Source organism: Micromonospora sp. NPDC049171 (genome assembly GCF_040648275.1).
Lineage (GTDB): Bacteria > Actinomycetota > Actinomycetes > Mycobacteriales > Micromonosporaceae > Micromonospora.
The window spans coordinates 625,263-668,273 of sequence record NZ_JBEZDJ010000001.1 but is presented as its reverse complement, the minus strand read 5'-3'; the positions used below and the strand labels follow the sequence as shown (position 1 = coordinate 668,273).

At 73.0% G+C, this 43,011-nt stretch carries 37 protein-coding genes and 1 pseudogene; 14 read left to right on the top strand and 24 right to left on the bottom strand.

The window, feature by feature from the left end; all coding sequences use genetic code 11:
- Window positions 1-216: 216 nt before the first annotated feature.
- From AB0B14_RS02740 to AB0B14_RS02730, 3 genes are read right to left on the bottom strand one after another with little or no spacing between them, the layout of a single operon-like run.
- Window positions 217-1,020 (bottom strand): sugar phosphate isomerase/epimerase family protein, encoded by an 804-nt coding sequence (locus tag AB0B14_RS02740; RefSeq protein WP_357520863.1) that lies wholly within the window; start codon window positions 1,018-1,020, stop codon window positions 217-219.
- Entirely contained in the window at window positions 1,017-2,168 is a 1,152-nt protein-coding gene (locus AB0B14_RS02735) for a dihydrodipicolinate synthase family protein (RefSeq protein ID WP_357520861.1), read from the bottom strand. Before AB0B14_RS02735 ends, AB0B14_RS02740 begins: the two co-directional genes overlap by 4 nt.
- Window positions 2,165-3,316, bottom strand: coding sequence for a Gfo/Idh/MocA family oxidoreductase (locus AB0B14_RS02730; RefSeq protein WP_357520859.1), 1,152 nt, complete (start codon window positions 3,314-3,316; stop codon window positions 2,165-2,167). The genes AB0B14_RS02735 and AB0B14_RS02730 overlap by 4 nt, the downstream gene beginning before the upstream one ends.
- Window positions 3,317-3,430: 114 nt before the next feature.
- Here AB0B14_RS02730 and AB0B14_RS02725 point away from each other — a divergent pair, with 114 nt between their 5' ends.
- Genes AB0B14_RS02725 through AB0B14_RS02715 form a run of 3 tightly spaced genes read left to right on the top strand, consistent with a single transcriptional unit; the run spans window position 3,431 to window position 6,050 of the window.
- The gene (locus tag AB0B14_RS02725) at window positions 3,431-4,504 is read left to right on the top strand and encodes a LacI family DNA-binding transcriptional regulator (protein ID WP_357063507.1); all 1,074 of its coding nucleotides are present in this window, start codon (window positions 3,431-3,433) and stop codon (window positions 4,502-4,504) included.
- On the top strand, window positions 4,501-5,517 hold the full coding sequence (locus AB0B14_RS02720; protein ID WP_357520857.1) for an aminoglycoside phosphotransferase family protein: 1,017 nt from the start codon (window positions 4,501-4,503) through the stop codon (window positions 5,515-5,517). Before AB0B14_RS02725 ends, AB0B14_RS02720 begins: the two co-directional genes overlap by 4 nt.
- Window positions 5,518-5,564: 47 nt before the next feature.
- Window positions 5,565-6,050, top strand: a complete 486-nt coding sequence (locus AB0B14_RS02715) for a GNAT family N-acetyltransferase (RefSeq protein WP_357520855.1) — start codon at window positions 5,565-5,567, stop codon at window positions 6,048-6,050.
- A 36-nt stretch (window positions 6,051-6,086) separates the two neighbouring features.
- On the opposite strand, the gene AB0B14_RS02710 is transcribed toward AB0B14_RS02715, so the two are convergent.
- On the bottom strand, window positions 6,087-7,391 hold the full coding sequence (locus AB0B14_RS02710) for an MFS transporter (protein ID WP_357520853.1): 1,305 nt from the start codon (window positions 7,389-7,391) through the stop codon (window positions 6,087-6,089).
- A 77-nt stretch (window positions 7,392-7,468) separates the two neighbouring features.
- The gene (locus AB0B14_RS02705; protein ID WP_357520851.1) at window positions 7,469-8,374 is read right to left on the bottom strand and encodes a LysR family transcriptional regulator; all 906 of its coding nucleotides are present in this window, start codon (window positions 8,372-8,374) and stop codon (window positions 7,469-7,471) included.
- A 119-nt stretch (window positions 8,375-8,493) separates the two neighbouring features.
- On the opposite strand from AB0B14_RS02705, the gene AB0B14_RS02700 reads away from it, so the two are divergent.
- Window positions 8,494-9,432, top strand: coding sequence for an SDR family NAD(P)-dependent oxidoreductase (locus AB0B14_RS02700; protein ID WP_357520849.1), 939 nt, complete (start codon window positions 8,494-8,496; stop codon window positions 9,430-9,432).
- Between the two features lie 73 nt (window positions 9,433-9,505).
- Here the strand turns inward: AB0B14_RS02700 and AB0B14_RS02695 are convergent, their stop codons facing one another.
- Window positions 9,506-10,066, bottom strand: coding sequence for an NAD(P)H-dependent oxidoreductase (locus tag AB0B14_RS02695; protein WP_357063525.1), 561 nt, complete (start codon window positions 10,064-10,066; stop codon window positions 9,506-9,508).
- 134 nt (window positions 10,067-10,200) lie between these two features.
- Between AB0B14_RS02695 and AB0B14_RS02690 the strand changes: the two genes are divergently transcribed.
- A complete protein-coding gene (locus AB0B14_RS02690; protein WP_357520847.1) occupies window positions 10,201-10,692 on the top strand; it encodes a MarR family transcriptional regulator in 492 nt (163 codons plus the stop codon).
- A 13-nt stretch (window positions 10,693-10,705) separates the two neighbouring features.
- On the opposite strand, the gene AB0B14_RS02685 is transcribed toward AB0B14_RS02690, so the two are convergent.
- The 5 genes from AB0B14_RS02685 to AB0B14_RS02665 form a co-directional block, all read right to left on the bottom strand.
- The gene (locus AB0B14_RS02685) at window positions 10,706-11,206 is read right to left on the bottom strand and encodes an anthrone oxygenase family protein (protein WP_357520845.1); all 501 of its coding nucleotides are present in this window, start codon (window positions 11,204-11,206) and stop codon (window positions 10,706-10,708) included.
- A 141-nt stretch (window positions 11,207-11,347) separates the two neighbouring features.
- A complete protein-coding gene (locus tag AB0B14_RS02680) occupies window positions 11,348-15,061 on the bottom strand; it encodes a S8 family serine peptidase (protein WP_357520842.1) in 3,714 nt (1,237 codons plus the stop codon).
- A 313-nt stretch (window positions 15,062-15,374) separates the two neighbouring features.
- Entirely contained in the window at window positions 15,375-15,992 is a 618-nt protein-coding gene (locus AB0B14_RS02675; RefSeq protein WP_357063536.1) for a bifunctional 4-hydroxy-2-oxoglutarate aldolase/2-dehydro-3-deoxy-phosphogluconate aldolase, read from the bottom strand.
- Between the two features lie 130 nt (window positions 15,993-16,122).
- Window positions 16,123-17,148 carry a sugar kinase gene (locus AB0B14_RS02670; RefSeq protein ID WP_357520840.1) on the bottom strand — a complete coding sequence of 342 codons (1,026 nt, stop codon included), beginning with the start codon at window positions 17,146-17,148 and terminating at the stop codon, window positions 16,123-16,125.
- A 96-nt stretch (window positions 17,149-17,244) separates the two neighbouring features.
- Window positions 17,245-18,093, bottom strand: coding sequence for a S1 family peptidase (locus AB0B14_RS02665; protein ID WP_357063541.1), 849 nt, complete (start codon window positions 18,091-18,093; stop codon window positions 17,245-17,247).
- A 169-nt stretch (window positions 18,094-18,262) separates the two neighbouring features.
- On the opposite strand from AB0B14_RS02665, the gene AB0B14_RS02660 reads away from it, so the two are divergent.
- Both AB0B14_RS02660 and AB0B14_RS02655 read left to right on the top strand, forming a co-directional pair.
- Window positions 18,263-19,447 (top strand): low temperature requirement protein A, encoded by a 1,185-nt coding sequence (locus AB0B14_RS02660; protein WP_357520838.1) that lies wholly within the window; start codon window positions 18,263-18,265, stop codon window positions 19,445-19,447.
- Window positions 19,448-19,560: 113 nt separating this feature from the next.
- Window positions 19,561-20,748 carry a low temperature requirement protein A gene (locus AB0B14_RS02655; protein WP_357520837.1) on the top strand — a complete coding sequence of 396 codons (1,188 nt, stop codon included), beginning with the start codon at window positions 19,561-19,563 and terminating at the stop codon, window positions 20,746-20,748.
- 10 nt (window positions 20,749-20,758) lie between these two features.
- On the opposite strand, the gene AB0B14_RS02650 is transcribed toward AB0B14_RS02655, so the two are convergent.
- From AB0B14_RS02650 to AB0B14_RS02635, 4 genes are all read right to left on the bottom strand, one after another.
- Window positions 20,759-21,331 carry a nucleosidase gene (locus AB0B14_RS02650; RefSeq protein ID WP_357520835.1) on the bottom strand — a complete coding sequence of 191 codons (573 nt, stop codon included), beginning with the start codon at window positions 21,329-21,331 and terminating at the stop codon, window positions 20,759-20,761.
- Between the two features lie 37 nt (window positions 21,332-21,368).
- Entirely contained in the window at window positions 21,369-24,101 is a 2,733-nt protein-coding gene (locus AB0B14_RS02645; RefSeq protein WP_357520833.1) for an Hsp70 family protein, read from the bottom strand.
- 70 nt (window positions 24,102-24,171) lie between these two features.
- Window positions 24,172-24,633, bottom strand: a complete 462-nt coding sequence (locus AB0B14_RS02640) for a GNAT family N-acetyltransferase (RefSeq protein WP_357063553.1) — start codon at window positions 24,631-24,633, stop codon at window positions 24,172-24,174.
- A 10-nt stretch (window positions 24,634-24,643) separates the two neighbouring features.
- Window positions 24,644-25,528: a TetR/AcrR family transcriptional regulator gene (locus AB0B14_RS02635; protein WP_357520896.1), complete on the bottom strand. Its 885-nt coding sequence runs from the start codon at window positions 25,526-25,528 to the stop codon at window positions 24,644-24,646.
- A gap of 69 nt (window positions 25,529-25,597) precedes the next feature.
- Here AB0B14_RS02635 and AB0B14_RS02630 point away from each other — a divergent pair, with 69 nt between their 5' ends.
- Complete coding sequence (locus AB0B14_RS02630; protein WP_357520831.1) at window positions 25,598-27,127, top strand: FAD-binding oxidoreductase; 1,530 nt, start codon at window positions 25,598-25,600, stop codon at window positions 27,125-27,127.
- 5 nt (window positions 27,128-27,132) lie between these two features.
- Here AB0B14_RS02630 and AB0B14_RS02625 read toward each other — a convergent pair whose 3' ends face one another.
- Window positions 27,133-28,020: an NmrA/HSCARG family protein gene (locus AB0B14_RS02625; RefSeq protein WP_357520829.1), complete on the bottom strand. Its 888-nt coding sequence runs from the start codon at window positions 28,018-28,020 to the stop codon at window positions 27,133-27,135.
- Window positions 28,021-28,105: 85 nt separating this feature from the next.
- On the opposite strand from AB0B14_RS02625, the gene soxR reads away from it, so the two are divergent.
- Window positions 28,106-28,564, top strand: a complete 459-nt coding sequence (gene soxR / locus AB0B14_RS02620; RefSeq protein WP_357520828.1) for a redox-sensitive transcriptional activator SoxR — start codon at window positions 28,106-28,108, stop codon at window positions 28,562-28,564.
- Window positions 28,565-28,590: 26 nt separating this feature from the next.
- Here soxR and AB0B14_RS02615 read toward each other — a convergent pair whose 3' ends face one another.
- From AB0B14_RS02615 to AB0B14_RS02585, 7 genes are all read right to left on the bottom strand, one after another.
- Complete coding sequence (locus AB0B14_RS02615; RefSeq protein ID WP_357063565.1) at window positions 28,591-29,298, bottom strand: dihydrofolate reductase family protein; 708 nt, start codon at window positions 29,296-29,298, stop codon at window positions 28,591-28,593.
- Entirely contained in the window at window positions 29,295-29,960 is a 666-nt protein-coding gene (ribA, locus tag AB0B14_RS02610; RefSeq protein ID WP_357520826.1) for a GTP cyclohydrolase II, read from the bottom strand. The genes AB0B14_RS02615 and ribA overlap by 4 nt, the downstream gene beginning before the upstream one ends.
- A gap of 57 nt (window positions 29,961-30,017) precedes the next feature.
- Entirely contained in the window at window positions 30,018-30,956 is a 939-nt protein-coding gene (locus AB0B14_RS02605; RefSeq protein WP_357520824.1) for a lysylphosphatidylglycerol synthase transmembrane domain-containing protein, read from the bottom strand.
- A 66-nt stretch (window positions 30,957-31,022) separates the two neighbouring features.
- Entirely contained in the window at window positions 31,023-31,841 is an 819-nt protein-coding gene (locus AB0B14_RS02600; RefSeq protein ID WP_357520822.1) for a class I SAM-dependent methyltransferase, read from the bottom strand.
- Window positions 31,838-32,920 (bottom strand): glycosyltransferase family 4 protein, encoded by a 1,083-nt coding sequence (locus AB0B14_RS02595; protein ID WP_357520894.1) that lies wholly within the window; start codon window positions 32,918-32,920, stop codon window positions 31,838-31,840. Before AB0B14_RS02595 ends, AB0B14_RS02600 begins: the two co-directional genes overlap by 4 nt.
- On the bottom strand, window positions 32,920-33,318 hold the full coding sequence (locus AB0B14_RS02590) for a 6-carboxytetrahydropterin synthase (protein WP_357520820.1): 399 nt from the start codon (window positions 33,316-33,318) through the stop codon (window positions 32,920-32,922). The genes AB0B14_RS02595 and AB0B14_RS02590 overlap by 1 nt, the downstream gene beginning before the upstream one ends.
- 2 nt (window positions 33,319-33,320) lie before the next feature.
- Window positions 33,321-34,304, bottom strand: coding sequence for a zinc-binding alcohol dehydrogenase (locus AB0B14_RS02585; RefSeq protein WP_357520818.1), 984 nt, complete (start codon window positions 34,302-34,304; stop codon window positions 33,321-33,323).
- Between the two features lie 277 nt (window positions 34,305-34,581).
- Between AB0B14_RS02585 and AB0B14_RS02580 the strand changes: the two genes are divergently transcribed.
- The 4 genes and pseudogenes from AB0B14_RS02580 to AB0B14_RS02565 all read left to right on the top strand — a co-directional run bounded on the left by AB0B14_RS02580 (window position 34,582) and on the right by AB0B14_RS02565 (window position 40,205).
- A complete protein-coding gene (locus tag AB0B14_RS02580; protein ID WP_357063583.1) occupies window positions 34,582-34,839 on the top strand; it encodes a hypothetical protein in 258 nt (85 codons plus the stop codon).
- Window positions 34,840-34,849: 10 nt separating this feature from the next.
- Complete coding sequence (locus AB0B14_RS02575) at window positions 34,850-35,179, top strand: TraR/DksA C4-type zinc finger protein (protein WP_357063586.1); 330 nt, start codon at window positions 34,850-34,852, stop codon at window positions 35,177-35,179.
- 304 nt (window positions 35,180-35,483) lie between these two features.
- Window positions 35,484-36,470, top strand: a pseudogene (locus tag AB0B14_RS02570) (choice-of-anchor A family protein); the annotation flags it as partial.
- Window positions 36,471-36,506: 36 nt separating this feature from the next.
- Window positions 36,507-40,205, top strand: a complete 3,699-nt coding sequence (locus AB0B14_RS02565; RefSeq protein WP_357520892.1) for a hypothetical protein — start codon at window positions 36,507-36,509, stop codon at window positions 40,203-40,205.
- Window positions 40,206-40,619: 414 nt separating this feature from the next.
- On the opposite strand, the gene AB0B14_RS02560 is transcribed toward AB0B14_RS02565, so the two are convergent.
- Window positions 40,620-41,198, bottom strand: coding sequence for a helix-turn-helix domain-containing protein (locus AB0B14_RS02560; protein ID WP_357520816.1), 579 nt, complete (start codon window positions 41,196-41,198; stop codon window positions 40,620-40,622).
- Window positions 41,199-41,273: 75 nt separating this feature from the next.
- Here AB0B14_RS02560 and AB0B14_RS02555 point away from each other — a divergent pair, with 75 nt between their 5' ends.
- Window positions 41,274-42,848, top strand: a complete 1,575-nt coding sequence (locus AB0B14_RS02555) for a bifunctional NAD(P)/FAD-dependent oxidoreductase/class I SAM-dependent methyltransferase (protein ID WP_357520814.1) — start codon at window positions 41,274-41,276, stop codon at window positions 42,846-42,848.
- The last annotated feature ends 163 nt before the right edge of the window (window positions 42,849-43,011 follow it).

Genomic DNA, 43,011 nt, shown 5'->3' with positions numbered 1-43,011 from the left:
CGTCCAGGCTGCGCGAGTGCTCATCCGCCAGCGGCTACCCACCAGGAGTCTGCCGCACCCACCAGCCAACTCCCAGAACTCATTAGGCGGCGAGCAGGGTGCTCACGCCCCTTGGCCGGCCACGCCGCTTCGTCTGTCACCAGCCTCGGCTGGGTCGGGGCCGGGTCGGGCCGGGTGCGAGCGCCGACCGCCTCCGGCCACCGCCGTTCGAGCGGCTCAGACGACGTGGTCCAGGTAACCGGTGATCGCCGCGTCCAGCACCTCCGCGCCGGGCCGCGCCCACACCTCGGCGGAGAAGACCTCCACCTCGATCGGGCCGTCATACCCGGCCGCGTCGACCGCCTCGCGCAGCCGACGCAACTCGATGCACCCGTCGCCGGGCAGCGCCCGGCCCAGCAGCACCCCCTCCGGCAGCGGCGTCACCCAGTCGCAGACCTGGAACGCGGCGATCCGTGGCCCGGCCCGCTGGATCTGCGCGTACACCGTGTCGTCCCACCAGACGTGGTACGCGTCCACGACCACACCGACCACCGTCGGGTCGAACCGTTCGGCGATGTCCAGCGCCTGGCCCAGGCTGACGATCACGCAGCGGTCGGCGGCGAACATCGGGTGCAGCGGCTCGATGGCCAGCCGTACCCCGGCGGCCTCGGCGTGCGGTGCCAGCTCGCCGATGGCGTCGGCGACCCGACGGCGGGCGCCGTCGATGTCCCGGCTGCCCGGCGCCAGCCCACCGGAGACCAGCACCAGCTCGGGGGCACCGAGGGTGGTCGCCTCCTCGATGGCGCGCAGATTCTCCGCCCACCAGTCGTCGGCGCAGAAGAACCCGCCCCGGCACAGCGAGGTGACGGTGAGACCGGCGTCGCGGACCAGCTTCGCCGACCGGGCCAGCCCGTGCTCCGCGACCGGCTCGCGCCACAGCCCGATGCCCGGCACCCCGGCGGCGACGCAGCCGGACACCACGTCGGGCAGGGGCCAGTGCTGGGCGGTGGCCTGATTGAACGAGAAGCGCGCGAGGCTCACTGAGCCACACCCGCCACCGCGAAGAACGCCCGCGCGCGGGCGGCGGCCAGGTCGGCGTCCGGTAACAACCCCGCCCGGTCGGCCAGGATGAGCAGGGTCGCCAGGTGCGCCGGGGACCGGCCGGACTGCGCCCCGCCGACCATCGTGAAGTGGTCCTGGTGCCCGGCCAGCCAGGCCAGGAACACGATCCCCGTCTTGTAGTGCCAGGTCGGTGCCGCGAACAGGTGCCGGGCCAGCGGGACAGTCGGCGCGAAGATCTCGGCGTACGCCGCCAGGTCACCCCGGTCCAGGGCGGCCAACGCGGCGGCGGCGGCCGGTGCGATGGCCGCGAACACCCCGAGCAGGGCGTCGGAGTGCCCCACCTCGTCGCCCCGGATCAGCTCCGGGTAGTGGAAGTCGTCACCGGTGTAGAGGCGCACCCCGGCGGGCAGCCGGCGGCGCAGCGCGACCTCCCGGCCGGCGTCGAGCAGCGACACCTTGATGCCGTCCACCTTCGACTCGTGCGCCTTGATCAGCTCGGTGACCGTGTCGGCGGCGGCGTCCAGGTCGACCGCACCCCAGTAGCCGGTCAACGCCGGGTCGAACATCGGGCCCAGCCAGTGCAACACCACCGGCCCGTCGGTGGCGCTCAGCAGCTCGTCGTACACCCGCAGGTAGTCCTCGGGGCCGCGGGCGGCGGCGGCCAGGTGTCGGCTGCACATCAACACCGGCCGGGCGCCGGCCGCGCGGACGTCGGCGAGCTGCTCGGTGTACGCGGCGGTGACCGCCGCCAGGGTGGCCCGGCCCGGTGGCAGCTGATCCGTGCCGACGCCGGCGACGATCCGACCACCCACCGCACGGGCCTCGGCGGCGCTGCGGCGGATCAACTCCCGGGTGGCCGGATAGTCCAGCCCCATCCCCCGCTGGGCGGTGTCCATCGCCTCGGCGACGCCCAGCCCGTACGACCAGAGGTGCCGCCGGAACGCGAGTGTGGTGTGCCAGTCCACCGAGGCCGGGGCGCCCGGCACGTTCTCCGCGGCCGGGTTGGCGACCACGTGTGCGGCGGCGTACGCGATCCGGGTCCGCGCCGGAGCGGCCGGGCGGGCGAAGCCACTGCCACCGGCCAGCCGGTGCCGCCGCCCGCCCGGCAGCACGACCTCGGCCCTCATCCGAACAGCTCCGGCACCTCGACTCGACGGCCCTCGCGGGCCGAGCGCAGCCCCAACTCGGCGAGCTGCACGCCCCGCGCGCCGGCCAGGAAGTCCCACCGGAACGGCTCGCCGGCCACGACGTGCCGCAGGTACGCCTCCCACTGCACCTTGAAGCCGTTGTCGAACTCCTCGTTGTCGGGCACCTCGGCCCACTGTGCCCGGAAGTCCTCGGTGGCCGGCAGGTCCGGGTTCCACACCGGCTTCGGGGTGACCGCCCGGTGCTGCACCCGGCAGTTGCGCAACCCGGCCACCGCGCTGCCCTCGGTGCCGTCGACCTGGAACTCCACCAGCTCGTCGCGGTACACCCGCACACCCCAGGACGAGTTGATCTGCGCGATGATGCCGCCGTCGAGTTCGAAGACGGCGTACGCGGCGTCGTCGGCGGTGGCCGGATAGACCTGACCGGCCTCGTCGACCCGCTCGGGCAGGTGGGTGGCGGTCACACAGGAGACGGCGGCGACCCGGCCGAACAGCTCCTCCAACACGTAGTGCCAGTGCGGGAACATGTCGACGACGATGCCGCCGCCGTCCTCCGCCCGGTAGTTCCACGACGGACGTTGGGCGGGCTGCCAGTCACCCTCGAAGACCCAGTAGCCGAACTCGCCGCGCACCGAGAGGATCCGGCCGAAGAAGCCGCCGTCGACGAGGCGCTTGAGCTTGCGCAGGCCGGGCAGGAAGAGTTTGTCCTGCACGACACCGGTGCGCAGGCCGGCCGCGTCGGCGGCCCGGGCCAGGTCGAGCGCGGCGGCGGTGTCCTCGGCGAGGGGCTTCTCGGTGTAGATGTGCTTGCCGGCCTCGATGGCCCGCCGGATCGCCTTCTCCCGCTGCTGGGTGACCTGGGCGTCGAAGTAGATCTCGACATCGTCGCGGGCCAGCGCCGAGGTCAGGTCGGTCGTCCAGTCGGTCAGCCCGTGCCGATCGGCGAGCTCCCGGAGCTTCGTCTCGTTGCGCCCGACCAGGACCGGTTCCGGCCAGATGGTCGTGCCGTCGGCCGTCGTCACACCGCCGGCCTCGCGGATGGCCAGCAGCGAGCGGACGAGGTGCTGCCGGTAGCCCATCCGTCCGGTCACGCCGTTGACGATGATGCCGATCGACCTGCGGGTCATGGGTGTCCCTCCCGTCGTGCTGGTCGTGCCTCCCTGCGGGAAAGGGCTTTCTCTGCGGTACCGTGACGCTAGCCGGCACGAGGAAACGCCGTCAACAGATCGAGGGGGCGGGCCATGGCGACCCTGTCCGATGTGGCCCGCCGGGCGGGCGTCTCACCCGCCACCGCCTCCCGCGTCATCAACGCCAGCAGCAAGCCGGTCACCGACGAGCTGCGCGAGCGGGTGCTCGCCGCCGTCGCCGAGTTGCAGTACGTGCCGAACGCGCACGCGCAACTGCTGGCCCGCTCGCACCGTAGCGCGGTGGGCGTGATCGTGCACGACGTCTCCGACCCGTACTTCGCCGAGATCACCCGTGGGCTGCAACGCGTCGCCACCGACCAGGGCCGACTGCTGATGATCTGCAACAGCTACCGGGACCCGGACCGCGAGCTGGAGTACGTGGAGCTGCTGCGCGGTCACCAGGTCGCGGCGCTGATCCTGGCCGGCTCCGGCTACCACGACGAGGCGTTCACCCGGCAGCTCAACGAGAAGCTCGCCGCGTACGAGGCCACGGGCGGGCGGGTGGTCGTGATCGGTCGACACGAGCACTCCGGCGACGCGGTGATGCCGGACAACCGGGCCGGTGGCTACCTCGCCGGGCGGGAGCTGTGCGGGCTGGGGCACCGGGCGATCGGCGTGGTCGCCGGCCCCCGCATCCTGACCACCACCACCGACCGGCTGGCCGGCCTCCGCCAGGCCCTCACCGAGCAGGGTCGTGACCTGCCGGAGCGGCGCATCCGGTACGCCGAGTTCGACCGCGACGGCGGCGCGGAGGCGACCGCCCGACTGCTCGACGCCGACCCGGAGCTGACCGCGATCGCGGCGCTCAACGACTCGATGGCCATCGGCGCGCTCGCCACCCTGCGCGCACGTGGGCTGGCGGTGCCGCGGCAGGTCTCGGTGGTGGGTTTCGACGACATGCCGATCGCCCGGGACGTGACCCCGGCGCTGACCACCGTGCGACTGCCCCTTGTCGACATGGGAGTCCGGGCGATGTCCCTGGTGCTCGCCGCGGAGGTGCCGACCCCCCGAGTCGAGGTGCTCCCCGCCGAGCTGGTCCGCAGGGACAGCGCCGGTCCCGTCCCGCCCGCCGTCCGCGTCACCGCCGGCTTCGCGCCGCGCGCTCGACGGGGTGACACCGTCTCGTGACCGGCATCAGCCCGACGCAGCGTCCGCTCACCCGCGACGACGTGGCGTACCTGGTCCGCGCGTCGCTCGGGCCGCACACCCGGGTCCGGGACGCCGGGCCGTTGGCCGGCGGCGGATACGCGACGGTCTGGTGGGCGCGGCTCGACGACGACCGTCGGGTGGTGCTGAAGCTCGCCCCACCGGCCGGGACGCCGCTGCTGCGCTACGAACGAGGGCTCTGTGCCGCCGAGGCCCGCTACTTCCGCCTCGTCGCGGAACACGCCCCGCGGGTGCCCGTACCCCCGGTGTTGCGGCACGGCACCGACCCCGCGTACGGCGAGTGGTTGGTCACCACGTTGCTGCCCGGCCGGTCGCTGTCCGACCTGGCCGCGGGCGGCGTCGCGGTCGACGACAGCCCGGCACGGTACGACCTCGGGGTGGCCCTCGCCGCGGTGCACCGGGTCACCGGCGACCGGTTCGGGTACGACGGCGACCGGGCCGGCGGGCCGACCTGGCCTGTGGCGTTCACGGCGATGCTCGACGCGCTGCTCGCCGACGCGACCGACTGGAAGGTGCGGCTGCCGGTGACCCCGGACCGCCTGCACGAGCTGGTGGGACGGCACGCCGACGTGCTGGACGAGGTGGACCGGCCGGCGCTGCTGCACTTCGACTGCTGGGACGGCAACGTGCTGGCCGCGCCCGATGCGCAGGGTCGGCTTCGGCTGCGCGGCCTGGTCGACGGCGAACGGTTCCTCTACGGCGACCCGCTGCTGGACCTGGTCTCGCCGCTGCTCTTCCGGCGCGTCGAGGACGAGCCGGAGCATCCGCTGCTGCGCGGCTACCGCGACGCCGCCGGCACACCGCTGGCGCTGGACGCCTCGGCGCGCCGACGGCTCGGCCTCTACCGACTGCACCTGTACCTGCTGATGACCGTGGAGATGCCCAGCCGTGGCATGACCCCAAGCAGCCATCCGCAGCGGCACGCCCGGCTCGCGACGTTGCTGGACGCGGAACTCGACGCGCTCGCGCGCTGACCGAAATCCCGTTGTCCGGCCGGTTCGCCGCTCGTAGCCTGCTCGGCGTGCGGATTCGGGAGTTCGTGGCGGAGGACTGGTCGCAGGTGTGGCCGATCGTCGAGGAGGTGATCCGGGCCCAGGAGACCTTCCCCTACGACCCGGCGATGACCACCGAGCAGGCGTACGCCATGTGGGCGGAGGCACCGCCGGGCCGGACCGTCGTCGCGGTCGACGGCGGGCGGGTGCTCGGCACCGCGAAGATGGGCACCAACCGACCCGGGCCGGGCGCGCACGTGTCCACCGCGAGCTTCCTGGTCGCCGCCGACGCCCGGGGCCGGGGCGTGGGCACCGCGCTGTGCCGCCACGCCCTGACCTGGGCGCGCCTTCAGGGGTACGCCGGCATGCAGTTCAACGCCGTGGTGGAGAGCAACAGCTCAGCGGTCGAGCTGTACCGGCGGGAGGGTTTCACTGTGGTCGGCACCGTACCCGGCGCGTTCCGCCACCCCACCCTCGGCCGGGTCGGTCTACACGTCATGTACCAGGAGTTCTGACCGGCGGCGTCTCGCCGACGCCCGAACCGCTCCACCTCACGCCGTCGAGGGATGGTCCGCCGGTGGCTGACCGGCCGTGCCCGGCACGACTGCGGTCGGCGGACGACGCGCCTCGGAGCCGGCGCGGCGGACCGGGGTGAAGAGACCGCCGACCGCGACCAGCAGGCATCCCGCTCCGGCAGCGAGCGTGACCGCCTGGACGCCGTACCGGCCGGCGGCCCAGGTCAGCGTGGCCGCGCCGATCGGCCCGAGGGCGTAGTGCGTGCTCCAGAACGCCGAGGTGACCCGGCCGAGCAGGTGATCGGGGGTGATCTCCTGGCGCAGCGACATCGAACAGATCCCGCCGATGCTCAGGCAGCACAGGTACACCGCGGTCAGGGCGGTGACCGCCGGCACGTTCGTCGCGAGGCCGACGCCCGCCACCGCGAACCCGCAGACCGAGTGCGCGCCGATCCAGGTCGCGCCGAAGCCGCGCCGGCGGCGGAGTGGGGCCACCAACAGTGCGCCGGCGACCGTGCCCAGCGCGGCCAGGCCGAGCACCGTGCCGACGGTGCCCTCGGAGCCGCCGAGATCGTGGGTGACGTGGTAGATCAGCACGTCGGTGAAGCCGTAGGTCAGGAAGATGAAGACCGACAGCAGGACGGTCAGCGCGCGGAGCACGGGCTGCCGCCACAGGAACCGCGCCCCGGCCAGGAACTCGGCCAGCGGCCGCTCCCGGGTCGCCGGTGCGGCGGTGTCGGCCCGCGCGGGTCGCAGTCGGATCAGCCACAGACCGGCTGCCGAGAGAGCGAAGCTCGCCGCGTTGACGGCGATGGCGAGCGCCGGGCCGAAGCGGGCCGACACGACGCCGGCGAGCAGCGGCCCGAGGACGGCCGCCGCCGCGTACGTCGCCTGCAACCGGCCGTTGGCCTCGGTGATCCGGTCGGAGTCGACGAGGTTGCGGACCGCGGTCACCGCCGCGACCTGGAACACCATGCCGGCCGCCTCGCAGATCGGCAGCACGACGAAGAGCAGCCAGACCTGTGGGCCGGCGAGCCAGGCCAGTGGCACCAGGCCGTAGAGCACCAACCGGGCCAGGTCCGCCACGATCATCAGGGTGCGGCGGTCGTACCTGTCGACCAGCACCCCGCCGAAGATCCCGGCGATGACGGACGCCGCGCCGGCGACGGCGGTGAGCAGGCCCATCCGCGCCACCGACCCGGTGGCCTGGAGCACCAGCAGCGGCACCGCCAGGTAGGCGAAGGAGTCGCCGGCCGCGGAGAGCGACTGCGCGATCCAGTAGGTGCCGAAGGTGCGGTCCCGCCACAGCGGAGACCGGGCAGCGGTGGCAGCTCGGCTCATCGCGACGACAGTAGTCGGCGCGAGCGGCCGACGCGGGCCGTGGCCGGCGTCACATCGATCTCCCGGGCGGCCCGCCGTCAGCCGGTCGTGGTGAGGTCGGTCGTGGCGGCGAGGTCGGTGACCACGTCCAGGAGCCGGTGCAGGGCGGGCGCGGTGCGGCCCGGCAGCCACACCATCTCGGTATGGGCGTGGGCACCGGTCAGCGGAACGAACACCACGCCGGTGCGGCGGAGGCTGGCCGCCGAGCTGGCGAGCCGGGTGACGCCGACGCCGGCGGCGACCAGGCCGAGGAGGCTCTGCACGCTGGCGTCCTCCTGGACGACGTTCGGCACGAACCCCGCTTCCCGGAACTGCTCGTCGAAGGTGCGGTGCCAGGGTTCCCAGGAACTGCGCGGCGTCAGCACCCACGGTTCGTCCGCCAGGTCGGCGAGCCTCAACTCGGCGCGGTCGGCGAGCGGGTGGCCCTCGGGCAGCACCGCGCACACCGGTTCGGTGGTCAGCCGCCGCGACGCCAGGCCCGGGACCAGCGGGGTCCGGGTGAAGGCGACGTCGTAGTGGCCGCCGAGCACACCCTGCACCAGGGGTGCGATGCCGGTGGACTCGGTGGCCAGGTCAAGATCGGGAAGGTGGCGGTGCACGGCGCGGACCACCGGCGGCAGGAGGTGGTTGGCGACGGTGGTCAGGAAGGCGAGGCGCAGGCTGCCGACCTCGCCCCGCTGGGCTCGTGCCACGACGGCGACGGCCTCGTCGGCGCGGTCCGTCACGGCGCGCGCCTCCGGCACGAACAGGGCGCCGACGTCGGTCAGGGTGGTGCCGCGGGAGTCGCGATCGAACAGCTTCACCCCGAGCGTGCGTTCCAGGGCGGTGATCTGCTGGGACAGCGACTGCTGGGCGATCATCAGGCGGGCGGAGGCCCGGGTGAAGCTCAGTTCCTCCGCGAGGACCAGGAAGTACCGCAGTTGCCGCAGCTCAGGGGTGGCCACAGGGACAGACTGTAGCCAGGGCAGCAAGCGTGTGTTGGCCGTCTCGGCAGACCTGCACGCACGATCGTTCGGGAGCCGGTGTCGGCCACCCAACGACATACGCGAGAGGGAATTCGATCATGAGTGCAACACGCCTCACCACGCCTTTCGACGCCCGCTCCACCGCCCGTGACGTCGTGGCCGGTGTCGACCTCACCGGGCAGCGCGCCATCGTCACCGGCGCCTCGTCGGGCATTGGCGTGGAGACGGCCCGGGCCCTCGCGGCCGCGGGCGCCGAGGTGACCCTTGCGGTACGCGACGTGCGGGCCGGCGAGCGGACAGCGGAGGACATCGGGGCCACCGTGGCGAACCGGTCGATCCGGGTCGCACAGTTGGACCTGTCCGACCAGGTGTCGATCACGGCCTTCGTCAGGGCCTGGGAGAGGCCCCTGCACATCCTGGTCAACAACGCCGGGGTGTCGGCGACCCCCGAAACACGCACGCCCGAGGGCTGGGAGTTGCAGTTCGCCACGAACCATCTCGGCCACTTCACGCTCGCCACCGGGCTGCACCGGGCGCTCGCGGCGGCCGGCCGGGCCCGCGTGGTGTCGCTCAGTTCCATCGCCCACGTACAGGCGCCGATGGTCTTCGAGGACGTCAACTTCCGCGAACGCCGCTACGACCGAATGCTGGCCTACGGCGAGTCGAAGACCGCCACCGCCCTGTTCGCAGTCGAGGCGAACAGGCGCTGGGCCCACGACGGCATCACTGTCAACGCGGCCAACCCGGGCGCGGTCACCACGAATCTGGGGCGACACCTCACCGAGGAGGACTACGCGGGGCTTCCGGCATTCGACTTCAAGACCCCGGAGCAGGGGGCCGCGACGTCGGTGCTGCTCGCCGCCTGGCCAGGGCTGGAGGGCGTCGGCGGCCGTTACTTCGAGGACTGCGACCAGGCCGAGCGGCACAGCCCGCAGACACCGCTGCGGGGGGTCGCCGAGCACGCGACCGACCCGGTGGCGGCGGCGCGGCTGTGGCAGGTCTCGCTCGACCTGCTCGCCGACGTCGGGCGTGGCTGACCGGCCGGTGAACGGGCAGACGGAGACGGCCGCGGGAGTGGTCCCACGGCCGTCTCCGGTAGTGCTCGAACGATCAGGCCTGGCGCAGCGGCGCGAGCGCGGTGCTCCAGGCGACCACCTGGTCGAGGGTGGTGGTCAGCGCGTCCTGGTGGAACTGGTTGGGCTTGAAGACGCTGAAGTTCTCGAAGTCGGTGAAGAGCGACAGCGCGACCTGCGACCGCACGTCGGCCATCTGGAGCTCACCGGAGATCAACCGCAGGTGCTCCACGGCGCGCGTCCCGCCGACCGAGCCGTAGCTGACGAAGCCGACGGCCTTGTTGTTCCACTCGGCGTACAGGAAGTCGATCGCGTTCTTCAGGGCACCCGAGGTCGAGTGGTTGTACTCGGGGGTGACGATGATGAACCCGTCGTACGAGGCGATCGTCTCGGCCCACCGCAGCGTGTGCGGCTGGGTGTACTGGCCCATCGAGGGCGGGTACGCCTCGTCGAGGTGCGGCAGCTGGTAGTCGAGCAGGTCGATCAGCTCGTACTCCGCGTCGGAGCGCTGCTTGGCGATCTCGAGCACCCAGCGGGCGACGGCTTCACCGTTACGCCCCGGGCGGGTGCTTCCGAGGATGATCCCGATCCTGGTCATGGTGGCGCCTTTCCTAGGGACTGGCTGACGGCACGACGCTAACCAGTGATTGCTCGGTCAAGCAAATGAACTGGCTATGGCCACGCTCACACTCCGTGCAAGCAATTGCTCAATCAAGCAACTAAGATATGAGGATGTCCAACCCCGCCGCAGAACCGCTGCAACCCCTCAACCCCGACGAGGAGGCCCTGGTCCGCGCCCTGGGCCAGGTGATGCACGTGCTGCCCCGCGCGATCGACACCGACATGGTCGGAGACCGTCAGTTGCCGCTCACCGAATACACCGCCCTGATGAACCTATCCGAGGTGCCGGGCCGGCGGATGCGGATGAACGAGCTCGCCTCGGCCTGCCACCTCTCGCTCAGCGGCATGACCCGCACCATCATCCGGCTGGAGACCCAGGGCCTGGTCCGGCGGGAACGCTGCGAGGAGGACGCCCGCGGCTGGAACGCGGTCCTCACCGACAGCGGATTCGCCCGCCTGGCGGAGTCCTGGCCCAGTCACCTGGCCGCCGTACGCCGCCGGTTCCTCCAGCACTTCGAGGGCTTCGACCTCGAGCATCTGGCCCGCGCGTTCCAGCGGGCCGGCACGGCCGAGACGACCGGCACGGCCGCGACGACCGACTGAGCCGACAACGGGTTCAGCCGGGCAGCCGGGCAGCCTCGACCAGCGCCCACGCCAGCAGCCCGAAGGCGCCGGTCGAGGCGACCGCCCGGACCACGTTGCCGCGTACCCAGGTGGTCTCGAAGCGCTGCCGCACGGCCGCGAGGTCGGTGACCCGGTCGACGTCGCCGGCGCGGGCCAGCGTGTTGTTCAGCGGCACGTTGACCACGGCGGTGACGCCGAGCACCACCAGGTACACCAGCAGCGCCGCACCGATCCACGACAACGCCGGCCGACGTTCGGCGCCCAGGTGCAGCGCCGCCGCCAGCAGCGTGAACAGCAACGCTCCCCCGAAGCAGACGGCGAACCAGCCGTTGAGGATGGACTCGTTGATCCGTTGCATGGCGAGCACCAGCGTCCGGTCGTCGCTGCGACCCAGGCCCGGCATGACCGCGTACGCGAAGGCGGCGAACAGCCCGGCGGTCAGGCCGGTGGTCAGGGTGGCGACGAACAGGCTCGCGGTACTCAGGAATCCCATGGGCCCCATTGCACCCGCTGGCGCGCGTCCTGACCAGACGTCGGGCCCGGCTCCGACGCGTACACCGCGAAACGGGGACCGACGCGGACCGGCCGCCGGCCGGGATGCGCGCGGCACCCCGACCGACGGCCAGCCGGAGCATCAGCGCAGGCCGAACGCCCGGGTGATGCTCTGGCTCACGGTGTTGCCCGCGGCGTCACGCGCGGTGGTGCGCAGACTCACGAAGCCGGCCCGGGCCGGTGCCGCCAGCGCGGTACGCCAGCCGTCCCCGTGCCGGGTCAGGCGCTGCTGCTGCCAGCTCGCCCCGTCGTCGTAGGACACCTCGACGGTGACCGCGCCGACCGTGCCCCGGACGCCGGGCAGGTGGGAGGCGACCACGGTCAGCGGTGCCCGCCGTGACGCCCGGCCCGCGGAGTCGATGGCCACCTGGTAGTCCAGCTGGATCATCGGCAGCACCTCCGACGACTCCACGCCGGTGGCGGCCGAGGTGAAGCCCCACTCGGTGCGGGTCTGCCGGGAGTACGGGTTGGTCCAGGCGGCCCGGTCGTTCTGCACCACCAGCCGGTACGGCAGCCGCTGCGCGGCCAGCCCGGAGACCTGGAGGTATTCGGCGTTGCCCCAGTTCAGCTCCTTGTCGCCCTGGTAGAGGGTGGTCCGGTTGACCATGTCGTAGTTGGCGCGCGCCTCACCGATGTGGCCACCCCCGTCGCCCCAGCCGGGCGCGGGTAGGTACAGGGTGTCCAGGTAACGCACCGGCACGTAGCCCCCGCCCATCCGGGGCCGCTGGATCGGCCCGAACCACTCGACGGTGCTCGATCGGCCGGCCGGGTAGCTGGCCACCTCCATCAGGTGCTGACCGGTCTCGCCGACGATGTACGCGTCGTCGATCCACCGCTCGCCGGCGGTCACCCAGTCGGTGCGCCGGCCCTGGGCCGGGACGGTCTCCTGGTTGCCCGAGGCCATGCCCTTCCAGACGTCGGTGCGGAACTCCAGCGCCTTGCCCTGCCGGTAGTTGCGGAACTCCACGTCGACCCGGGCCAGGTCCCGCTTCGCGGGCCGGTAGGTGGGGTCGGCCGGCACCGTGCCCGTCCAGTGGTGTGCCACGTCGTACAGGTAGGTGGTCTCCGGGTGCGACTCGGCGGACAGCCGCACCGGGCCGCGCCCCAGCGCCGCGATGAGCTGGTCGCCCTCGTCGGCACCGAGCGTCGCCACGGTCACCGGGGCCCGGCTCTCCGGGCTCCACGGCGTCTCGTCCCAGGGGTCCAGCCGACCGACGCCGTCGTTGACCACCAGCAGCAGCTTCGCGCCGGCCGCCGCGACGAGCCGCGCCTGGGTGGCGATGTCCACTGTGTCGCTGCGCCGGACCACCACCACCCGATCCCGGACCGGCCGCTTGGCCAGCCCGGCCGCCGAGGTGTCGGCGACGTAGACCGCGTCCAGCTGGCGACGGCCGGCCGGCAGCGCCGGGGTCGCCCGCTTCACCAGCAGATCGTCGTACGTGCGGCCGGCCGCGGAGATCGTCAACGCCGGCTGTTCGAGCCGCCACCGGGCACCGAACTCGAACTCGCCGTCGGTGACCCTGCGGGTCGTCGGCAGGGCCCACATGCTGTCGTACGAGTCGTTGGGCAGCACCTGACTCTCGGTGAGGCCGTTCGCGGTGGACCGGTGGATGTCCATCCGCAGCGAGGTGGCGGTGGCCTCCTGTGGCACCGCGGCCCGCACCTGTCGGGCCTCCCGCGCGTCCAGGGTGACGGTGCGGTCGCGGTCCAGGTTGACGTCGGTGAAGCTGAGCATCGCCATGCCCTTGGAACGTGGCCCGTGTGCACCGCGCACGTCCGCGGAGATCCAGCCGGTCCAACTCGCCACCGGCAGCCGCAGCGTGGCGGTGCCGCTCTCGGGCAGGTCAACGGCGCTGAACAGCCCGTCGGTGGTGAGGATGACCTTGCCGGCGAGCGGCTTGCCGTCCCGGTCCTTGGCGACGAGCGTCAGGTTCTGCCGCTGGCCCTCCTTGCCGGCGCCGACGAGGGTACGGCCGCGGATCACGCCGGCCTCGTCAGTGGCGACGATCATGCCGCTGACCTGCTTCTCCGCCGGCAGCTTGTCGTACGCGGCCCGCAGCGTCACCGTGGCGGTGCCCCCGGCGGGCACGGTGACCCGGTCGGCGGAGAGAGCGAAGAGGCCGGCCGGCGCGGCGGTCGCGTCGAGGGCCAGCTTCAGCGTGATCGGCGCGCCGCCGAGGTTGGTGTAGGTGACCGTCCGGTCGACTGTCATCCCCGGCTGCTGCGGCCAGGCCTGGAAGCCGGAGTAGGCGCTCGGGGTGGCGAAGACGGTGGCCCGCGTGGCCGCGACCGCGTCGACCCGACCGGCACCCGCCTGGTACGGGGTGTACTCGGCAGTGGCCTTGACCGTGCTGACCAGCGCCTCCTTGATGCGCTGACCGGTCCAGTCCGGGTGCGCCGCGGCAACCAGCGCCGCCGTGCCGGCCACGTGCGGGGTGGCCATCGACGTGCCGCTCATCAGCGTGTAGTCCCCGGAACCACCGCGTACGTAGTGGGAACGGGCCGCCAGGATGTCCACGCCGGGTGCGGTGATCTCGGGCTTGAGCCCGCCGTCGCCGGCACGGGGCCCCTGGCTGGAGAACTCGGCGAGGTGGTCGGTGGAGTCGACGGCGCCCACCGTCAGCGCGGAGTTCGCCGCACCCGGGCTGCCGATGCTGTTCGGCCCGCCGTTACCGGCGGCGATCACGAACAGCGCGCCGGTCTCGGCGCTGAGCCGGTCGACCGCCTGGCTCATCGGGTCACTGCCGTCGGTGGCCTCACCGCCCAGGCTCATGCTGACGACCCGGGCCTTCTGCTCGCGGGCCGCCCACTCCATGCCGGCGATGATCCAGGAGTCCTGCCCGCTGCCCTCGCTGTTGAGCACCTTGCCGATGTGCAGCCGGGCGCCGGGGGCGACGCCCCGCTCGACCCCGCCGGAAGCCGCACCGCTACCGGCGATCGTCGAGGCGACGTGCGTACCGTGGCCCTTGTAGTCGAGGATGTCGGGCTCCGTCGGCACGAAACTGCTCGACGTGGCGATCTGACCGGCGAGGTCCGGGTGCTCGGCGTCGGCGCCGGAGTCCAGGACCGCGACGTCGACACCGGCGGCGGTGTTGCCCTCGGCCCAGACCGCCGGGGCGCCGATCTGCGCGGTGGACTGGGCCAGGTCGGCGTGCACCCGACCGTCCAACCAGACCTTGGCGATGCCGTTGGCGAGGGTCGGGACAGCACCCGTACGCCGGGCGGTGCCGGCGGTGAGAGCGGTCCAGAACCGGTCGGCGGTGGCGCGCTGGCGCGTCAACGCGGCGCCCTGCACGCTGTCGAGCGGGCGGACCAGCTCGGCACCGTCCACAGTGGGACGGGTGCGGGCGCGGGCCGCCGCGTCGGTCATCGTGACGATCAGCGGCAACGTGTCGGTGTGGGCGTCGTCGTAGCCGTCGGCGATCAGCTCGGTGACGTTGAACAGTTGCCGGTCCAGCACACCGCTGGTGACGTACGACAGCGCGGTGTCCGGGTAGACGTACGTGTCGCCGTCGCGCACGGTGCGGTGGAAGGTCGGCGTACTGCCGTCCGGGCGGCGCACGGTCGACACGGTGCTGCCGTCCGCCGCGGTGGTCACCGTGACCGTGTCACCGGTGATCAGCGTGACGGTGGCCGTACGTCCGGCGGCTGCCGGGGGAAGGCCGGCCGGGCGGTCGGGGGTGTTCGGCGGGGCGACGGACGCCCCCGCGGCGGGTGGGGTGAACCCGGCCGCCAGGGTGAGGGCGGTGCCGAGGGCGATCAGCCCGGATCGGCGACGCCGGCGAGACAGAGCCAAGATGACCTCTTTGCGTCGAGAAGTGGTACGCCGCACAGCATCGACGCAACACCCACCCCCGACCCCCACCAACCCCCGACGCACTTACGCCATGGCACAAACCCGCCACCAACCCACCCACCCCCACCCTCCCCGCCCCGCCCCTCGCCGCCCCGCCCCTCCCCGCCCCTCCCCGCCCCCTCGCCGTTGATCATGGAGTTATAGCCGCCCGTCGCGGCGTGTCGTGACAATAACCTCATGATCAACCGCCCGCACCGCCGACGCGGGGGCGGGCGGGGGGCGGTGGGGGCGCGGTGGGGGGCGGTGGGGGGCGTTAGGGCGTTGGGGACTGGAGGGTTAGCAGGGCGGCTAGCCGGTCCAGTTGGGTCGGGTCGGACAGGGCTGAGCCGACGGCCGCCACCCGTACGCCGGCCTGGAGGAACGCGCCAGCGTTGCTGGCGTCCAGGCCGCCGGTCGCGACGAAGCGCAGCTGCGGCAGCGGGCCGGCCATCGCCTTGAACCAGGCCGGCCCGAGCGAGATCGCGGGGAACGCCTTGAGCCAGGTGAGGCCGTGCCGCAGCGCCTGCTGGGCCTCGGTGGGGGTGGCCACGCCGGGCAGGTGCGGCAGACCTCGGGCGGCGGCCGCGTCGGCGATCGCGAGGTCCAGGCCGGGCGCCACGGTGAATTGGGCGCCCGCGTCGGCTGCTGCGGCGACCTGCTCGACGTCGAGCACGGTGCCCGCGCCCACGATCCGGCCGCGCGCGGTGCCCGCCTCGACGGCGGCGCGCAGCGACGGTACGGCGTCCGGGGTGGCCACCGGCACCTCCACCACGTCGATGCCGAGGTCCCAGGCACGCTCGGCGAGCCGGACGGTCTCGGCGACCGGCAGGCCGCGCAGGATCGCCATCACCCGGGCGTTGCCGAAGATGTGCTCGAAGTCTGCTGTGGTCATGGTGCACTCCATCCGAGATCGCGGTGAATCTGTTGCCTACTGGCCGTCGACCGCCGACCGGGCCCCGCCGGCCTTCGACCTGGCCCGATCGACCGCCGCACCTGGCCCGGTCGGACGGCGACGGCCTGACTCAGGTCGTCGCCAGGGCCCCGGTCAGATCGAGCGGTGACCAGGCCTCGACGGGGGCGTCGACCAGCCGCTCGAACCAGGCCCACGGCGGGACCGGGGCGTTGTCGCCGCTGCTGGTCAACGCCTGTGCGGCGACGAGGTGCCCGAGGCGCAGGCGGCGCACGGGGTCGAGGTCGCGCAGCAGCCCGGCCAGGTAGCCGGCCGCGAACGCGTCTCCGGCGCCGACCGGCTCCACCACCGTCACCAGGGGCGCGGACACGAAGATCGGCTCGGCGTCCCGGCGCAGTGCGGTGGCGCCCACCGCGCCATCCTTGACCACCACCGTCTCCGGCCCGGGCAACAGCCGGCGTACGGCCAGCGGGTCGGCGGTGCCCCACAGCGTCTCCGCCTCGTCCTGCCCGACGAAGACCAGGTCGCTGCGGTCGGCCAGGTCGCGCAGCACCCCAGCGGCCTGCTCGGCGGGCCACAACCGGCCCCGGTGGTTGACGTCGAAGCTGACAAGTGCCCCCGCCAGCGGCCGGTCCGTCACGGCGTGCTCGACAAGCGCCCGGCAGGACGCGGAGAGCACCGGCGTGATGCCGGACAGGTGCAGCACACGGGCACCGGCCAGACCCGGGGCGGCGAGCGTGCCCGGATCCATCCGGGAGGCCGCCGAGCCCGCCCGGTAGTAGTGCACGGCGGTGCCCTCCGGGCCCGGGTCCTTGACGTACAGGCCGGTGGGGGCGGCCGGGTCCACGCTGACCTGGTCGACACGGACGCCGGTCGCGGCGACGTGCCGGACGACGGCCCGGCCGAAGGGGTCGTCGCCGACCCGGCTCACCCAGGCCGCCCGGTGCCCCAGCCGCGCCAGGTAGCCGGCCACGTTGGATTCCGCGCCGCCGACCGAGACGGCGACCCGGTCGGCATGCTCCAACGGCTCACCCGGCGCGGGACAGAGCACCACCATCGTCTCCCCGACCGCGGCCACCTCGATCGGCGCGGGGCCCGCCGGGACGGTCGCGTCGTCAGGTGGGGAGTCGGTCGGCATCGGGGCACACGTCCTCGCGGCGGGGATCCTGGGCGCCGCCGAGCCTAGGTGTTCGGGCGCGAGACGGGCAACCCGTCATACGTCACACCTCGCCGGTCAGGGCAACGTCAGCCCGTACGCGGCCAGCACCTCCCCGATCGGCTGGTAGTAGGTGGTGCCGCCGGAGGTGCAGTTGCCGCTGCCACCGGAGAGGATGCCGAGGATGGTGCCGGTGGAGGCCACGTAGAGCGGACCGCCGCTGTCGCCCGGCTCGGCGCAGATGTTGGTGCGGATCAGGCCGTAGATCACGCCGGTGGCGTAGTTGACGGTCTGGTTCAGACCGGTGACGGTGCCGCAGCGCACGCCGGTGGTGCTGCCGCTGCGGCACACCGCCTGACCGATGTACGCGGTGCCGGGGCCGTTGATGGTCAGCAGACCGGGGTACGTGTAGACCGCGCTCGGGTGGGCGATCCGCCCGGTGTAGCGGATCAGCCCGTAGTCGTTGGTGGGGTAGCTGGTGGCGGTGCGGGTGCCGAGCACGGTGGTCTGCGCGCTGTCGGCGTACCAGGTGGCGGCGGTGGTGGTGCAGTGCCCGGCGGTGATCACGTAGTAGGTGCTGCCGCTGCGCGCGTTCGCGCCGAGCGAGCAGCGCGCGCCACCGCCGTAGATGCCCTGCCCACCGGCGATCAGGGGGCGCAACGTTCCGGGTTCGCGGCGCAGCAGCACGCCGGCCCGGTCGGCTGTCGTCCGCAACGCGGCCAGCTCGCCGGGGGCCACGGTGTCGTCGACGGTGAGGGTCATCCGGCCGGTGGCGGGGTCGAGCCCCCAGGCGGTGCCCGCGGTGCGTACCCCGGTCAGGGTGGCCGCCGCGTCGGCGGCCCGGTCCGGGACGGCGGCCCGCGCCGTGCTGGGCGTGACGAGCAGGAGGGTGGTCAGGACGAGGGCGACGAGCGGGGAGCGGCGCATCCGAGCCTCCGCGAGAATCGAGCATGATGGATGCCCCTAAGCATCGCCCCGGGTCCGGCGCCGTGGCAACCTCGGGCCGTCCCCTCCCCGGCCGGTGGGAATCGCCGATCCGGGGACGGGCCCCGCCGACGCCGCCGATAATCCTCGGAAACACGGCGGGAGGCCGGGCATGACCACCGGAGAAAATTCGGCGCTGGTACGCCGGATGGAGGGGTCGACCCGGGCCACGCTGCTGGAGTTGCTCTTCGACGTGGTCTTCGTGGCCGCCCTCGCGTTGCTGTCGACCCTGCTGACCGAGGAGCGCACCTGGGCCGGCAGCGCCAAGGTGCTGCTGATGCTGACCGCCATCTGGTGGACCTGGTCGCTCACCGCGACCACCACCGAGTTCTACAACCCGCGGCAGCGCCCGATCCAGGCCGTCCTGATGATCGCCATGGTCGGCTCGGTGGGGATGGCGGTGGCGCTGCCGATGGTCAGCGTCGCGCACCTGCTGCTCTTCGTGTTCTCGTACGTCGGCACGCACGTGACCCGCTGCGTCATCCTGGTCGTCGTCCTGCACCGGCAGGGGCACCGGACGGCCAGGGAGCGGGCCACCCGGTTTCTCTTCTGGTTCACGGTGTCCGGCGTCTTCTGGGTCACCGGCGCGCTGTCGAACAGTCCGAACTGGGGGCTCTGGACCATCGCCATCACGATCGACCTGGTCGCCTCGGCGGCCCGCTACCCCACGCCCCGGCTGGGCAAGGTGCCCATCGACCAGTACAAGCGGATCACCGGGCACCTGGGCGAGAGGTACCAGCAGTTCGTCATCCTGGCCCTCGGCGACATCGTCCTGCTGCCGACCCTGCAGGTCAGCCGGGGCGAACTCCGGTTTCTCCGGGTCGTCGCCCTGCTCTGCGCATTCGCCACCATGCTGCTGCTCTGGCAGGTCTACGTCTTCCGCGCCAGCGAGTTGATGGTGGCGGCCGAGGCCCGGGCGCACCGGCCGGTGCGGCTGGCTCCGTACACCCATCTGGTCCTGCTGGCCGGTGTGGTCGCCACGGCGGCCTCGTTCGAGATGGTCGTCGCCCATCCGACCGGAACGACACCGGTGCGGTGGCTCGTGCTGATCGTCGGCGGCCCGACGCTGTTCGTGCTCGGTCGCGTTCTGTTCGCCCTGCTGGTGTCCTGGGTCGTGCCGTGGCGGCGAGTGGCCTGGCAGCTCACGCCACTACTGGTGCTGCCGTGGGCCGGCGGCTGGCCGCCGCTGCTGGTCGCCGTCGTCGTGGCGCTCGCGCTGGCCGGTCACATCGTCGTCCCCGCCGGAGACCGGGAGACCGCGCCGGGGCTGAACGTCCGGCGAACCGACGACGCCTGACCGCGCCCGGGGGCACCGATCCCTCTCCTCCCCACTTGGCGGGAATCGCCGATCCGGGGACGTCCGCGCCGGGGCCGCCGATAATTCTCGGAAGACACGGCGGGAGGCCGGGCATGACCACCGGAGGCACCCCGGCGTTGGTACGCCGTCTGGACGGGTCGACCCGGGCGACGCTGCTGGAACTGCTCTTCGATGTGGTCTTCGTGGCCGCGCTCGCGCAGACCTCGAAGCTGCTCGCCGACCAGACGTCCTGGGCCCAGAGCGCGTCGGTGGCGCTGTTGCTCGTCGCGATCTGGTGGACCTGGTCGGTCACCTCCACCACGACCGAGTTCTACGACCCTCAGCAGCGCCCCATCCAGGCCATCCTGATGGTCGCCATGGTCGGATCGGTGGGGATGGCGGCATCGCTGCCGATGGTTACCGGAGGGCAGTCCCTGGCCTTCGCACTCGCCTACGTCGGCACTCACGTGGTGCGCGGCATCGTCCTGCTCAGCGCCCTGTACCGGCAGCAGCACCCCGCGGCCATGGCGCGAGCCACCCGGTTCCTGTTCTGGTTCCTGGTGTCCGGGGTCCTCTGGATCGTCGGGGCGCTGGCCGGCACCGCGCGGTGGTGGATCTGGACCACCGCGATCGCCATCGACCTGCTCTCCGCGGCGGCACGCTACCCCACACCGTGGCTCGGCCGGGTGCCTCTCGACCAGTACGACCGGACCACCGGCCACCTGGGCGAGCGGTACCAGCAGTTCGTCATCCTGGCCCTCGGCGACATCATCCTGGTGCCCACCCTGGAGCTGAGCCGCAGCGACTTCGACAGCTCCAGGATCACCGCGCTGCTCTGCGCGTTCGCCATCATGCTGCTGCTGTGGCAGATCTACGTCTATCGGGCCGGCGAGTTGCTCGAAACGGCGGCCTCGTCGGAGCCCGGCCGGTCCACCCGGATCGCTCCGTACTCCCATCTGGTGCTCCTGGTCGGCGTGCTCGTCACGGCGGCTTCCTTCGACCTCGTCGTCGACCGACCCACCGGAACGACACCGGTGCGGTGGCTGGTCCTGATCATCGGCGGACCCCTGGTGTTCGTGCTCGGCCGGGTCCTGTTCGCCTATCTGCTGTCCGCCCGCGTGCCGTGGGTTCGAGTGGCTTCGCAACTGCTGCCCCTGCTGCTGCTGCCCTGGGCCGGCCGCTGGCCACCGGTGCTGGTCACCGCGATCGTGGCCCTCGGGCTGGCCGTGCACGTGCTGCTCCCCAGGGGGCACAGCCGGGAGACCAGGCGGGGGCTCCGACCGCGAGGGCCCGCCGAATGACCGTCGACGGTCAGGCGAGGTGCTGGCCGGCCCACTCGGCGAGGGCCCGGGCGCACGCGTCCACCGACTCCTGCCAGCTGCGCACCGCGCCGTCGCCCGCCTCGTCGCTGACCTGCTTGACCAGCCGGCACGGCACACCCGCCTGCGCGGCCGCCCACGCCACCGCGTACCCCTCCATGTCGACCAGGTCGGCACGCAGCGCCAACCGGTCCCGCGCCGCGTCGTCGGCCACGAACGTGTCGCCGGTGGCCAGCACGGCACCCTCGGCGGCCAGGGTCAGCGGCGCACCGCAGGTCTCCCCGGTGAGCGTCCGCAGCAGGTCGGTGTCCAGATCGTGCTGGAGGACGGTGGCGATCTCGTGGGTGCCGGCCCACCCCGGGCGCAGCGCACCCGCCGTGCCCAGGTTGAGCAGCAGGCTGGGGCGCGGCCCGGCAGCCAGCACGGCGGCCACCGCGCTGGCGGCGTTCACCTTGCCCATGCCGGTCAGCAGCACCGGCAACCCGGGCGGAAGGTAGCGGGCCTCCTCCCCGACGGCGAGCACCACCAACGGACGATCGGCGCGGACCGTACCCCGAAGATTCACCGAAGCATCGTACGAGGTGACCGCCGCATCGGTGGGGTCAGTCCTTGGTGAAGCGGTACAGGACGAAGTCCTCGTCCGCGCCGCAGGCGATCACGTGCGTGTTCCACGAGCAGGACGCGCTGCGGACGTCCTTCAGCTCGCCCAACTCGTCGACCTCGCCGGACTCGGTCCACACCCCGGCCAGTACGCGGTTGTCCGCGACCGTGCCGGGTGCCTTGGCGAAGACCAGCAGGTTGCCCTCGTCCAGCCGGACCGCCACCCCACCCCGGTCGCGCAACACCGGCTTGCCGGCGGCGTCGAAGAGGGTGACTGTCGGCTCCGGGTACTCCCGTTGGGCGAGCACCTGCTCCCCCACCGGCACCAGGTCGGTCACGCCCGGCGCCGGCCAGTGGGCCGTGCGTTCACCCTCGGTGGCCGCCACCACCTCGGTGCGCTGGACGTCGTTGTTCGGCACCTGCAACAGGCAGGCCCGCCGCTCACCGCACGCCACAAGTGCCTTCGCGCGCTGCTCGTCGTTCCCGGAGCGGTAGAGCACCACCGGTTCCGCGTCGGACCCCAGGTCGTACGCCAGCAACTGGTACCCGCCCTCGTTGGCGACCACGTACAGGCGGTCCTCGTGGGCGACCACCAGATCGTCGAGGTCGGCGACGCTGCCCCACTGGCGCAGCACCCTGCCGGAGGTCATGTCGAGCAGCCGCACGGACCGGTCCGCACCCACCTGGACGAGTCGCCGCCCCTTGCTCGTCCACGGGTTGCGGGGCGTGCCGTCGAGGAAGGCCGGTCCGCCCGCCGCCTCGTCGCTGCCCACCGGCCGGACCACGGTGCGGCTGCTGTCGTACTGGTCGCGGGGGTTGGCCTGGGTCCACTTCTGGGCGCCGTTGCTCAGGCGCAGGCCGACCAGTTGGGCCGCGGCACGGTCCACCAGCACCGCCGTGTCGTCGGCGAAGTAGATCTCGTCGTCGCCCCGGACCGCGCGTTGCCAGCGTTGCGTGCCCGACCGACCGTCGAGGACGGCCAACGGGCGCGGGGTGTTGTCGCCCGGTGCGTCGGCGAGGACCGCGACCGCCCCGGGAACGGCGATGATCGCCTCCCAGTCGTCGGCCCGCACGTCTGTCGCCCTGCGCCACAGCTCGTCACCGGTGCCGGTGTCGACCGCCACCACCTCCAGCCGGTCGTCCGGCAGCGGGTACCCGAGGTAGGCCCGGTCGCCGAGCACCGCCGTCCACATGCCGGCCGGCCGCTCGCCGCCGGCCTTCGGCCGGGACAGTTCGCGCAGCGACGTGAACTCCAGATCGGGGTAGCGGTCCCGGGTCAGGTACAGCGTCGCGGCGGTGCCCACCCCGAGCAGGGCCAGCACCGCGCCCAGCACCACCCAACGCGCCCGCCGCCAGCGCGCCGCGCCCGCCCGGCCCGGCGTGGGCGGTCCCGCCGGCGGTGCGCCCGCCCAACCCGGGCCCGCCGGCGCGGGTGGGCCCGGCCAGGGCTGCGACGGTACGGGCGGCACGTCCCCGCCCGACCCAGCCGGCCCAGCCAGCCCGACAGGCCCAGCCGCTCCGACCGACCCAGCCGGTGCGGGCGGACTCACCGGGGTCGGCGGGGCGAGCTGTGGCCCGGCGTACGCCGGAAGTGGTCGGCGCAGCGGCAGGTCGGTCAGCGCGCCCTCGGCCACCGGCAGCTCCGGCTGGTCGAGCACCGTCGGCGCCACCCCCAGTTCGGTGTGCAGCATCCGGGCCACCAGCGGGATCCGCGACGAGCCACCGACCAGGAACAGCCCGGCGAGTTGGTCGGGGCTGAGCCCGGCGGCGGCGATCACCTCCCGGGCCCGGTCCACCGCGCGGCGCAGCAGCGGCGCGGCCACCCGCTCGACGTCGGCCCGGGTGAGCTGGACGGCTTCGGCCACCCCCGGCACCGCGACCGGCGCCACTGTCGAACGGGACAGCGTCTCCTTCGCACCTCGTACCTCGTCCCAGAGCCGCACCTGGTCGCGGCGCTGCGCCGGGTCCGCCGGCCGGAGCAGCCGGGCCCACTGCGCGGCGTGGCGTTCCCCGAGCAGCTCGCCGACCCGACCCACCAGGGCGGCGTCGAGATCCAGCCCGCCCAGGTCGGGCAGACCACCGTCGGCGACCACGCTGAACCCGGAGTCACCCCACGGGTCCGCGCCCTCGTTGCGCAGCACCGCGACGTCGAGCGTCCCGCCGCCGAAGTCGAACACCGCGATCGCGTCGCCGACGGGCACCGGACGATGCAGCACCTGCGTGTAGTAGCGGGCGGCGGCCACCGGCTCTCGCAGCAGCCGGGTGCCCGGCGGTGTCGGCCCGGCGAGGGTGTGCTCGGCCACCTGCGGCCAGCCCGCCAGCAGCAGGGCGTCGGCGAGCACCTGCCGCCGCGTCGCGTCCCAGGCGGCCGGGCAGGTCAGCACGGCCGGGGGCAGGAAGCCGACGGCGCCCACCGCGGCCCGCGCGACCGCCGCCAGCACCGCGGCGAGCAGGTCGGCCGGCGGGTACGAGCGGTCGCCGAGCACGATTGTCGGCTCGTCCACCCGGCGCTTCGGGTTCGCCTCGAACCGGCCCGGGTCGGTCTGTGCCAACCGCCGGGCGTCCCACCCGGTGTGCAGGGTGCCGTCCGGGTCGGCGTACACGGCGGAGGGGCTGAGTGGTTGACCGTCCATCAGCAGCGGGCGGGTCCGCCCGTCGGGCCAGCGCAGCACCGCGACCGTGTTGGACGTACCGAGGTCGACGCCGAGGGCGAAACCCTCGTGCTGGCCTGCCATCTGCCCGATACCTCCGCGCGACGAGGGGAACTCGACCCCGCATCGTACGCAGGCAACGCCGCACCGCTGATCAGTCGGTCAGGTGCCGTTCGCCGACGACCTCGCCGCCGCTGGTCTCCCCGGTGGGACGGAAGCCGAGCTTCAGGTAGAACGGCTCCGGGCCGCCCGCCCCCGGTTCCCACGTCGTGAACACGCGGTCGTGCCCGCGTTCGCGCGCCTCGGCGCAGACGGCCCGAACCGCGAAGCGGCCGTACCCGTGACCCTGGTGCTCGGCGGCGATGTTCAGCCGCCACAGGCCCGAGCGCCTGTCGTCGGGGCGAGCCGGGTCCCAGACGATGTCGAAGAAGCCCATCAGGAAGCCGACGATCTCGTCACCCTCGACGATCAGCCGTGGCCACGCGACGTCGGGCTGCGCGTACGCCTCGGCGAGGGACCAGGCGACCGGAGACGAGAACTTCTCCTGGTCCGGTCGCACGCTCACCCGGCAGGCGGCTTCCACGTTGTCCGGGGTGATCTGCACGAGTCGCGGCACGCCGGCCACCCTATCGGGCCGGGCCGGACAGCAGGCCGTCGAGCAGCCGGCGCAGGCCGAACTGGAACCAGGTGTCCAGGGCCGTCTCGGGGCTGCTCTGTCCGGCCGCGACCAGCCAGGGTCGCCGCTGGGTGCGGCCGGTCCGCTCCAGCCGGACGCGGGTCGCCGACCACCAGGCGGGGTAGGTGGTGTCGGTCGGATCGCGCCGGATGAGCAGGGCCATGCCCTGGATGTAGCCGCTGAGCACCAGGTAGGAGCGGAACGCCGCGGCGTCGTCGTAGCCGGCGCTGGTGAACGCCGCCACGAACCGGTCGACCATGGCGAGGACGGCCGGCCCGGTGGGTGGCCGGTCGGTGGCGAGGACGGCCAGCAGCCAGGGATGACGCCGGTACATCGTCCACTCGTCACGGGCCAGCCGTTCGAGCTGTTGGCGCGGGTCGTCGCACCCGGGTGCGCCGCCGGGCATCCGTGCGGCGGTGATGCGCTCGGCCATCGCGGCGAGCAGTTCGCCCCGGTTGCGAAGGTACCGGTACAGGGTGTGGACGGGCATCGCGGCGCGCTGGCCGAGCACCCGCATGGACACCGCGTCGAGGCCCTCGGAGTCGGCCAGCTCGACCGCGAGGCCGACCAGCCGGTCGCGGGGGTCGCCGCCGCTGGGCGTGGGCAGGTCGGGGACGCGACGCGACGTCGCGGTGGGACCATGCTCGCGACGCGACGTCGCGGTGGGACCGGGGACGCGACGCGACGTCGCGGTGGGACCGTGGTCGCGACGCCAGCGGTACGCGCGGGCCTGGCAGCGGCGCGAGCAGTAGCGGCGGGGGCGGCCCCGGCCGGAGCCGCCGGGCAGGTCGGCGTCGCACTCGACACACCGGCCGCTGAGCACGGCCACCCCCATTTTCGTCACGGCACACGGTGTGACGAAAGTACTGCACGTCGTCCACGGCGGACACCCAGGATCGACGGCATGAATCAGCCCAGTCGCAGGGATCTGCTCCGCGCCGGCGCGGTCGCGTCCGCGGCCGTTCTCTGTCCGTCCCCGGCCTCCGCCTCCGCGGCGCCGACGGATTGTCCGCCCCCACTCGGCCCGGTCCGGGTGTTGCCGGACGACCCCCGGTACGCGGACCTCGTCCGTCGCGGGAACCGACGGTTCGTGGGCACACCGGACGAGGTGCGCGTGGTCGGCTCCACCGAGCAGGTCGTCTCCGCCGTGCAGGACGCGGTCCGCGCCGGCCGGCGGGTGGCGGTACGCGGCGGCGGACACGGCTTCGAGGGGTTCGTGGACGACCCGGCGGTCCGGATGGTGATCGACCTGTCCGGCCTGACCGCTGTCTACCACGACCCGCGACGGTACGGCTTCGCCGTCGAGGCGGGTGCGACGCTCGGTGAGGCGTACCGCCGGCTCTTTCTCGGTTGGGGGGTGACCATCCCGGGTGGATCGTGCCCGGGTGTGGGCGTCGGTGGCCACGTCGCGGGCGGCGGCTACGGTCGGCTCTCCCGCCTGCACGGGCTCGCGGCCGACCACCTGTCCGCGATCGAGGTGGTCGTCGTGGACCGCGACGGCACCGCCCGTGCGGTGGTGGCCACCCGGGATCCGACGGATCCGCACCGCGACCTGTGGTGGGCGCACACCGGCGCGGGCGGAGGCACCTTCGGCGTCGTCACCAGGTACTGGTTCCGGTCGCTGCCCACGCCGCCCGCGCGGGTGGTGGACTTCACCGTCACCTGGCCGTGGGCCGGCATGGACGAGGCGGGCTTCTGCCGGCTCGCCGGCAACTTCGGCAGGTGGTGCGCCCGCAACAGCGCACCCGACTCGCGGGGACGACACCTGTACGGGGAGCTGATCCTGTTCCGCCCGCAGGCCGGTGGTCACACCCTCGCCGGCCAGGTCCCGCATGACAGCAGACACCTGCTCGACGAGCTCGTGGTGGCGCTCGGCGACGGCGTCGGCGTCACCCCGACGGTCTCCGCGCAGACGCTCCCCTGGCTGGCCGCGACACTGCACAGTGACGACGACGGCAAGGGTTGGCGGCTGAAGGTCAAGTCCGCCTTCCACCGCACACCCCTGACCGACCGCCAGTTGCACGTCGCCTACCGCCACCTCACCCGCGCCGACGACAGCCTCCTGACCGGCTCGCTGAGCCTCAACACCTACGGCGGGGCGATCAACGCCGTGCCGCCGACCGCCACCGCCGCCAGCCACCGCGACGCGTCGATGTTGCTGTTCTACCTCGCGGGCTGGGCCGACCCGGCCGCCGACACCGCCGCCGTGGCCTGGATCCGCGAGTTCTACCGGGACATGTACGCCGACACCGGCGGCGTACCCCCGCACGGCGCGTACATCAACTACCCCGACGTCGACCTCCGCACCGACACCCGGGCCTGGCCCGCCCTCTACCACGGCCGAAACTACCCGCGACTGCAACAGGTCAAGGCCCGGTGGGACCCCCGCGACGTCTTCCACCACGACCTGTCGGTACGCCCACCCGGCCAGTAGGCGGACTACTGCCAGCTCGGCCGGGCGGCGAGGACGCGGTCCCAGTCGACAGTCCGGGCCCAGTCGGCGTAGCGGTGCCAGGTCACCTCCGGGTACCTGGCGCGCAGCCCGTCGATGTCAACGAAGTCGGTGTTCTCCTCGAAGCGCTGGAACATGTCGGCGATCTCGTCGCCGGCCCACTGCCGGACCTGGTCCAACGGCATCTGCTGGTACGGGATCTCGCGGCCGAGCACGTCGCCGAGGATGCGGGCCGCCTCGTCGCCGGTGACCAGGTCGGAGGCGACGTCGATCCGTTCGCCGACGAACCGGTCCGGGTGCTCGATGGCGTGCACCGCGAGGCCGGCGATGTCGCGGACGGTCACCTGGTCCAGCGGCTTGCCGGCGGTGAGCGGGTTGGCCAGGACACCGTCGGTCAGGCGGCTGAACCCGACGTTGAGCGCGTTCTCCATGAAGTACACCGGCCCGAGGACCGTCGCCCTGACCTGCTGATCCCGCAGATACGCCTCGACGAGTCGCTTGCTGTCGGCGTGGTCGAGGTCGGTAGCCGCCAACCGGCCGGCGCCGCGCACCGACGAGTAGACGAGGTGCGCGTCGGCGCGGGCCGCGACATCGACCAGGTGGCGGCCCTGGGCGACCTCCTCGTCCCTACCGCCGGTTCCGAACGGTACGGACAGGCCGAAGATCGCGTCGACGCCCTTGGCGGCGTCGGTCAGGCCCTCGGGGTGGGCCAGGTCGCCGGTGACCAGCCGGACTCCGGCGGTGGACAGCGCCACCGCGGCGGGCGACGCGGGCGACCGCACGTAGGCGACGACGTCGTGGCCGTGCTGGAGCAGCAGGTCGGCGACGGTACCGCCCTGTTTGCCGGTGGCGCCGATGACGAGAACGTGTGCCATGAGGGTGCTCCCTGATTCGCGGCTCTGGACGCCGCCGATTCTCTGGCCTCAACCTCGATTGAGGTCAAGCCCTAGGCTTGGTCTCATGCCCAGGGCTCGCACCACGCTCCACGAACTCACCGTCGGCCAGGTCGCCGACCGCAGCGGCGTCGCGATCTCCGCGCTGCACTTCTACGAGCGCAAGGGCCTGATCCGCAGCAGCCGGACGCCGAGCAACCAGCGCAGGTACAGCCGCGACACGTTGCGCCGGGTGGCGTTCATCCGGGCCTCCCAACACGTCGGCATCTCGCTCACGGTGATCCGGGAGGCCCTCGATCGACTGCCGAGCGAGCGCACCCCCACCCGCGACGACTGGGCTCGCCTGTCCGCCGACTGGCGCGGCGTCCTCGACGCTCGGATCGCGCACCTGCGGGCACTTCGGGACGACCTCAGCGCGTGCATCGGGTGCGGCTGCCTCTCCCTGCGGGCCTGCCACCTGACCAACCCCCGCGACGTCTTGGGCCGCGAGGGCCCCGGCGCCCGCCGCCTGCCAACGCCCCGGTGACGCGCCTCCGGCATGGGCAGCCGGCGTCAGCTTTCGGTGCAGCGGTCGGAGAGGGCGTAGCGCAGCAGCACCACGTCGCCGATCTGGCGGACCTCGGCCAGCCGGGCGCGCCGGCCCGGGTGCCAGGGGAAGCGCCCCTCGCCGACGAACCGGGGCGCCCGGCCGTCGCCGACGAAGAACGGGGCGACGACCAGGTGCAGTTCGTCGGCGAGACCGGCGGCGAGGAACTGGGCGTGCACCGTCCCGCCACCCTCCACCATCAGCCGCCGTACGCCCCGCGCGTACAGGTCGGTCAGCAGCCAGGCCGGGTCGACCGGCTCCCCCGCGTCCACCACGGTGGCCAGTCGACCGATGCGTTCCTCGGTCTTCTCCAACGCGCCGGTGGCGCAGTAGACGAGCCGGGTGGGGTTACCAGCGGTGAAGAACCGGGCGGTCGGGTCGAGGTCACCATGGGCGGTCAGGGTGACCTTGGTGGGCGAGGCGGGCCGACCACACGCCACCCGTTCGGCCCGGCGGTCAGCGGAACGCACCAGCAACCGGGGGTCGTCGCGGCGAACGGTGCCGGCCCCGACGAGGATCGCGTCGCAGCTGGCCCGCACCGCGTCGACCCGGTCCAGGTCGTCGTCGTTGGACAGCAGCAGCCGCTGGTCAGAGGCGTCGTCGATGTACCCGTCGATCGAGGTGGCGCAGCTGAGCAGCACGTACGGCCGCCTCGGCGCCGGTGTGCCACTCACTTGTCGACAGGCAGGTCGGGCGCGGCCGAGATGACCCCCGCCGCCTTGGCGGCCTTGGCGGCCAGGTAGTCGGCGTTGGCCGGGGACAGGAAGACGCTCGTGGGCACCTGTTCGGCGACGTCCACGCCGAGGCGGGTCAGCTGCGCGGCCTTGTCCGGGTTGCTGCTCAGCAGTCGGATCCGTGGCACGCCCAACGTGGCGAGCATCTGCGCGGCGGCGGTGTAGTCCCGCTCGTCCTCACCCCGCCCCAACGCCACGTTGGCCTGGTAGGTGTCCAGCCCGGCGTCCTGCAACGCGTACGCGTCGAGCTTGGCGTACAGGCCGATGCCGCGTCCCTCCTGTCGCAGGTAGAGCAGGAAACCGCCAGTCGCGGCGATCCGCTGCACCGCCTCGCGCAACTGCGGCCCGCAGTCGCAGCGTTGGCTGCCGAACACGTCGCCGGTCAGGCACTCGCTGTGCGGGCGGACCAGCGGCGGCTCTCCCCCGGCGGCGAGCCGGTCCAGGGCGCCCGCCCAGTCACCCAGGCCGAGGGCGAGGTGCTCCCGAGCGTCCACCAGGCCCTTGAAGGAGAACACCCGGACGGTCGTGGTGTAGCCGTCGGGAAACGTCAACGGCACCGTGACCTGCGTACGGATCGTGGCAACCGGCAATGCTGCGGGCATGGGACTCCTCTGTCCGGCGCCACCGACGCGCGGCGACGCGTGTTCCTCACCACCGACTCAACAGCCGCCGTCGGGGACGGCTTCCCGGGCGGCGACCGGGTGTCGGTTCCGTCGCACCAGCAGCACCGCGGCTCCGGGCAGGCTGGCGACGAGGATCAGGGCACCGTAGACGGTGGCGGTGGCGACGCCCTCGGCCGCGCTGAGGCCGGCCGCGCCGAACACCCAGGCGGCCACCCCCTCGCGGGGGCCGAAGCCGGCGACGTTCAGTGGCAGCCCCATGGCGAGTAGGGCGAGCAGCGTCAACGGCAGCAGCCGTGCCAGTGGGGCGTCGGATCCGGCGGTGCGGGCCGCCACCAGGAAGGTGGCCAGGTGACCGGCGACCATCACCGTGGAGGCGATCAGCACCCCGAACCAGGTGCGCCGGGACAGCAGCCCGGACCGCACGTCCGCCCCGGCGGTGCGCAGTGCCCGCGCCCAGCGCGACGGGCCGGCGTTGGGTACGGCCCGGGCCAGCAGCACCGCGACCAGTCCGGCCGCGACCAGCAGCGCGGCGGCGACGGGCAGATACGTCCGCACCGGGGACGGGAAGGCGGCGAGCACCACCAGCGCGACGCCGACAAGCACCACCTGCCCGGCGGTACGCTCCCAGACCACCGCGCGGATGCCCCGGCTGACGTCCCCGGCGTCCCGGCCGTGGCGGACCGCCCGGTGCACGTCGCCGAGCACCCCGCCGGGCAGGGTGGCGTTGAGGAAGACGGCCCGGTAGCAGTGCGCCACCGCGGTCGCCAGCGGCAGCCGCACGCCCAGGCCACCGGCGACGAGGCTCCACCGCCACGCCGCGCAGACCGTGGTGAGCACCCCGATGGACAGCGCCGCGACCAACGCGGGCGCGTCGATCATCCGCACCCCGGCGAGGAACGGGCCGGTGCCCACCTGCCACAACAGGACGGTGAGCAGACCCACCCCACCGACCACTCGTGCCCAGGCCCAGAACATCGACGCCGGCCCTCCCCTTGAAGATCGTTCTCTTGCCCTAGTCCACGTACCCAGGGCGTGAACAGTTCATCCACCCGCGAGGAGGTCGGTGTGTTCGAGCAGCACGCTGAGCCGACCGGCCGCCGCGTCGGCCAGCCGCCGCTCGGCGTACGCCTGGGCGGGGCCGGCCAGGTCGGGACGCTGCGCGCAGGCCGCGCCCAGCCAACCCCGGAACCACTCGGCGGCCAGGTCGGCCTGTTCCGGGCCGAGCCGCCACGGGCTGGGCCGTTCCCGCACGTCCACGCCGTGTCGGGCGAACGCGGCGGCGGTGGCGGCGACGGCGTCCGGGCCGAGCAGTCGCCGGCCGCCGACGGTACGCCGCTGGTGGTCGTTGAACGCGGCCTCGACCGCCGTGTCCAGCGGATCGGTCGGGGTGAAAAGGACCCGGCCGGTGACCGAGATGGCGAACAGGGTGGGCCGGCCGACACAGGCGGCCACCACCCGTTCGACCTCCTCGGCGGTGAGCATGTCCAGCAGCGCGGACGCGGTGACCAGGGACCCGTCGGCCAGGTCGGCGGCGCTGAGCCGGGTGAGGTCGCCGCACCGGACAGTCACGGTGACCGGGGCGCCGTCGGCGGCGGTCACCCCGGTCATGCCCTCGGCGGCGCGGGCGAGCAGGTCGGCGTCGCGGTCGTGCAGCACCCAGTGCTGCGGGCCGGGCAGGCGGGGGGCCAGCCAGCGGCTCATCGAGCCGGTGCCGCTGCCCAGGTCGTGGACCACCGTCGGGGCGGCACCGGTGAGCCGGGGGCGGACGGCGTCCACCAGGTCCTCGGCCCGCGCCGCCGCGTCGGCCGGCTCGCGCAGCCGCAGCCAGTCGGCGAACGGCATGGTCTCCTCGACGGTCATCGCGCCACCTCCTCCAGCACGGCGGCCAGCGACGCGGCGGTCACCGTCCAGTCGGTCAGGGTGTCGCGCCGGGCGAGAGCCGCCCGCCGCAGCCGGGCCCGCAGCACGTCGTCGCCCCACCACCAGCTCAGTGCGCCGGCCAGCGCGGCCGGGTCGTCCGGCGGGACCAGCAGTCCCGGCAGATCGCCGTCGGCGCCGCGGCCGAGCGCCTCGGGGAGGCCACCCACCTCGGTGGCGAGCACCGGCAGGCCGCGGGCCAGCGCCTCGGTGACGACCATGCCGTACGTCTCCGCCCGGGACGGCAGCACCAGCAGGTCGGCGGCGGCGTACGCGGCGTCGAGTGCCGCGCCGGTCAGCGGGCCGGCCAGCCGGACCCGGTCGGCGAGGCCGGCGCCGGCGAGCTGGTCGCGTAGCCGGTGCACCAGCTCGGGTTCCCGGGTCAGGGTGCCGGCGCAGACAAGTGTCCAGGGCACCTCGGGCAGCACGGTCAACGCGTCGACGAGCACGTCGTGTCCCTTGTGGTGGGTGACCGCGGCCACGCAGAGCAGCCGGTTGCCGGCAGTCGGGCCGGGAGGCACCGGCGGCGCCGACGTCACCCCCGGTCGGGCGACCCGGACGCGGTCGGGCCGCAGCGGATGGCGCAGCAGCAGGCGGCGGCGCGTCCACTCGCTTGTGGTGACGACGGCCCGCGCGGCGGCCAGCGCCCGGCCCTCCACCTCGCCGTCCAACGGCATGTGCACGAGAACGACCAGGCGCAACCGGCGGGCGTGCGGGGCGAGCAGGTCCGGCACGGCCGAGGCGACCAGACCGTCGAGCAGCAGCACGGCATCGTCCGGCGCGGAGGCCAGCACCCCGGCCAGCGCCGCCCGCTCGGCCGGCTCGGGGCTCGGCCAGGCCCCGGGCACCGCGTGCTCGTACACCGCCCAGCCACGCTCGCCGAGGCCCGCGCAGACGCGCCTGTCGTAGGTGTTGCCGCCACTGGGTGTGGCCGGGTCGTCGATGTCGCCGGGCAGGACGACGTGCACCGTACGGCCGGTGCCACCCGAGCCGGCGGTGGGTGCCGCCCGGCCCGCATCGATCACAGTGCCCGCTCGTAGCTGGCCCAGGCGACGTGCGACTCGTGCAGGGTGACGGTGATTCCCGCCAGTTCGCGGGCGCCCGCGCCCAGGTCACCGGCGTGCACGCGCTCGGCCAGCCGGTCGGCGACGGTGCGGGCCAGCACCTCGGTGGTGGTGTTCACCCCGGCGAAGGCCGGCTCGTCGTCGAGGTTGCGGTAGGTCAGCTCGCCCAGTACGGCCCGCAGCTGCTCGGTGGCCAGGCCGATGTCGACGACGATGCCGTCGGCGTCCAGGTCGGCGCGGCGGAACGTCGCGTCCACCACGAACGTCGCCCCGTGCAGGCGTTGGGCCGGACCGAACACGTCGCCCCGGAAACTGTGGGCGATCATCATGTGATCCCGAACGGTCACGCTGAACACGGTCACTCCCCGTCGTCGTAGGTGATGAGGTGGCAGAGGGCGGGCAGGTCGCCCGTGCTCAGTCTGGCGAGCACGTCGGGCAGTTCAGCGAACCGGGACGCGCCGGTGATCAGCGCGTCGAAGGCCGGGTCGTCGAGCAGGTCCAGGGCGAGGGCCAGCCGGTCGCGGTAGCTGCGCCGTCCCCGCCGGGCGGGAGCGACCATGCCGACCTGACTGCTGCGTACGGTGAGTCGACCGGAGTGGAACGCCCCACCCAGCGACACCTGTACCGGGCGGTCGCCGTACCAGCTCAGCTCGATGACCGTGCCCTCCGGTGCGAGCAGGTCCAGTGCCTGTTGCAGGCCGGCGCCGGTGGCGCTGGCGTGCACGACCAGGTCCCGGTCGCCGCTGGCGTCGGCCGGTGGGGCGAACCCGACGCCGAGCGCGCCGGCCACCCCGGCCCGGCGGGAGTCGATGTCGACCAACTCGACATGCACGCCGGGGAACCGGGCGAGCAGGGCGGCGACGCAGCAGCCCACCATGCCCGCGCCGATCACGGTGACCCGGTCGCCGACGAGCGGCGCGGCGTCCCACAGCGCGTTGATCGCGGTCTCCACCGTGCCGGCGAGCACCGCGCGGGCGGGCGGCACCCCGTCCGGTACGGGCACCACGGCGGTGGCCGGCACGACGTACGCGCTCTGGTGCGGGTGCAGGCAGAACACGGTGCGTCCGAGCAGCTCCGGCGGGCCCTGTTCGACCTCGCCGACGCTGAGGTAGCCGTACTTGACCGGGCCGGGGAAGTCGCCCTCCTGAAACGGCGCGCGCATCGCGGCGTACTGGTCGGGGGGCACCTGGCCGGCGAAGACAAGCGTCTCGGTGCCCCGGCTGACCCCGGAGTAGCGGGCCCGGACGAGCACGTCCTCGGGGCCGGGCGTCGGCAGCGACACCGGCCGGATCTCCGCCGCGCCGGGCTCGCGCACCCAGCAGGCGTACGCCTCGCGGATCACCGTCGCGCACCTCACCTCATTACTCCCGGCCGAACAGCGCGGCCGTCCCCGGTCGGGGTCGTCGATCATAAACACGGCGCCACGGCGCCCGCAGTTCGACGTTCTCCGGTGATCGGCCGAGGACGCTGCTCGCCGTGCTGGTGACGCGTCACCGGTCCCGTGCCTCGACTGTGCTCAGAAGTTCGATGCCGCCCGGGGTGCCATCGCCCGTCCCGATGCGTTGATCATGGATCAGGGGACGTTGGCTTTAGGGCATCCGCCGCCCTATGGTGGGGGCATGCCGTGGGTGACCTTCCGCTCGCCAGCCGTCACTGACGTGACGGCTGGCAGTGCTGTCCGCGTCGTGACGGTTCCGCGCGGCAAGGCCTGCATGGGAGTGCCGGTCGTCGGCGCCTTGTACATCGTGCCCACGCGCGGGACGTCGAGCCTGGCGCGCACCGGCCGAGGCCCTCCCGCGGAATCGTTGCATCCCGAAACGACCGCAGGGCGAAGCTACTCAAGCTTCGGCCCTTTTTCTTTTTCCTCGTTCTTCTGAAGGGCAGACCATGAGCATCGATCAACGCGCTGTCGAGCACGGCTGGCTGGCTGATCTACGAGCGTCCCTGGCGGACGAGTTCGCGACGCAGACGGCTCGGCTACGGGAACTGACCGAACTCACCGCGGACACCGGCGACCCGGGCGAGGCCCACAACCTGGCCGCTCTGCTGGTGGCCACCCGCCGCCACATCGAGCACATCACCGGCGCGCTGGGCCGGATCGCGGATGGTACCTACGGCGCCTGCGAGAGGTGCCGCAAGAGCATCCCGGCCGAACGCCTCGAAGTCCTCCCGCATGTCCGCTTCTGCGTGCCGTGCCAGGAGAAGCACAAGGGGTGACACCTGGGCTGGTGCGAACGCGCGCGGGCCGGACCGGAGGTGAACCTGTCCGGCCCGCGCGGCCTGCCACCCGGGACGATCTCGGCTGCGGCCAGTCGACCCACCAAAGCGGACAAAAGCCCATCAAATGCCCTTTTGCCCCTATACGCTCCCCTGGCACATCTGACACAACGGGGGCGTGATGAGGATTTCTTCGTGGGGTGGTCGCAGGTCACGGGCCGCGGCGCTGGTTGCCGTCGGCGGCGTGCTGGCAGTCAACACCCTGCTGGCACCGATGCCACCCGAACCCCCGCTGAACCGGGTCCTGGTCGCGGCCGAGGCCATCGGGCCGATCAACCCGGTCGCCGAGGCGCTGAGCTTCGGGGTGATGACCGAGGGCAACGCCGGCGTGTTCGACAACGAGAACGAGGGCACCCTCGCCGTCGGTGGTGACCTCACCTTCGGCGGCTACCAGCTGGCCGGGGCGACCGCCGGGTCGTTCGTCGTGCCGGGCGACGCCAACCCGACGGCCCTGGTCGTGGGCGGACGGGTGAACTTCGCCGGCAGCGTCGGCGGCAGCCGGCTCCAGGTGCTCAACAGCGGGTACGCCAAGGTCGGCGACCTGACCGGCACGTTCGTCCGGGACACCGACAACAACGGCGCCCAGGTCAACACCCGGATCCTGCCGTCGGACAACTACGACGCCGCCCCTCGGGTCGAGTTGGTCACCCGGCAGCCGGTCGCCAGCGTCGGGCCCGCCTCCCCGATCAACTTCGCCGGAGCCTTCGCGAGCTTCCGCGACACCACCGCCGGCCTGGCCACCTGCGACAACACGGTGGTGCTGCGCACACCGAACGGTGACGTGCTGCCCCGGCCGATCCCGGCGGGCAGCAACGCCGTGGTCACCCTGACCCCCGGTGTGACGAACGTGCTCAACCTCAGCGCGGGCGATCTGAACAACATTCAGACGCTGACCTTCGCCAGCCAGCCCACCGCGGACACCCCGTTACTGGTCAACGTGGACACCAGCGGCGTTGGCAACGACTTCGCCTGGACCGCCCCGAACTTCGCCGGCATCGGCGGCCCGCAGGCGTCCTACATCCTGTTCAACTTCCCGACCGCCACCGCGCTCACCCTCACCCCGGGGGCGGCCACGGTCGAGGGCACCATCTACGCCCCCAACGCCAGCCTCACCGACCTCTCGGCCAGCAACACCGAGGGCAGCGTCATCACCCGTACGCTGGAGCACCGCGGCGGCGAGATCCACTACTTCCCGTTCAGCACCACGCTGGCCTGCGCGGGCGGCACCCCGGCGGACATCGACCTGGTCAAGTCGTCGACCACCACGGTGATCACCAGCGTCGGTCAGCAGGTCCCGTACTCGTTCCACGTGGTCAACACCGGCGGCGTCCCGCTCACCACCATCTCGGTCACCGACACCCAGACCCCGCCGTCGTCGAACGGCAACCTGGGCCCGATCACCTGCGCCGCCACCACCCTCGCCCCCGGGGCGCGGACCGCGTGCACCGCCACCTACACCGTCACCCAGGCCGACCTCGACAACAACGGGGTCACCAACGTGGCCACCGCCCAGGGCACCCCGCCCGGTGGTCCCCCGGTCGTCTCCGAGCCGGAGACCCTGACCATCCCGGCGCAGGGGCTCACCGCCGCCGTCAGCGTGCTGAAGTCGTCCACCACCACGTCGATCAGCTCGGTGGGTCAGCAGGTGCCCTACCGCTACCTGGTCGCCAACACCGGCGGTCTGACCCTGACCAACGTCGGCATCACCGACGTGCAGGCGCCGCCGTCGTCGAACGCGAACCTCGGCCCGATCACCTGCCCGCAGACCACCCTCGCGCCCGGCCAGACCACCACCTGCACCGCCACCTACACCGTCACCCAGGCCGACCTCGACAACAACGGGGTCACCGACACCGCCACCGCGCGGGGCACGCCGCCCAGTGGCACGCCGGTCACCTCGCCACCCTCGACACTGACCATCCCCGAGGCGGGACTGACCCCGTCGATCGCGGTGACGAAGACCTCCACCGCCGCCTCGATCACCACGGTCGGCCAGCAGGTGCCGTACACGTTCCTGGTGGTCAACACCGGCGGACTCACGCTGACCACCATCAACGTCACAGACGTGCAGGCGCCGCCGTCGTCGAACGCCAACCTCGGCCCGATCACCTGCCCCGTCACCACCCTCGCGCCCGGCGCGCAGACCGCCTGCACCGCCACCTACACCGTTACCCAGGCCGACCTCGACAACGACCAGGTCACCAACACCGCCGTCGCCCACGGCACCTCGCCCGGCGGCGGCACGCCGGTGGACTCGCCGCCCTCGACGCTGACCCTGCCGGAGACCGGCCTGGTCCCCTCGATCGCGGTGGTGAAGACGTCCACGACCACCACGATCACCACCGTCGGGCAGCAGGTGCCGTACACGTTCCAGGTGGTCAACACCGGCGGGTTCACCCTGACCAACGTCGGCGTCACCGACGTGCAGACCCCGCCCTCGTTGAACGCCAACCTCGGGCCGATCACCTGCGCGGCGACCACCCTCGCCCCCGGCGTCCAGACCACCTGCACCGCCACGTACACGGTCACCCAGGCCGACCTGGACTTCGGCGCGGTACGCGACACCGCGACCGCGCAGGGCACCCCACCCGGCGGCCGCCCACCCGTGCAGTCGCCGCCGTCGACGTTGACGATCCCGGGCGACGTGGTCGCGCCGGCGATCGCGCTGGTGAAGTCGTCCACCGCCGCGACCATCAACGCGGTGGGCCAGCAGGTGCCCTACCGGTTCCTGGTGGCCAACACCGGCGGCATCACCCTGACCAACGTCAACGTCACAGACGTGCAGGACCCGCCGTCGTCCAACGCGAACCTCGGGCCGATCACCTGCCCGCAGACCACCCTCGCCCCCGGCGAGACCACCGTGTGCACCGCCACCTACACGGTCACCCAGGCCGACCTCGACCACGACGAGGTGACCGACATCGCCACCGCGCACGGCACCCCGACCGGCACGGAGGAGCCCGTCGACTCGGACCAGTCCGTGCTGACCATTCCGGCAGCCGACGTCACTCCGTCGATCTCGGTGGTCAAGTCGTCCACCACCACGTCGATCACGACGGTCGGGCAGCAGGTGCCCTACCAGTTCCTCGTGATCAACAACGGGGGCGTCACGCTGACCAACGTCACAGTCACCGACGCGCAGACACCACCCTCGTCGAACGCGAACCTCGGGCCGATCACCTGCCCGCAGACCACGCTCGCGCCCGGTGCGGTGACCGCCTGCACCGCCACCTACACCGTCACCCAGGCCGACCTGGACAACAACGCGGTCGTCGACGTCGCCACCGCGCACGGCAACCCGCCGGGCAGTGACACCCCCATCGACTCCCCACCGTCCACACTGACGATCCCGGAGACCGGACTGGTCGCCGCGATCTCGGTGATCAAGTCCTCCGAGACCGTCACGATCAACACGGTCGGGCAGCAGGTGCCCTACCGGTTCCACGTGGTCAACACCGGCGGGCTCACCCTGACCACCGTCACCGTCACCGACGTCCAGGCACCGCCGTCGTCGAACGCCGGTCTCGGGCCGATCACCTGTGCGACCACCACACTCGCCCCCGGCGCGTCCACCGACTGCACCGCCACGTACACGGTCACGCAGGCTGACCTCGACAACGGCGGGGTCACCGACACCGCCACCGCGCACGGGACGCCGCCGGGCGGGGGGACACCGGTGAACTCGCCGCCCTCGACGCTGACCATCCCCGAGGCGGGGCTCAGCGCCGACATCGAGGTGATCAAGTCGTCCACGACTGTGGCGATCACCGCGCCGGGGCAGCAGGTGCCGTTCACCTTCCTGGTGGTCAACACCGGTGGTCTCGCGCTCACCGGCGTGACAGTCACCGACACCGTGCTGCCGCCGTCCGAGCGCGTCCTGCTCGCGCCGATCACCTGCGGTCCGCAGAACACCCCGAACGGTGCGGTGACCCTGGCTCCGGGCGCTGACATCCAGTGTCGGGCGACCTACACGGTGACCGCCGAGGACTTCGCCGGCACGGCGCTGATCAACGTCGCCACCGCCACCGGCACACCACCGATCGGGGCGCCGCCGGTCTCCCCGCCGTCGTCGCTGGACATTCCGATCCCGCATCCGGAGATCGCCATCACCAAGGCGGTCACGCCCAGCGTGGTGTCCGCGGCCGGTGACACCGTCACGTACCAGTTCGTGGTGACCAACACCGGCACCACCTCGCTCAGCGCGGTGACGGTCGACGAGACCGAGTTCTCCGGCACCGGCACGCCCGGGGCGATCACCTGCGGCACGCCGCCGGTGGCCAGCGGCAGCGTCACGCTGGCGGCGGGGGCCAGCACCACCTGCACGTCGACCTACGCCGTCACCGCGGCCGACATCGCGGCCGGCCGGATCACCAACACCGCCGTCGCCGCCGGCACGCCGCCGACCATCCCCGGACAACAACCGCCGGGACCGGTACGTTCCGATCCGGCCACCGCCGAGGTCACGGCCACCCGGGGTGCGGCGATCACCGTGGTGAAGTCCAGCAGCACCGACAAGATCGGTCGGCCGGGCCAGCAGGTGCCGTTCCAGTTCGTGGTCACCAACACCGGGCAGGTGGCCCTGACCGACGTGACGGTCACCGACACCCTCACCGCGCCGGCCGCGCCGACGAACCTCGGCCCGATCACCTGCGGTCCGGACCGGACCGCCAACGGGGCGGTGACCCTGGCGGCGGGCGCCGCCGTCACCTGCTCGGCGACCTACACCGTCAGCAAGGCCGACCACCACCACGGGTCGCTGCGCAACACAGCGACCGCGACCGGCACCCCGCCGGACGGTCCGGCACCGCTCTCCCCCGAGTCCACCATCACCATTCCGGTGCGGGGCAAGCTCCCGGTGACCGGCGAGTCCTTCCCGATCGGGGGCTGGATGACCGCCGGCCTGCTGGCGGTGCTCCTCGGCGCCACATTGCTGCTGATCGTCCGGCAGCGTAGGGCCCGCGCCTAGCGCGGAACAGTCGCGAGGGTCGGACCGGAGGGGAACCGGTCCGGCCCTCGCGCCGTGTCACGAGGCGGCGCTGCGGCAGCCACTCCACAGCGTGGAGCCGTCGGCGGCACGGCCGGCCATCAGCTCGTCGGCCCAGATCGGCAGGGTCTCTTCGGTCATGTCCGTCCCTTCGACGCCGCGGTTGTCCGGCTTCCCCGGTGGGAGTCGGAGATGGGTGCTCGGCACCCGGCACTCCGGGTGCCGGGGATGTCTCGCGTCACCCGGCGCCCGTCGTCCCCCGTGTCAGAAGCGTGCGTCAGGGGTCTTGGACAAACCTTGCAAGAAGCCTGAGATTCCCTGCTGATCGACACGAGGTCGCCGAAGTCGGGGTGTCCCGGCGGCCTGGATGCCCCGACTTCACTGATCGCGTATTGATCAGGCCGGTCGGGCCCGGACGTGGAGCCGCTCCCCCTGCGGGCCGAAGAGACTGAGGGCCTCGGCGACACCGGGCCCGGGGTTGAGCACGAGGTGCGGAACGCGGGTGTCGAACTCGGCCACCTCGCCCGGGGTCAGGGTCAGGTCGCGGTCGCCGAGCAGCAGGCGCAACCGGCCGGAGAGCACGTAGAGCCACTCGTACCCCTCGTGGGTTTGCGGGGTCCGCTCCCCGGCCGTCGGATCCGGCGGGAAGATCTGTTTGAACGCCTGCAGGCCACCCGGTCGGCGGGTCAGTGGCAGGAACGTGACGCCGTGGATGACGATCGGCTTGGGGCGTACCCGGGGGTCGCCGGTGGCCGGCGCGTCGACCAGCTCGTCCAACGCCACCTGGTAGGCCCTCGCCAGCGGGAGCAGCAGTTCCAGGGTGGGCCGGCGGCTGCCGGACTCCAGCCGGGACAGGGTGCTCACGGAGATGCCGGTCAGGTCGGCGAGCTGGGTCAGCGTGGTCCCCCGCTGGTGGCGCAGGGCGCGCAGCCGTGGGCCGACGGCCGCCAGCGCGGCGGTGTCCTCGTTTGCCATAACGGCAAGAATAGTTGCCACTTTTCCGGCGACGACGGATGGTGGGCTCAGCCGACAAGGTATGAGGGAGAACCGGTGGACGAGACATACGACGTGGTGGTGGTGGGCGGCGGCGCCGCGGGGCTCAGCGGAGCCCTGGCGCTGAGCCGGGCGCGGCGATCGGTGCTGGTGATCGACGCCGGCGAGCCGCGCAACGCGCCCGCCGGCCACGTGCACAACTACCTGGGGCGCGAGGGGACGCCGCCGGGCGAGCTGTTCGCGGCCGGGCGGGCCGAGGTCGCCGAGTACGGCGGGCAGTTCCGCGCCGGGCTGGTGCGGGCCGTGACCCGCGACGACGACGGGTTCCGCCTCGACCTCGACGACAGCAGCTCGGTGCGGGCCCGTCGGCTGCTGGTGGCCACCGGGCTGACCGACGAGCTGCCCGACGTGCCCGGGCTGGCCCAGCGGTGGGGACGCGACGTCCTGCACTGCCCGTACTGCCATGGTTGGGAGGTCCGGGACCGGCGGATCGGCGTCCTGGCCACCGGGCCGCTGGCCACCCACCAGGCCGAGATGTGGCGACAGTGGAGTTCCGACGTGCTGCTCCTGCTGCACGACGCTCCCGCACCGGATGCGGAGACCGCCGAGCGGCTCGCCGCCCGCAGCATCGCGGTGGTGCCGGGTCCGGTCGCCGCCGTGGAGGTGACCGACGACGTGCTGACCGGCGTACGGCTTGCCGACGGGCGGGTGGTGGCGCTGGACGCGGTCGTGGTCGGGACGCGGCTGACTCCCCGCGCCGGCCTGCTGGTGGGGCTGGGCCTCGCGCCGGAGGAGGTGATGATGGGTGATGTCGTGATCGGTGCGCAGATCCCGGCCGACCCGACCGGGGCGACGAGCGTGCCGGGTGTCTGGGTGGCCGGCAACATCGCCGACATCCGCGGTCAGGTCATCACGTCCGCCGCCGCCGGCCTGACCGCCGGCGCGGCGATCAACGCCGATCTCATCGCCGAGGACACCCGGGCGGCGGTGGCCGCGTACCGGCAGGTGGTGGCCACCGCGTTCGAGGAGCCGGCGTGGGAGGAGCGGTACCGGTCCAAGCCCGCGGTGTGGAGTGGCCAGCCGAACCCACAACTGGTCGCCGAGGTCGCCGACCTGGTCCCGGGGCGCGCGCTGGACGTGGGCAGCGGTGAGGGCGCCGACGCGGTGTGGCTGGCCGAGCGGGGCTGGCGGGTGACGGCGGTGGACATCTCCACCACCGCGTTGAGCCGAGCCAGCGCGCACGCCGACAGCGTCGGCGTCGGCGACCGGATCGAGTTCACCCACGCCGACCTGCGCGACAAGCCGCCCGTCGAGCAGGCGTACGACCTGGTGTCCGCGCAGTTCATGCACCTGCCCCCGGTGCAGCGAGGCGAGTTGTTCGCCCGGCTGGCCGAGGCGGTGGCACCCGGTGGCGTGCTGCTGATCGTCGGGCATCACCCCTCGGACCTGTGGACGTCGGCGCGCCGGATGCACATGCCGGACATGATGTTCACCGCGCAGGACGTGGCCGCCACCCTGAACCCGTCCGACTGGGAGGTGCTGGCCGCCGAGGCCCGCCCCCGCCCGGCCACCGCACCGACCGGCGAGCAGATAACCATTCACGACGCAGTCCTGCTGGCCCGCCGCCGCTAGCCCGCTCCGACCCCGTCGATCATGGAGTTGTGGTGCCGGAATGGTGGTGGTCCACGACCTATGTCGCCCACCACAACTCCATGATCGACGCGAGATGAGGGGGCTCTACGAGACGTGGTGGGGCGGGACTTCGCATGCGGTCGGCTCGGCGGTAGCGTTGCGC

What these genes read in the sequence shown, in the direction of transcription:
- AB0B14_RS02735 (WP_357520861.1), bottom strand. Translation starts at nt 2,168, where the DNA reads ATGAGGGCCGAGGTCGTGCTGCCGGGCGGGCGGCGGCACCGGCTGGCC.
- AB0B14_RS02730 (WP_357520859.1), bottom strand. Translation starts at nt 3,316, where the DNA reads ATGACCCGCAGGTCGATCGGCATCATCGTCAACGGCGTGACCGGACGG.
- AB0B14_RS02725 (WP_357063507.1), top strand. Translation starts at nt 3,431, where the DNA reads ATGGCGACCCTGTCCGATGTGGCCCGCCGGGCGGGCGTCTCACCCGCC.
- AB0B14_RS02710 (WP_357520853.1), bottom strand. Translation starts at nt 7,391, where the DNA reads ATGAGCCGAGCTGCCACCGCTGCCCGGTCTCCGCTGTGGCGGGACCGC.
- AB0B14_RS02700 (WP_357520849.1), top strand. Translation starts at nt 8,494, where the DNA reads ATGAGTGCAACACGCCTCACCACGCCTTTCGACGCCCGCTCCACCGCC.
- AB0B14_RS02695 (WP_357063525.1), bottom strand. Translation starts at nt 10,066, where the DNA reads ATGACCAGGATCGGGATCATCCTCGGAAGCACCCGCCCGGGGCGTAAC.
- AB0B14_RS02690 (WP_357520847.1), top strand. Translation starts at nt 10,201, where the DNA reads ATGTCCAACCCCGCCGCAGAACCGCTGCAACCCCTCAACCCCGACGAG.
- AB0B14_RS02685 (WP_357520845.1), bottom strand. Translation starts at nt 11,206, where the DNA reads ATGGGATTCCTGAGTACCGCGAGCCTGTTCGTCGCCACCCTGACCACC.
- AB0B14_RS02675 (WP_357063536.1), bottom strand. Translation starts at nt 15,992, where the DNA reads ATGACCACAGCAGACTTCGAGCACATCTTCGGCAACGCCCGGGTGATG.
- AB0B14_RS02670 (WP_357520840.1), bottom strand. Translation starts at nt 17,148, where the DNA reads ATGCCGACCGACTCCCCACCTGACGACGCGACCGTCCCGGCGGGCCCC.
- AB0B14_RS02665 (WP_357063541.1), bottom strand. Translation starts at nt 18,093, where the DNA reads ATGCGCCGCTCCCCGCTCGTCGCCCTCGTCCTGACCACCCTCCTGCTC.
- AB0B14_RS02660 (WP_357520838.1), top strand. Translation starts at nt 18,263, where the DNA reads ATGACCACCGGAGAAAATTCGGCGCTGGTACGCCGGATGGAGGGGTCG.
- AB0B14_RS02655 (WP_357520837.1), top strand. Translation starts at nt 19,561, where the DNA reads ATGACCACCGGAGGCACCCCGGCGTTGGTACGCCGTCTGGACGGGTCG.
- AB0B14_RS02645 (WP_357520833.1), bottom strand. Translation starts at nt 24,101, where the DNA reads ATGGCAGGCCAGCACGAGGGTTTCGCCCTCGGCGTCGACCTCGGTACG.
- AB0B14_RS02635 (WP_357520896.1), bottom strand. Translation starts at nt 25,528, where the DNA reads ATGGGGGTGGCCGTGCTCAGCGGCCGGTGTGTCGAGTGCGACGCCGAC.
- AB0B14_RS02630 (WP_357520831.1), top strand. Translation starts at nt 25,598, where the DNA reads ATGAATCAGCCCAGTCGCAGGGATCTGCTCCGCGCCGGCGCGGTCGCG.
- AB0B14_RS02625 (WP_357520829.1), bottom strand. Translation starts at nt 28,020, where the DNA reads ATGGCACACGTTCTCGTCATCGGCGCCACCGGCAAACAGGGCGGTACC.
- soxR (WP_357520828.1), top strand. Translation starts at nt 28,106, where the DNA reads ATGCCCAGGGCTCGCACCACGCTCCACGAACTCACCGTCGGCCAGGTC.
- ribA (WP_357520826.1), bottom strand. Translation starts at nt 29,960, where the DNA reads ATGCCCGCAGCATTGCCGGTTGCCACGATCCGTACGCAGGTCACGGTG.
- AB0B14_RS02605 (WP_357520824.1), bottom strand. Translation starts at nt 30,956, where the DNA reads ATGTTCTGGGCCTGGGCACGAGTGGTCGGTGGGGTGGGTCTGCTCACC.
- AB0B14_RS02600 (WP_357520822.1), bottom strand. Translation starts at nt 31,841, where the DNA reads ATGACCGTCGAGGAGACCATGCCGTTCGCCGACTGGCTGCGGCTGCGC.
- AB0B14_RS02580 (WP_357063583.1), top strand. Translation starts at nt 34,582, where the DNA reads ATGCCGTGGGTGACCTTCCGCTCGCCAGCCGTCACTGACGTGACGGCT.
- AB0B14_RS02575 (WP_357063586.1), top strand. Translation starts at nt 34,850, where the DNA reads ATGAGCATCGATCAACGCGCTGTCGAGCACGGCTGGCTGGCTGATCTA.
- AB0B14_RS02560 (WP_357520816.1), bottom strand. Translation starts at nt 41,198, where the DNA reads ATGGCAAACGAGGACACCGCCGCGCTGGCGGCCGTCGGCCCACGGCTG.